Here is a 57,671-nt window from a genome sequence, read left to right as displayed (position 1 = left end):
GATGGGTCATCGTTGAGCGCTGGTCCCGCTACAATGAGAGCGGAGCAGCCGGGCGCCTGAGCGGCCTTTTGACCGCTGCCCTTGAGGGGACCGGTGAAGTCTCCGGCTCTTTGGCCGGAGAGGAGTTTCTGTCAGACACTGTTTTATTGCGTGAGGATGCCCCTTCATGACCAGCCATGTTCAGCTTCCGGAGCCGACGGCCGAGATCATTGCCGTTCAGGACGATCTTGTGACCCTTGCCCCCCTTGGCACTGCACCGCTGATCAAGAACGAGGTGGTCTATATCATTCCCCACGGACCGGAACGGGACGGCAAGCCAAGGGAATATCTGAAAGCCGAGGTGCTGCGGGTGCGCGGCAAGTCGGCCGAAGCCCAGGTGTTTGAAAGTACGGCCGGGGTCCGGGTGGGCGACAAGGTGATCCAGAGCGGCGAGATGCTGTCGGTGGCCCTGGGGCCGGGTCTGTTGAGCACGGTGTTTGACGGGCTTCAGAACCCGTTGGCCGATATTGCGGCCGAGCACGGGTTCTTCCTGCCACGCGGGGTGCTGACCAATGCGCTCGACCAGACCCGCAAATGGGCCTTTGAGCCACAGGTGAAATCGGGCGATCCGGTCAAGGCCGGGGATACACTCGGCACGGTGCCGGAAGGCCGTTTCGAGCACAAGGTCATGGTGCCGTTTGCGCTCAACGGGTCCTGGTCCGTGGAGCGGGTGCGCAAGGGCTCCTTCACCATCAACGATGTGGTTGTTACGCTGAAAAATGGCCAGGGCGGAACCCGTGATCTGACCATGTTGCAGCATTGGCCGGTTCGGCGGGCCCTTCCGGAGGGCCTGATCAAGGCGGGGCAGAGCGAGCGGCTCTATCCGAGCGAACCGCTGATCACCACCTTGCGCCTGATTGACACCTTCTTCCCGATTGCCCGGGGCGGCATGGGCTGTATTCCAGGGCCCTTCGGGGCGGGAAAGACCGTGCTGCAATCCCTGATTTCCAGGTTCTCGGCGGTCAATATCGTGATCGTGGTCGCCTGCGGCGAGCGGGCCGGGGAAGTCGTGGAAACCATCACGGAATTTCCCCATCAGCCCGATCCGTCCGGGGACGGCACGCTGATGGACCGCACGGTCATCATTTGCAACACGTCATCCATGCCCGTCGCCGCCCGCGAAGCCTCGATCTATACCGGCATCACCCTTGGTGAATATTACCGGCAGATGGGTTATGATGTGCTGCTGATCGCAGACAGCACCTCGCGCTGGGCACAGGCCATGCGCGAGACCTCCGGCCGCCTGGAAGAAATCCCCGGCGAGGAGGCTTTCCCGGCCTATCTGGATTCCGCCATCAAGGGCGTCTATGAGCGCGCCGGGGTCCTCAAGACCGCAACCGGTGAGACCGGCAGCCTGACCATGATCGGGACTGTGTCCCCGGCGGGGGGCAATTTCGAAGAGCCGGTGACACAGTCGACCCTTGGAACCGTCAAGACCTTTCTCGGCCTGTCTTCGGAACGGGCCTACAAGCGCTTTTACCCCGCCGTTGACCCGCTGTTGTCCTGGTCCCGCTATCACACCCAGCTGGGCGCCTGGTATCAGGACAATATCGGCGCGGACTGGGTGCCCCGGGTGGAAGAGATGATCGAGCTTCTGCGCAAGGGCGACGAGATCACGCGCATGATGCAGGTGACCGGGGAGGAGGGCGTTTCCACCGAGGATTTCGTGCTTCAGCAAAAGGCGCTGTTTCTCGACATGGTCTATCTGCAGCAGGACGCGTTTGACGATGTCGATGTGTCTGCTCCTCTGGCCCGCCAACAGGAAACCTTTGCTCTCGTCTACCGGATTGCGAAGGCAGAGTTTGCCTTTGAGGACAAGGACGCCGTGCGACAGTTTTTCACAGAGCAGACGTCGCTCTTCAAAAATCTCAACTATTCGGCGGATGGCAGCAAGGAGCGCACGGAGCTGACCGCCAAAATCACGGCTTTGTTCAAGGCTGCTTCCGGGGCTGCTTCCGGGGTTGGGGCGGGATCTGCCGGGCGCGCGCACGAGGCAACGGGGGCAACGGGTCATTCAGGTGGTTGAGACAAGACGGTCCAGCGGTCAGAAAGGGCCGGTAAAAGCCTCCCGAAAAGAGCTTGATCAAAAAATAGTCTTGACCAGGTACATAGCACCTTTCTAGATTTTCTTGACCATTTGGTCAGCGTCCGGTGTTCAGAAGGCAAAAAGCCCGGCAACGCGCGTTCGGCCAAACTCCGCCTCACGGCGCTCCGGCGGCAAGCTGCTTGAGTCCCATGCTGGAGGAGGGTGACAATTCCAGAGAAAACCTGGCTGAAGGTGCCGGGTATAACAAGTAGGGGAATGGCAATGAAGGCATTGAAAAGTCTTGCGCTTGCATCGGTTCTGGGCGCAAGCCTGATCTCGGGCGCCGCTCAGGCCGCTGACGAGCTCACACTGCAGCTCAAATGGGTCACTCAAGGACAGTTTGCCGGCTACTATGTGGCCAAGGACAAGGGCTTTTATGACGAAGAGGGTTTGGATGTCACGATCAAGCCGGGCGGCCCGGACATTGCTCCGCCGCAAGTGATCGCCGGCGGGGGAGCGGATGTGATCGTCGACTGGATGCCCTCCGCGCTTGCGTCGCGTGAAAAGGGGGTTCCGCTCGTCAATATCGCGCAGCCTTTCAAGAAATCGGGCATGATGCTGACATGCCGGAAGGACACGGGCATCACCTCTCCTGAAGATTTCAAGGGCAAGACACTGGGGGTCTGGTTCTTCGGCAATGAATATCCGTTTCTGTCCTGGATGAGCCAGCTCGGTATTCCCACCGATGGCGGCGAGGACGGCGTTACGGTTCTGAAACAGGGCTTTAACGTGGATCCGCTGTTGCAGAAACAGGCCGACTGCATTTCCACCATGACCTACAATGAATATTGGCAGGTGATTGATGCCGGAATTCCGGCAGAGGATCTTGTGGTCTTCAAATATGAAGACCAGGGTGTTGCGACCCTGGAAGACGGCCTTTATGTGCTGGAAGACAGCCTCAAGGATCCGGCCATGGTCGATAAGCTTTCCCGGTTTGTCCGTGCCTCCATGAAAGGCTGGGCCTATTCGGCCGAGCATCCTGAGGAAGCTGCTGAAATCGTTTTGGAAAATGATGCAACCGGTGCACAGACCGAAAAACATCAGATCCGCATGGTGGGCGAAATCAACAAACTGGTGGACGGCTCCGACGGAAAGCTCGACATGGGCGCTTATGAGCGCACGGTGAAATCGCTTCTGGCCGGTGGGTCTGACCCGGTGATCACCAAGGAACCGGAGGGGGCAACCTCAACGGCAGTCACTGACAAGATGTAAGCTTGTTTTCGAAGGCATCGGGGCGCCGGTGTCCCGGCTTTACGGCCGGGACAGTCTGGTAGACCAGGACAAATGAAAGGCCGCCATCTGGCGGCCTTTTGCATGTCTGTGCATGCAACCTGCAAAATTAGACGTTGCTATTTATACGCGTATGAAGTTGTTTTTTTTGCGTAATTTTATCGATAATCATAGGTTGTATTTTTATTTACTTCTTTTTTTCATTGAGAAATATGCGCAGATTTATGATGTTTTTCGTTTTGCTGTGTCAAAATATTAATTTGTCTGTTTATTATTTTAGCCAACGCGTTCAATGGCCTCAGCGGAAGCTAACGATACGATATGCAGAACCAAACAGACACATTGGACGGTGCAGATTTGCCGGTGCGGGATCAGGGCGGCAACGGGCTCACGAGTGAGACTGCCGGCCGCTTCGGGGGGCGGCTGGGTGCGGTTCTGATGGTGATGTTGCTCGCTGCGGTGATTTCGTTCGGCGCGGTCTTCTTCAAGATCCTGGTGGCCGAGCAACAGGCAGCGGCGCGCGAAAAAAAATCGGTTGAACGGGTGTTTGCGAACCACAAGCAACGCCTGCTTCAGGAAATCGAGCGCTATGCCGCATCCAATGCGGCCTATATCAACATTGAGACCAATCCGTCCCAAGCCTGGATCGAGAACCGTTTCGGCGTCGACATGGCGCAGGACTTTTCCTTTGATATTGCAATTCTGCTGGACCCTGCGGGAAAACCCCTGTTCTTCGCAGACAAGCACAACTGGAACCTGTCCGGTTTTCTGAGTGATGGAGTGGATGCCCAAATTGAAGACGCAATTAGTGAAATCCGGGCGAACTATCTTGAAGGGCTGAAGCGCAGCGCATCCGGAGATGTGGTGTTCTCCGGGGCCTTGTCTGATATCTCGGCAACGGACGTGGTTTTGGTCAAGGGGCGGCCGCGCATTATGTCGGCCTTTGCAATTGTCCCTGATCCCGGCGGCATTGAGATGACCTATGGCCCGCCAAATATTCTGATCACGTTTCTGGACCTGGATACAGCCCACCTGGCCTCGCTCCTGGCCAGCCTGTCCCTCGACAATCTGGAGTTTGCCGAAGCCGTTCCGGACGGCATGATCGGTGTGCCGGTCAAACGCAGTGATGGCAAGACGCTGGGGTCCCTGGCTTGGTACCCCATGAGCCGGGCGTCCGGGATCATCATGGCCTCTGTTCCGGTTCTGGGGCTGGCGCTCCTGATCATCCTTGGAATTTCCCTTGCAGCCTTGCGTCAGAACGCGATTGCCAAACGGCGGCTGGCCGAACGTGAGCGGGAAGCCCGCAGAGCGGCCGATTATGACTCCATGACGGGCTTTGCCTCCCGCCGGTATTTCCATGATGCGGCCCGCAAATGGGTGGCCTTGCGCGAGAAATCCGGCATCCCCTTTGCGGTGGCCTATCTGGACTTCGACAGGTTCAAGCAGATCAATGATATGCACGGCCATGCGGCAGGCGATCACCTGATCGTCATCCAGGCGGCCAGAATCCGGGAACTGCTGGCGCCCGGAGATCTGATCGGGCGGATCGGCGGCGACGAATTTGCCCTGCTGACAGACCGGGTCAACCGGAACGAGGAAACACCGGCACACCTCCAGAACCTCATGAACGCTCTGAAACAGCCAATCGCTTACGAGGGCAAGCTTCTGGAAGCGTCCTGCAGCGCGGGTGCAGCGCGCTATCCGGAGCACGGGCAGGCGCTAAAAGACATGATCCGGGCGGCGGACATCGCTCTGCAGCGCTGCAAATCGGAGCGCACGTCTTCCATCCGCATGTTCAATGCGCACATGGATGCCCATCTGCGCGAGGCCCGGCAAATCCGCAAGGATCTGGATTCAGCTATTCCGGACGGCGAGTTCAGATTGTTCTATCAGCCGATCATCGGCTGCGAGACCGGCAAGATCCGCTTTTATGAAGCGCTTATCCGCTGGCAGCGCGAAGGCGGTTCTCTAGTGGCGCCCAACGTGTTCCTGCCGGTTGCCCGTGAAGCAGGCCTGATGTCTGAGATCGGCTCCTGGGTTCTGGAACAGGCCATCAGAGATGCCAGGCACTGGGAAGGCGCCGGGGTCTCGGTGAATGTCTGTGCAACCCAGTTTCAAAGGCCTGATTTTGCGCAGGAGATCAGTGCTCTATTGAACCGGTACAGATTTCCGCCGGAGCGGCTGATCCTTGAGATCACCGAAGATCTCATGATTGAAGACGACGACCAGGTTGCCGCCACCTTCGAAGCGCTGCGGGGGCTTGGCCTTTGCATTGCCATTGATGACTTCGGCACCGGCTATTCGAGCCTGAGCTATCTGCATAAATACCGTTTCGACAAACTCAAGATCGACCGGAGCTTCGTCAGCCGGATCGGGCGGGATGACGAGACGGACCTTCTTGTGCGCTCCCTCCTGAGCCTGGCGCGTCTTCTTGGAATGGAGACTGTCGGGGAAGGGGTGGAAACCGAGGCGCAGCGAGTGTTTCTGTCGCAGGCAGGGTGCGACTATCTGCAGGGCTTTCTCTATGCCAAGCCCGCGCCTCTGGAGAGCATTGCCGGGAGCGTCACACAGCTCGGAAAGGTGGCGGGCGACTGATCCCGGTCAGATCGGGTTCCATCCATTGAGATCGGCAGGAATGCGATGCGCCGCAGGCAGGGGGCTGCCCGCCTGCGGAGGATCTGGTTGCTGGGGGAGCTTTTCTGCCCCCAAGACGTGGGTTACTCGGCGGCCTCCTGGATGGCCATCGGGTTGTTCGGATGGGTGGTCCAGTTGGCGTAGTCTTTGTCGACCGTCTTTCTGGTGCGCGGGTCGACACTTCCGGCCGCCATCGGCTCCATGGTGATGCAGTTCTCCACCGGGCAGACATTGACACAAAGATTGCAGCCAACGCATTCCTCGTTGATCACCTGAAACTTGCGTTCCCCGTCTACCAAGCTGGTGATGGCCTGGTGGGACGTGTCTTCGCAGGCAATGTGGCAACGGCCGCATTTGATGCAAAGATCCTGATCGATCTGTGCCTTGGCGATGTAGTTCAGGTTAAGATACTGCCAGTCCGACACATTGGGCACCGCGCTGCCGACGAACTGGTCGACGGAGGTATAGCCCTTTTGATCCATCCAGTCGCTGAGGCCTGTGATCATGTCTTCGACCACCTTGAAACCGTAGGTCATAGCCGCTGTGCAGACCTGAACGGATCCGGCGCCCAGCGCCATGAACTCGGCCGCGTCCCGCCAGGTGGTCACGCCACCAATCCCGGAGATCGGCAAACCATGGGTGGCCGGATCGCGGGCAATTTCAGCAACCATGTTGAGGGCAATCGGTTTCACCGCCGGGCCACAATAGCCGCCATGGGCTCCTTTGCCGTCCACGGAGGGCGAGGGGGACATGATGTCGAGATCCACGCCCATGATGGAGTTGATCGTGTTGATCAGCGACACCGCATCTGCACCGCCGGCCTTGGCAGCTTGCGCGGGTTTGCGCACATCGGTGATGTTGGGCGTCAATTTGACAATGCAGGGCATGCGCGAATGCTGCTTCACCCAGCGGGTCACCATCTCGATATATTCAGGCACCTGACCGACAGCCGAGCCCATGCCGCGTTCGCTCATGCCATGCGGGCAGCCGAAATTGAGTTCCACTCCGTCCGCTTCGGTTTCTTCCACCCGTTTCAGGATGCTGATCCAGTTCTGCTCTTCGCAAGGGACCATCAGAGAGACAATCAAGGCCCGGTCGGGCCAGTCCCGCTTGACCTGCTTGATCTCCCGCAAGTTCACTTCCAGCGGCCGGTCGGTGATGAGTTCGATGTTGTTGAGGCCGATCAGCTGACGGTCCTTGCCGTGAATAGCGCCATAGCGCGGGCCGTTGACATTGACCACGGCCGGATCTTCGCCAAGGGTTTTCCAGACAACACCGCCCCACCCGGCCTTGAAGGCCCGGACCACGTTATATTCCTTGTCCGTTGGCGGTGCGGAGGCCAGCCAGAACGGGTTCGGGGACTTGATCCCGATAAAGTCCGTGCGCAAATCAGCCATGGGCTCTCTCCCTCGCGTCCGCAGTCGTCTGCGCGTGTTCGCTCAAAGTGGCGTGGATGCTTTCGGCGGCAATTTTGCCATCCTCAACGGCAGTCACCGTCAGATCCTCGCCTCCCGCAATGCAATCTCCCCCGGCCCAAACGTCGGCAAGGCTGGTCTTGCGGGTCTCATCAACGGCGATCCTGCCCTTTTCGACCCTGATCGCAGAATCCAGACCGCTTTGGACAAGGGTCTGCCCGACCGCCTTGAAGACCATGTCGGCCGCCAGGGTGATCATCTCACCGGTCCCGGTCAGGCTGCCATCTTCGCTCGTTGCCGTGCGCTCCAGTTCGATGGCCGCAATGTGCCCGTCTTGTGTCTTGAGCGTGTGCGGCTGCGCGTTGGTGAGAATTTTCACCCCGGATGTTTGCGCCAGGTCCTGCTCATAGCGGGAGGCGTTCATGCGCTCCTGTCCCCGCCGGTAGGCGATGGTGACGTCTTCGGCCCCGAGCAGCCGGGTCTGCACGGCAATGTCGACGGCGGTCATGCCGCCGCCAATGACGACGATGCGGCGGCCAACGGGCAATCCGGACAGGTCGTTACTCTGGCGCAGATCCGAAATGTAGTCGACGGCACTCAGAACGCCGTCGGCAGTCTCGGTGTCCATGTCAAGGGCGTTCACACCGCCGAGCCCGATGCCGAGAAACACCGCGTCGTAGGTGGTCCGCAGACCGGCAAGATCCAGATTGTCGCCAAGGCGCATGCCGGTCTTTAGCTCAATGCCGCTGATGGACAGAATGAAATCCACTTCGCGAGCCGCAAAATTATCGACTGACTTGTAGGACGCGATGCCGAATTCATTCAGCCCGCCGGGCTTTTCGCGGGCATCGAACAGGGTCACGTCATGGCCGTGGACGGCCAGCCGGTGGGCGCAGGACAGTCCAGCCGGTCCGGCGCCGACAACAGCGATCTTCCGGCCCGTCGGGGCTGAGCGGGTGAATGGGGTCGTGTCATGCCCGGCCATGTAGTGATCGGTCGCGTAGCGCTGCAGCTGGCCGATCTTGATCGGCTTGCCTTCGGCGGTTTCCCGCACGCAGACCTGTTCACACAGGGTTTCGGTCGGGCAGACGCGGGCGCACATGCCACCCAGAATGTTCTGCTCGAAAATCGTCTTGGCCGATCCGTCCGGGTTGCCGGTCGAAATCTGGCGGATGAACTGGGGAATGTCGATGCTTGTCGGACAGGCCTGCATGCAGGGTGCGTCGTAGCAGAAATAGCAGCGGTCGGCTTCCACCTGAGCCTCATGAGGCTCCAGCAGCGGGTGCAGGTCGCTGAAGTTCTCCGCATAGGCTTCCTCGGGCAGACGTCCGGGCGCGATGTCCGGGCCGGCTTTGGTCTGGGTCATGGAGATCTCCGGAAGGTTGGCGATCAATTTCGAGGTGGCCCGCTTCGTTTTGTGAGCAGGCTCAATGACCCTATTGGGCAAAAATTTGAACAATTAGTCAAATATTTTTGGAATGATTAAAAACTTGAGCCAAAAAATCAGAAATAAAATTACTGAAATCCCAAGACTTTAGGTCAAAAAGCAGGCTTGACTAAATTTTAGCCGGACGCGACGACCACGCCCTGCGGGCCATCAGACTTGCCGGTCGCCGCCTGAAAACAAAGATCTCAAGGTCAAAGATCCAACGCTTTTGAATGGATGAGCGCCGCATGTTCCATTCCCTGGAACATGCGGCATTCCGTGTCTTGGCGCGGAGCCTGCCTACGGACTGCCGCGGCAATTAGCGCGCTGCCTCGGGAGGGTCAGCAGCTTCCGTAGGGCAGGCCGCCCACAAGGCTGCGCGACCGGGTGCGGGACCCCGCCAGCCGGGCGAAAACCGCGACGAGGGACAGCACAACCAGGGCCACCGGCCAGAAGACGGAGATCAGAAAGACAAGCGCCAGACGGGAAGGTGTGCTGGTACAGCTTTCCAGTAGCTCTGCCGATGACAAAATCAAAAACACCAGAGTGACGGCGCCATAAAGTATGGCTCCGGCCAAAATCCCCACAAACATGATACTGCCCACCTTCAGTTACGCGGCGCCACTCCGGGACCCCATGCCCAACAGCCCGTAAGCGCCAACACAGACTAAATTTACGAGGGTAAGTGTACCGAAGTTTGAGGGCACAGCACGTCAGGGCGTGCCGTCAAGCCGTGTCGTTTGGAGATATACCCAGAAAAGGCAGAAATGTTTCAGGACGATCTTTGCCAGCCGGGCCGAAGAAACATGCAAGGCTAATGCGGATACCAGAGCCTGGCCTTTTCCGCGCCGCGCTCGATCAGCACATGCCCATTGGCGAAGACCCGGTAGCTGTGGCTCCAGTCGCCATCGGGCCACCTGATGCGCACATTCGCGCGCTCTGCGACACCCAGCCCGAAATGCACAAATCCCAGCTGGCCGGAGGCATGGCCGCCCCCAACTTGAATATCCTTCACGACGGTCCTGTTGCCGGTTTTCACGCTGATCTTCGCGCCAACCGCCCATTCGTTGGGCTGGCCCGGCTGGCGGATCTCGACGGCGAGCCAGTTGCCGAGCGGCTTGGGCTCCTCTTCGGTGCCCTTGCCGAGATTGCGATAAAGACTGACCGGTGCGGCCCGGTTGACAATCACCAGATCCAGCAGGCCGTCTGCATTGAAATCCGCAAGGCCCGCGCCTCGGCCGCGCCGGTCCAGGGCCAATCCTGCTGCGTCACCAGCTTCGCTGAACCGGCCGGTCCACTGGCCCAGCAGCAGATTATCCGGGTCATAGGCAGCAAAATCCGGCATCGCCTCCACGTTGCCCTTGGCGATGAAGAGGTCCCACAGCCCGTCATTGTTGACATCCTGAAATTCCGAATGCCAGCCGGTAGAGGGCTTCAGGTCGTTGCCCGTATAGGGCCGGTGCGCGGTCAGGCCGAGGTCAAAGGCGATGTCCGTATAGACCGGAACCGTTTCATCGGTGTCCGCGTCCAGCTTTTGCAGCTTGGTGTCGCCCATGCTGGTCAGCGCATATTCGGGAAAGCCGTCCACATCCAGATCAATGGACGCAATGCCCATGCCCCAGATCTTCAGATGCTGCCAGCCGTCGCTTTTGCGGTAAGGGCGCGGCGGCCGTCCGGGCGGCACGGCCCACAGCTGTTCTTCGCCGCCCCGGTAATAATGACGGTCATTGGAGACCCGCAGGGCCGGTTCCCCGGACCGGTTCCAGTCGGTGAAGAGGATCGACAAGCTGCAATAGCCGGGCGACAGCCGCGTGGCGTTTGAGTAGCGCGGGGCGCTGCTGCCTGCACGGTCTGCAGCATCAGAGGCATCCGGGCGGACCAGAACATTGTCGTGGCAAGTGCCCCAGGGCGCCCCCGGTGCGGACCGGTCAACATAATTACCGAAGGCGAGGGTCGGAGAGGTTTGATCGTCTTCAAAGGTTGCGGCGAAAGCAGTGGTCCATGCCCGGCCGCCGTCAAAGCCGAGTGCCCGGTTGGCTACCTCAAACCTGCAATTGCCCTTGCCTTTCAAAAGAAGGTTTTCCCCCAGACGCAGGAGCACCAGATCCAGCAATCCGTCATTGTCGATGTCGAGCGGATAGGCTCCCAGCACTTTTGCAAGCTGTTTGCCGCTGACACCGCTGTCCGCCGGCGTGAATGCCAGCGCCCCCCCGGTGGGGCTGGCATTGACAAAGAAGCGGCCAGATCCTTCGCCCCCGGCCAGAAAAAGGTCCGGACGGCGGTCACCATTGCAATCGAAAACCGCAACACCGCCACCGACGAAATATTCCCATGGGCCATCATAAACATGCCGGATTCCGGCAGCCTCGGCCTCCTCCGAAAAATGGGGCACAGGCGCTGGAGCATCCCCTTCGGCAAAGGTGGTGGCCGGTGCGGTGAGCGCGGCGGTAACAACGCCAAACAGGAGCGGCAGAAAAGGGGCGGATAGCCCGCAGCGGATCATTGGCCAATCTCCAGAGCGCGCAAAAAGGCGATCACCGACTGGCGGTCCGTTTCCGGCAGACTGTCATAGGCTTCGCGGCTGTCCGCCGCCGCGCCGCCATGGGCACGGATGGCCTCGTCAAGTGTCGTCAGGTCGCCCCGGTGGCCATAGGGGGCCGTGCTCGCCAGACCCCAGAGTTCTGCCGTGATGAACATGTCCCGGGGCACGAACCGCTGGGCCAGCAACTCGTTGCCGAATGTGTCGGTCTTCGAATCGGCAATCCGGTGCCGTTTCAGGTCCCCGTAAAGGGGTACCAGAACCCGGCCCTGATCATCTCTCGGCAGAGCGTTGACCCAGTCGAGCGTGGCCAGATCCAGGGCCAGCGGGGCTTCCATGTCGCTTTGGCGCAAGGTGCCAGCCGTGTCAAAGGGGCCGGGATCGTAAAAGACAAGACTGTCCAGCGGCAGACTGGGGATGTGACAGGCCGCACAGCCGATCTGCGAAAACAGCTCTTCTCCCTCTTCTGCGGCGCGGTGCCAGACCTCCGGCAAATCCTTTTTCCGGCCGGGGGCGGGCAGGGTCGCCTGCCAGGCCACCAAAGCGGAGATCTGACCGGGTGACATTTCCCGCTCCACGCCATCGCCGTCAAAATCTGCCGTTCCGGTCCATTCCGGCCCAAAGCGTTCGCTCGCCTGAATGCCGTGATGGGCATTCATGGCGTTGACCGTGAACTGGCGCAGCGAGGCAAATACGCCTTTCTGGCTGAAGGGGCGCAGGGTCAGATCATCGTCAATGCCGTCCAGGGCGCTCACATCAAGGGTTCCGTCGGGATAGGCGGTCAGGCGGCCGAAAGAGACGCCCTTGGTTTCAAGGGCGACGGTTTCCGGCTGACCGCTGCCCCGGGCTGCGGACAGGACGGCCGTCCGCTGGGCGCGCAGGTCATGGGTCATTTCCCGGGCCAGCAGCTCGATCAGTCCGGCGCCCTGGATCGCATTCGTGTTGCGCTCATTGGAAAATTGCGGATCGATGGTATCGAAATCGGCGCTTTCAAAGCCTTCCGACACAAAGACATTGGCCGTAAAGGCGCCCGCGCCGCCTGTCACCGGCTCATTATGGCAGGACGCGCAGGAATTGGCGTCCGGCCCCGCAAGGCGCTGGAAGGACAAGTGAGACCTGCGGCGCACCTTGGTCGGGACAATGGCACCGGTCGCATCCGGCCGGCCCACACCGTCCTGTCGGGTGAATTTTGCGGAAAAGAGCTCTTCGCCCAGAGGCTGAAGCACCTGAATCGGGTCTTTGCCGGATGCTGCAAGCGCCTCCAGATCGACATCGGCGCGAATGGCTTTTTCGCTCCACGGTGGCAAGCCGGGGTCGGCCGCGGTCGCTGCGAGGGGGGCAGCCAGGAGAGCAGACAAAGATCCGGCAAGAGCAACAGCGGCCCCCTGGCCGTAAAGCAGCCTCACGCCCAGACCTCCTCGCTTCCCGGATGCCCACCTTGCCGTTGAGGACGGGTGGCAGTGCCTTGAAAGTCCTTGTCGAGGCGCTCCATGGATTGGGCGATCAGGCCGCTGCGGATGAAATTCTCGTTCCAGGGCATTACGTCCAGGGTGAAATTGTTGCGAAGATCCGCCACAAGTGCTTCCTCAAGCGCTTCCCACATGCCTTTCTCCATGAAGGAAAAGGCGCGCATGGCCGCGCCGGTCAGAACCAGCCGGCCCGGATCGATCATGGCGATCACCCGTGCCATGCCGAAGCCGAGCACTCGTCCGGCATCGTGAAAGGCAGTTTGGGCATCCATGTCGCCGGACCCGGCCCGTTCCAGCAGCCGTTCAAGGCCGTGAACCCCGGCCTCGATGGAGACAGGATCAGTGTCTTCAGGCAAGTGGCTCGCGGCCCGGACCAGGGCGTAATCGGAAAGGTAGGCCTCCAGACAGCCGCGTTTTCCGCAGCGGCAGAGCGCGCCTCCCGGAATGTGATTGGCATGGCCGAATTCAGCCGCCGTGCCACTGCCGCCGGAAAACAGCCGGTTGTCCAGATAAAGCCCCATGCCGACGCCATAATCCAGCATGATCACGGCAAAGGTGCCGCTATATCGGGCAGGGTCCGACCAGTGCAGCGCCTCGGTGATCATGTTGGTGTCATTGGAAATGTAGCACTCGGCTCCGAACGCCTCCCGCAAGGGGGCGACAACCGGGATCCGGCGCCCGGCAAAGGCCGGGCTCCAGGCCACCTGCCCGGTCTCTGTCTTGACCACGCCCTGGGCCGCTACGCCGATTTCACGAACCCGGGACGCATCGATCCTGGCGGCGTCAAGAAAGTCTTCAATGGCGTTGACAAGGGTTCTGGGAAAACTGTCCGCATTGGCCGTGGCACTGTCGAACCGGGTGCGGTGATCATGAACAACTTCACCTGAGAAATTCACCAGGGAGAGATCGATCGTGTTGACCGAAAGGCGGACCCCGATGATGAAGGCGGCCTCCGGATTGAGCTTCAGCAGCGTGCGCGGGCGGCCCCTGGACTGGTGCGTTTTCGGTTCCTCGGCTTCCAGGCTGAGAATAAGATCCTGCTCGAGCAGGTCCGAGGTGATTGCCGTTACAGTGGCTGGGCTGAGCCGTGTGATCTGGCCAAGATCGATCCGGGCCATGGGGCCGCTCCGGCGCAGGGCCTGTAGAATAATACTCCGGTTTTGCCGCCTGATCTGGTCCCGGTCCGCCTTGCGTGCCATGCTCCCTCGGCTCTTGGTAAGATGTTTCCTCCGTCCGGGATCTTCCCCGGATTCTCCCTGTTCCTTGTTGTATTTTTGGATAGACGGAACAGAGTTTCGCAAAACCATGTTGACAGGAGCGGCGCTTTCCTGCAACTTTTTTTCGGGCACTAAAAAAAATAACAATAAGCTTGTCCAATATGTGGCACTGCAACATCGTGCCCGATTAGAGACACGCATGGTTCAGGCCCAGCCGATGAGAATGCTGTGCCAACTGGAGGAAACATTATAATGCGCAAGATTACCGTTTTACTGGCGGGGGCCCTTTTGTCCGCGACTGCCCTTTCCGCTGCCAAGGCTGCCGACATCGTCGTCGGCGTGAGCTGGTCCAACTTCCAGGAAGAACGCTGGAAGACAGATGAGGCTGCCATCAAATCTGCCCTGGAAGCTGCAGGCGCGAAATACATCTCGGCCGACGCCCAGAGCTCGTCCGCCAAACAGCTGTCCGACGTGGAAGCCCTGATCGCCCAGGGCGCCAACGCTCTGATCATTCTGGCTCAGGACTCCCAGGCGATCGGCCCGGCTGTTCAGGCCGCTGCCGATGAAGGCATCCCGGTGGTTGGTTATGACCGTCTGATCGACGATTCCCGCGCCTTCTACCTGACCTTCGACAATGTCGAGGTTGGACGCATGCAGGCTGCTGAGGTCCTGGCGGCCGCGCCGAAAGGCAACTACGTCATGATCAAGGGCTCTCCGACCGACCCGAACGCAGATTTCCTGCGCGGCGGTCAGCAGGAAGTGCTGCAGGCAGCCATTGACACCGGCGACATCAAGATTGTCGGCGAAGCCTATACGGATGGCTGGCTTCCGGCCAACGCACAGCGCAACATGGAACAGATCCTCACCGCCAATGACAACAAGGTTGATGCGGTGGTGGCCTCCAATGACGGCACCGCTGGTGGTGTGGTCGCTGCCCTGACCGCCCAGGGCATGGACGGCATTCCGGTGTCGGGCCAGGATGGTGACCATGCGGCTCTGAACAGGGTCGCCAAGGGCACGCAGACTGTCTCCGTGTGGAAAGACGCCCGTGAACTTGGCAAGGCTGCCGGTGAAATCGCGGTTTCCCTGGCAGGAGGCACGGCGATGGGCGACATTGAAGGCGCCACCAAGTGGGCGTCTCCGTCCGGCACCGAGCTGACCGCCAAGTTCCTGTCGCCGATGCCGATCACCAAGGACAACCTGACCGCTGTTGTCGATGCGGGCTGGATCTCCAAGGATGATCTGTGCCAGGGCGTCAGCAACGGCCCGGCGCCTTGCAACTGATCTGAAGCAACACGTATGGCTCCGCTGCTGACAGCGGGGCCATTTTTGGGAAGGCCGTTTGCGCGGTTCCCCGGGTGGCCACCCGACGCACAAGCGTAATGGTCTCCAAGCAGGAGTAACCTTGATGTCCGACACCGCTCTGCCCGGCTCCAAAGGCCCGGCAGCCCGCAACATGTTTGCTGCCTTGCAGCTCGACACCCGCCTTCTGGGCATGATCGGGGCGTTCATCGTCCTGTGCCTGGTGTTCAATGTGGTTACGGATGGCCGGTTTCTGACACCGCGCAACATTTTCAACCTGACAATCCAGACCGTGTCGGTCGCCATCATGGCCACTGGCATGGTATTTGTGATCGTAACCCGCCACATCGATCTTTCGGTCGGCTCCCTGCTTGCTACGGTTGCCGCCGTCATGGCGGTGCTGCAGACCGACATTTTGGCAAGCCCGCACGTTCTGGGTGTCGGCCACCCGGCTATCTGGGTGCTGGCGCTTCTTGCCGGGGTCGTTGTCGGGGTGTTGATCGGCGCATTTCAGGGCTGGATGATCGGCTATCTCGGCATTCCGGCTTTTATCGTCACCCTGGGTGGTTTGTTGGTTTGGCGCAATGTGGCCTGGTTCATCACCTCCGGGCAGACCATCGGACCGCTGAACGAGACCTTCACCATGCTGGGGGGCATTGGCGGCACGCTTGGCGAAAGCGCCTCCTGGGTGTTTGGCCTGGTGGCAGCGCTCTTGGTGCTCTGGCTTCAGGTCGCCTCACGCAGGCGCAAGGCGTCCCACGGCTTTCCGGTCAAGCCGGTCTGGGCGGAAATCACCCTCGGCCTGATTACCACCGGCGCGATCCTGGGCTTTGTGGCGGTTTTGAACGCTTATCATATTCCGCCGGCCCGGCTGAAACGGATCTTTGCGGCGGCTGGTGAAACCATGCCGGAAGGTCTGGAAGTCGGCTATGGTATTCCCTATTCGGTGGTGTTGCTCATTCTGGTGGCTGTTGCCATGACAGTGACGGCCCAGCGGACCCGGCTCGGACGCTATATCTTTGCCGCTGGCGGCAATCCGGATGCAGCGGAGCTGTCGGGCATCAACACCCGTTTTCTGACGGTCAAGATCTTCGCCATCATGGGCGGCCTGTGTGCCCTGGCTGGGGCCGTTGCCTCCGCCCGTCTCGGGTTTTCCACCAACGACATCGGCACGCTGGATGAGCTGCGGGTGATCGCGGCGGCTGTGATTGGCGGGACCGCGCTGTCCGGCGGCGTCGGCACGATCTATGGAGCCATTCTCGGCGCCCTGATCATGCAGTCGCTCCAGTCGGGTATGGCCATGGTTGGTGTGGACGCGCCGCTGCAGAACATTGTTGTTGGTGTGGTGCTGGTCCTGGCCGTTCTGGTCGACATCATCTACCGCAAGCGCACGGGAGAGTAAGCCATGACAACCCCTCTCGTGGAAATGAAGGACATGTGCATTTCCTTCGGCGGCGTTCATGCGGTCGATCATGTGTCCGTTGATTTGCATCCCGGTGAAGTGGTCGGCCTGCTTGGCCACAATGGCGCTGGAAAATCGACCCTTATCAAGATCCTGTCCGGCGCCTACAAGGCCGACAGCGGCCAGATCCTGATCAATGGTGAGGAAGCGCATATCCACTCGCCGCGCGATGCCCGCGCGCACAATATCGAGACGATCTACCAGACGCTTGCACTGGCCGATAATCTGGATGCAGCCTCCAACCTGTTTCTGGGCCGGGAGCTGACCACATCGCTCGGTTTTGTCGATGACGATGCCATGGAAGCGGAAACCCGCAAGATCATGGGCAAGCTGAACCCGAACTTCAAAAAGTTCCATGCGCCGGTCAAGGCGCTGTCGGGTGGCCAGCGCCAGTCCGTGGCCATTGCCAGGGCGGTTTATTTCAACGCCAAGATCCTGATCATGGATGAGCCGACAGCCGCGCTCGGGGTGCATGAAACCCAGATGGTGGCCGAGCTGATTCAGGAACTGAAAAAGCAGGGTCTTGGGATCTTCCTGATCAGCCACGACATTCACGACGTCTTCCAGCTTTGCGACCGGATTGCGGTGATGAAAAACGGCCAGCTGGTCGGAACCGCGAAAACCACGGATGTGACCGACGACGATGTTCTGGGCATGATCATCCTTGGCAAGTGCCCTCCCGGGGCAACTCCCGGACCGGGGGCCCTTGCCGACGACACTGTCGTCGGCTAACCAGAGCGATGGCCGACGGCACAGTCGTCGGCTAACCAGAGCAATGGCCGGCGACACAGTCGTCGGCTAACGAGAGATTTGGCCTGCGGCACAGTCGTCGGCCAACCAGAGATTTGGCCTGCGGCACTGTCGCCGGTGGATCCGGGAGACGCGCAGCGGCAGCGTTGACGCTCTGTTTGATTGAATGCCTCCGCGCGCGGATCTGTTGAGGGTTTGCACGCAGGGGACCCTTGCCGGTCCAGCCTGTCCGGCTGCACCTGGCGCAGGGTCAGACCCCGCCGAAGCCTGCCCGCAGGCATCGGCCTTTCTTTTTGCCTGTTTTGAGGAACGCACCTCATGTTTATCGGACTTGATATCGGCACCAGTTCCGTCAAAGCCATTCTGCTGGCCGATAACCAGCAGCTGATTGCCTCTGCGACGGCCCCCTTGAGTGTGAACCGGCCTCATCCGGGCTGGTCTGAGCAGGACCCGGACAGCTGGTGGACGGCGTGTCAGGATGTGCTCGATGCGCTCAAGGCCCAGGCGCCTCTGGAACTGTCCAAAGTGACCGGCATTGGCCTCTCCGGACATATGCATGGGGCAACGCTGCTGGACCGGGACGGGGCGCCTTTGCGGCCCTGCATCTTGTGGAATGACGGCCGGTCCGGCGCACAATGCACGGCGCTGGCCGGAGCGGAGCCGAGATTCATGACCCTTGGCGGCAATCTGGTCATGCCGGGCTTTACCGCGCCGAAGCTGCAATGGGTGCGCGAAAACGAACCGGAGATCTTTGCCCGCACGGCCAAGGTCCTGCTGCCGAAAGACTATGTGCGGTTCAAGCTGACCGGGGATTATGCCAGCGACATGTCGGACAGCGCCGGGACGCTCTGGATGGATGTGGCTGAGCGGGACTGGAGCGACGCGCTTCTGGCGGCAACCGGGCTGACCCGGGACCAGATGCCGCGCCTTGTGGAAGGCACTGAACCCTCAGGAACCCTGGCTAAGGCGCTTTGTGCCCGCTGGGGCTTTGAGAGGGCGCCGGTGGTTGCGGGCGGTGGCGGCGACAATGCGGCTTCGGCCTGCGGTGTTGGCGCTGTGGATCCCGGGTCCGCCTTCGTGTCTCTCGGCACCTCGGGGGTTGTGTTTGTCACCAATGACCGGTTCTCCCCGAATGTAGACGGCGCGGTGCACGCCTTCTGTCATGCGGTGCCGGATACCTGGCACCAGATGGGGGTGATCCTGTCGGCCACTGACAGTCTCAACTGGCTCTCGGGAGTGGTGAAAACGCCGCCCGAAAAGTTGACGGCCGCCCTTGGTGAGGTGACCGGCCCGTCAGGGGCCGCCTTCCTGCCTTATCTCGGCGGGGAACGGACCCCGCACAATGATGTGGCCATCCGGGCCGGGTTTGCCGGTCTGTCCCATGAGACGGGCACGGAAGATCTGACCCATGCGGTTCTGGACGGGGTGGCCTTTGCCTTGAAGGACTGCATGGAAGCCTTGAGCGTTGCGGGAACCAAGGCTGGCCGCCTGCTGGCTGTCGGTGGGGGGTCGCGCTCTATCGTCTGGCTGCAAATTATCGCCAGCGTGCTTGAAGTGCCGGTGGATGTGCCGGTTGATGGCGATTTTGGCGCCTCGCTCGGGGCGGCCCGGCTTGCCCAGGCGGCGGCAACGGGCACAACGGCGGGTGTCTTTGGCAAGCCGGACGTGAAAACCACGATCGATCCGGTGCCAGCCCTGATCGCCCCCTATGGCGAAGCCTATGCCCGCTGGCGCACACTTTATCCGGCGCTCAAACAGGCCGGATACTGAAAAAGACTGATTTGACAACCGATTGCCTTTGACCTGTTCCCCAGAGTTCTGGGGCAGGGGCGATCCAGGGAGATGATGACATGAGCACTGGTTTTTTTGGCGACCTGCAGCCGATCCCCTATGCCGGTCCGGAAAGCCGCGACCCGCTAACCTACCGCCATTACAACAAGGACGAAATCGTCCTGGGCAAGCGGATGGAAGATCATTTGCGCCTGGCGGTATGCTACTGGCACAGCTTCTGCTGGCCGGGCACGGATCCGTTTGGCGGGGAAACTTTCCAGCGCAGCTGGATGGCGGCCGGGGGCGATCCGATGGCCCAGGCCCGGCTGAAGGCAGATGTTGCCTTCGAAATGTACCAGATTCTGGGCATGCCGTATTTCACCTTCCACGACCGGGACATTGCCCCGGAAGGCAAGACGCTTGCGGAAAGCAATGCCAATGTGAATGCCATTGCCGATCTCTTTGAAGGCAAAATGGCTGACACCGGCGTGAAGCTGCTGTGGGGGACCGCCAATCTCTTCTCCAACCGCCGTTTCATGGCCGGTGCCGCCACGAACCCGGACCCGGATATCTTTGCCTATGCGGCGGCCCAGGTGAAAAACGCCATGGATGCGACCTACCGCCTGAAGGGTGAAAACTATGTTCTGTGGGGCGGGCGTGAAGGCTATGAAACCCTTCTGAATACCAATGCCAAACAGGAACTGGACCAGCTGGGCCGGTTTCTCAACATGGTGGTGGAGTATAAGCACAAGATCGGCTTCAAGGGTACGATCCTGATCGAGCCCAAACCCCAGGAACCGAGCAAGCATCAATATGACTATGATGTCGGCACGGTCTATGGCTTCCTTCAGGCCTATGGTCTGGAGAATGAGGTGAAAATGAACATCGAGCAGGGGCATGCGATCCTGGCCGGGCACTCCTTCGAGCATGAACTGCATATGGCCCGCTCCTTCGGCATTCTCGGGTCTGTCGACATGAACCGGAACGATTACCAGTGCGGCTGGGATACGGATCACTTCGGCATGAACGTGCCGGAACTGGCGCTTGCCTATTACGAGATCCTGATGGATGGCGGTTTCACGACCGGAGGCACGAATTTCGATGCCAAGCTGCGCCGCCAGTCGCTCGATCCGCTGGATCTGATCCAGGCCCATGTGGGGTCTGCCGATGCCATCGCCCGGGGGCTGAAGGCCGCAGCGGCGATGATCGAGGATGGCCGTCTGAAAGGCTTTGTCGAGGACCGCTATGCGGGCTGGAAGGCACCGGAAAACGCGGCTATCCTGAATGGCGGGTCTTCCCTGGAGGCGCTGGCGGAGCGGGTGCATGGAGCGGATCTGGAGCCCCAGCCCAAATCGGGACGGCAGGAATATCTGGAAAGCCTGGCCAATCTTTTCGTCTGACCGGCTTCGGTTTTTCTCTTTCAAGGGCCGCGGGTTTCCGCGGCCTTTTTGTTGGTCCTTGTGGCGTCGCCTCTTGGGGGCTTTTCTGTGAAACTCCATCTTTGGGCTCAGGAGAGTGGCCGCCGGAATTACGCTGTGTATAAGACCCTTGGCTTGTGACGCGATCAAATTTTTTGACGCAAGTGGCAGAGGGGACTTGCTGGCAAGGGCGGTCTTTCCGGTTCTCGAAATTTGTTGGAACCCGGCAAAAAAACATGATTTGCCGTAGAGTTTTTGAAGGAAAATTCACGAGCGAATCCGGAAATCGCACCTAAAGATTTCATGTTTTGTTGATGAGAGCATAATGAAAGAAAAGCAGTAATTAAATAATTTATTATGTATTTTTAAATAAAATAAATTAAATATCACAATGATGATTGCGCAGAAAAAGAAAGAAACAATATTTGCGTATTCATTAAATAATAAAAATGTATTATATTAACGATTTATTATATTAGTTTTTGAAATTACGTGTGAAATTACGTGTGAAATTACTCGTAAAAGTTCTCGCATGACTGTAAAGCAGAAAACCCTCTTTGGCTGCGGGGTTGGAGCATGGAGCTTGAAAAGTCTCGTGTCCGTGGAAAAAGACATCGCAAAAGTGGAAGGCATGAATAGAGATGCGTTTCTGGCAGCGGAAATGAACGCGGTGATGGCAAAGGTTGTGGTGCATACCAACCAGTTCATTCTGCCCCGTTCCTGGAAGCCTGTTGCCGCAACCCACGACTACATTGCCCGCATGGAGCACTGAATCCAGCAAGTGGAAGATATGCGATCAGCCAGCGGGTCGTTTCTGCTGGATGTGAAGGCAGCCTAATGAAACCGCAGGCTTTTTCTTGGGGCGTGGACATGGGCGCTGCGGCCGCGCATCTCTTTGTTGCGGACTTACAAATATTATTGTCGAGATGAAGAAAACTGCTGAAATCTTATCGCAGCAGTTATGAGGACGGTTTGGGAGGTCAAAGTGCAGAGTGAAGCTTGTGGAAGAAATATCCGCTATTGAACGTCGGGCGCTCCAAGTGGCGCAATATGAAGCTTTCGGCCGTGCGTCAACGCCATGTGTTGCAGTTGCGACTATCGCCATCCTTGGAAATATCTTCATCTATAGCGAAGAATTCGATTGGAGGATTTCGATCCTTCTTCAAATTTTATTTATTTTGATCGCATTTCTTCATGGATTGTTTTGGTATTGCCTTAAAAGTAATAAAACTATATTGAACAATCACATTGAAAGTGTGATTTCCTATGAAGCAATTTTTTGGGTTTCCGCGTCATCGATTGTCTGTGCGGTGAATATGTATTTCTACCTGCGGGCAGATGAAGTCGGGAAGTATTATGTATTCATAGCTCAAACTGCGGTCGGTTTCCTAACCTACCTTACACTCTATTACATGAAAACGACGGCCCGGCTCGTAGGCGCGATCGTCTTTGTGCCGTTGTCGGTGGTGCATATCTGGCTGGGAGACACTGCCGATGTGTTTGCCGGTCTTGTGATCATCGGAGTTTTTGCTGCCGTCGTCGTTCATTCGCAGCTGTTTCTGGAAGACTTCCGGTCCCTTTTGAAATCCAAGTTCGACATCATCAATCTGAGCGAGGACAAAGCCCGTCTCGCCAGCCTGGACATGTTGACCGAACTGCCCAACCGCCGACACTATTTCCAGATCCTGAAATCGACCTTGAATGCGTCCCGGACCGACGACAGCCAGGTGTTTACCGGAGTCGTGGATCTGGATGGTTTCAAACCGGTCAATGACACCTATGGCCATGTTGTGGGTGATGAGGTTTTACGGGTCGCGTCCCAGCGGCTCCTGACCGCCAGCGAGCACATCTTTTCCCTGTGCCGGATCGGAGGGGACGAATTCGGGTTCTTCGTGCACGGCGAGAAGAGCGACAATGATCTGATCCGGATCGGGGCAAGTCTGATGGACGTGCTGCGGGAACCGATCGAAGTCGGCACCATCTCCATCTCCGTCGGCTGTTCTGTCGGTATTGCCCGGTACAGTGCGGGGCTGGAAGAGTTTGAGGACGAGGCTGATTTTGCACCTGAAGAGCTTTATGAGCAGGCGGATATTGCGCTTTATCAGGCCAAGCGAAGCGGCAAGTCGCAAACGGTCATCTTCTCAAATGAGCACAAGAAGCATCAGCTGCGCACCGGCAAGATCATTCAGGGCCTGAAATCGGACCACCTAGAAAACGAACTCTATCTCGTCTTCCATCCGATGGTGAATCTGGAAAGTGGCCGGGCCCATACTTTTGAAGCCCTGGCCCGGTGGAAAAGCGCAGAACTTGGCTTCGTGTCTCCGGCCGAGTTCATCCCGATTGCCGAGCAAACCGGCTTCATGAAAGTGATTACGCCGATGCTTCTCAAACGCTGTCTGAAGCAGATGAAGGACTGGCCGGTGGATGTTCGCCTGTCCTTCAACCTCTCCGGCCAGGACCTGTGCAGTCCCGATACGATCCTGCAAATTCTGCAGATGCTAGAAGCAGATACCGCAAGTGCTGCCCGGCTCTCGTTTGAAGTCACCGAAAGCTCGATGATCCAGGACTACGAGATGGCGCTGGCGCATATCCGCATCCTGAAGGCGTGCGGCGCGCATATCGCCCTGGATGACTTCGGCACGGGCTTCTCGTCGCTCGCCTATGTCAATGGCCTGCCACTGGACAAGCTGAAGGTCGACAAGTCCTTTGTAGAGAATATCGATCAGGATGAGTCCAGCCGGAACATCGTGCGTCTGGTGATTTCCCTGTGCAGGGATCTCAATCTGGAATGTGTCGTTGAAGGTGTGGAAACCCGGGAACAACTGGACGCGCTCGTCTCGCTCGGCTGCACCAACATCCAGGGCTATTACTTCTCCAAGCCCTTGAACGCTGAGGACGTGCCGGCTTTTCTGGAAAAGAAGCAGCATCACGCCGGGACCAAGACGGCCGGGCGGGCTGTCCTCTAGAACATCGTCGTTGGATGCGGTCCAGGGCAGTGTCTCTTGTGCGGGATTTTCTGCCGTTCGGCATAGTCGGGTCAACGGCTGGTTTGGCAAAGGGCAGAGACCAGCGATATGACTGGTCTCCGAGATTTGTTAGACTTGTGTCAGAACGATGCTTGTAGGGGGCACCGCAAGCATCTGTTCAAGACCAGCCCACTCGCCAGATTCGACCAGGCGATTGATGTGAGCCGCATGCTTGTCTGAGCTTTCCCAATCCTCAATCAACATGAATACTGACGGGTCGTCTTGATGAGTCATGACGCGAACGGCTTTGCACCCGTCCACACAAGGCAACTCGATTTTGACAGATTGCATGGCGCCTGCAAAGGCTTCGAGATGTAAGGGCTTAGGTTTAAAAGTCACCATGACGATATGGTCTTTTGTCATTTAAATGATGTCCCTTGTTATCTTGTCATATTTTGTGAAAGCGGCCCAAAAGCCTTGGTTAGCTGAATCTTTGCCTAGTTTACGTTGGTCACCATTCCGTCTCTACGTCAGTATCTGAAATATGACTTTCAAAAACAAAACGCCGAATTGGGATGATCTACGGCTTTTTCCAGCCCTCGTTAAAGAACGCGGATTGGCGGGGGCTGCTGCCGTTTCAGACTCAAGGTCACCGACTTTGAGCCGCCGCATGCGACACTTGGAGGAGACAATAGATGTGAAGTTCTTTGACCGAAACCCGACGTGACACGGCCTGGCTTTTCATGGATGCGAAGTTCTTCGCATGGGTCATGATCAACTACGCTTGGTATGACATCCGATAGCGCGGCGATCACATAATCATAGGGGATTGGGACGAGCTGAACGCCTTATGTATTGGTTGGCCGCACCTTTGGCACGTCAGAATTGTGTATCTGTGGTTCCTCCGCGCAAGCCAGATGAACATCGCCATGACGGCCCCCAAACACGGTTTCCTCTATCGGTGAGTTTCTCCGGCTGCCGGCTTGAAAAATGTTCCAGTGACAACGGGCGGGCAGGGGTATCTGTAACTTAGAGGAAATGAACTGAAGTGACGCAACGGTTTCAGCGGTTTCTGGAAAAATAAGGCTGTAAGATATTGAAGTATCTGCACAAAATAAAAAATAAAATTTATAGTTACTTAATGGAATCATGCAATCAAATGCGCATCTGACTTAATTCGGGCGCCGAAAAAATGCTTCTCGACAAATTCAAAATCAGTTTCAAAATCTGGATTCCGGTCATGAGTCTGGCCGTGTTTACCCTAGCACTTGTGGGCTATGATCTGTGGTCGCTCCGGTCCATTCTCTACGGAGAAAGAACGGAAAAAACTCAGACAGTTGTCGAAATCACCAATTCCGTTCTGAAATATTTCCATGAACTGGAAGCCTCCGGCCAGATGAGCCGGGCGGAGGCACAGGAGTGGGCCCGCAACGTGGTGCGGGCCATTCATTTTGATGGCAATAATTATGCCTTTATTTTTGACGAGGCCGGAAACCGGATCGTGAGTGCCAAAAAGTCGAGCGAAGGCAAAAGCGCCTGGGATTCGCGCGACAAGACTGGAAAATACCACGTGCGGGAAATGATCCGGGTTGCCCAGAATGGCGGCGGCGTCAGCTCCTATATGTGGAACAGGAAGGGCCAAACGGAGCCTCTGCCAAAATCCACCTGGTCGGAAACCTTCAAACCCTGGGGCTGGGTGACGGCGACTGGCGTTTATGTGGATGATGTGTCTGCCGCATTCTGGTCCAAGGCCAGCGCGCTGCTTGGCTTCCTGATGATCGGCGGTCTCATTGCTGCCTTCGTGGCGGTGGCTGCCATCCGCAACATCTCCGTGCCGCTGAAGAAGCTGACATCAGGCATGAAGCAACTGGCAGACGGTAATACGGATGTGGCCGTTGAAGGCGCCGGGCGCGGGGACGAAATCGGCGAAATGGCCGGTGCCATGGAGACCTTTGTAGCGAATGAAAATACCCGCCGCGATCTGGAAGACCGCCAGCATGCGCGGCAGGAACAGGATCTGGAGCGCTCGCGCAATATTCAGCATCTGTCCTCCGAATTCGAAATTCAGGTCTCCGGTTTGCTGCAAACAATCGGGGCGTCTGTCGACAGTCTGCAGCATGCCTCGACCAACCTGAATTCCGGGGCCCTGCAGACCACCAACCAGAGCGAAGCTGTGGCAGCGGCAGCGTCTGCGGCGTCCTCCAACACGGAAACGGTTGCCGCGGCCGCCGATGAACTGGCCGCTTCCGTTTCGGAAATCAGCCGCCAGGTGACTGCATCCAGTGAGATTGCCTCGCAGGCGACCGTGCAGGCGTCGGAGACCAACCAGCGGATTCAGGGCCTGTCCGAAGCCGCAGCCAAGATCGGTGAGGTGGTTACGCTGATCCAGGCGATTGCCGAGCAGACCAATCTTCTGGCGTTGAATGCCACCATTGAAGCGGCCCGGGCCGGAGAAGCCGGCAAGGGGTTTGCAGTTGTGGCTGCCGAAGTGAAGGAACTGGCAACCCAGACCTCCAAAGCGACGGAGGAAATCTCCACGCAGATTTCCAGCATTCAGGGGGAAACCAGCCAGGCGGTGGATGCGATCCGGATCATCACCGACACGATCGGCAAGATCAACGAGATCACGTCCGGCATTTCGGCAGCTGTGGAACAGCAGGGCGCCGCCACAAATGACATTGCCAAGAACATCCAGCAGGCGGCCTCCGGCACCCAACAGGTCTCCGACAACATCGGCGGGGTCTCTCAGGCGGCAGGCGTTACGAATGAAGCCGCGGAGATGGTCCATGCAGCGGCCAACAGCCTTGAGCGGGAAGCCCAGGAATTGCGGGAAAATGTCGGGGCGTTTCTCGATGACGTGAAGGCCAACGCATCTGCCGAAGCTGCCTGACCGGAAAGACCGGACAGGCGTAGCCTGAAAGGGCGGCGCCAGGCATATGAAACGAATAGACGGGATCCGGCCGGGCCGGGTCCCGTTTTTGCTGGCGGTTTTCTAAAGGCCTTCGAAAGAGGCTCGTCCGTCAGGGTCTTGCAGATCGTGCAGCCGGTTGGCCGCATGGCGGCCAAAGCGCAAGGTCACGGCCTTGCGGGTCGCGGCGGACAGTTTGTGCTCAGGGGCCTCGCGCAGGATCTCAGCACCAAATCCGTCAGACAGAATAAGCCCAGCCTCTTCGGGAAACGCCTCCAGGGGCACGTCGGGAAGGGTGGCAAAATAAAGCCGGTCGCAATGCTGGCGGTAGTCCGGCCATTTGCTGTCGGCGCGCAGGTCCGCAAGGGAGGATTTCACTTCCACGATCCAGAGCTGGTGGCGGGGCCCGAGGGCGAGCAAATCCGCGCGGCGGGACGAGGCCAGGGTGACTTCCGGCAGGCAAGCAAAATCAAGCTGCCGCAGCAGCCGGGCCGCGCCGCGCCAAACTCTCAGAGCCCGCTCCGATTGCCGCCCGTCCGCCAGCGGATCATGGATCTGAAGGCGGCCTGCGGTGAGACGATCATCCTGTGTCATCTGATATTTGTTCCATTTTTGTTCACTTTCTGCAAGCATGTTTCGCAGCGGAAAGGACTGTCTCGCCTTTTGGCGTGTTTCGCGATATGCAAATGACATGCGATTTTGTGCAGATCCGGGAGGGGATATGCGTTTAGGACTTTTGACATGTGCATTGCTTGGGGGGCTTGCCGTTTGCGCTGTCCCTGGACCCGCCTCGGCGGCCAAAGGGGATCTGAAGGTCAAGATCCCGAAATCCGCACCGCTTCTCAAAGGCCGGACCCTGGATTTGCGGTTTGCTGATTTTGCGCAAGGGATCTGGGTGCGGGATCTCAAGAATTGTCCGGCTGACAGCATTGACCGGACCCCGCCCGGAAGCACTTTGGCAATCTACCGGGGGCTTTGGGAAATGCCGGACCGGATCTGCCAGGTCTATGGGGCGGAGTTCGGGCGCATGGACACCCAGAGAGCGGCCATCAATTGTCTTCTCGACAGTGGTGCGGAAGCCATTGAGCTGGTGACGGTCCAGCCTCGGGGCGAAAATACCCTGCTGGTGCAGGAAGGAGAAGGACGGCCGGTGCAATTCCGCTTTTGTGAGGCGATCCAGCCGGTTCTGAAAGCGGAGGGCGCCGAGTGATGGCGCCTTTCCGGCAATAGAATTCCGGTTTTTCACACGAGATTGGTTGGGCGCGCGTCGCGTGAATCCGGATTGAAATTGCTGTGTCTTTTACGTGGACCTTCTGTGATGTCAGGCAGCGAAAGATAAATCCGATCAAACGCGGTTTGCTCTAAATCTCCGGTCCGGACCAGATATCAGACTGCGCGTTTTTCTTCGGGGTCCGGGATTCGGAAATATGCGCTGTAAGCGGGTCCAGCCGACAGAGCGCTTCATACTGGCTTAAAAACACCTCGCCGGTCAGGTGCTCCAGAAAGTCGGTCCGTTTCAGGCGGTCCATGACCGGCCCCTTGACCTCTGACAGGTGGAAGGCAACGCTTGAATCCGACAGGCGGTGATTGATCTCCTCCAGGCTTTCCAGCGCGCTGGCGTCGATCTCGTTGACCGCAGGGCACATCAGGACCACATGCTCGATCTCCGGGCGGTCTGCCACCAGTTCGTAGATCCGGTCTTCCAGAAATCTGGAATTGGCGAAAAACAGGCTCTCATCTACGCGCAATGTCAGAACCCGGTCTCCGGTCACAACCTTGTGCCGGTCCACATTGCGGAAATGCTCGGTGCCTGGAACAATGCCGACAATGGCCATGTGGGGCCGGCTGCTGCGGTAAAGATAAAGAGCGACAGACAAGCCGACCCCTGTGACCACTCCGGGCTCGACCCCGAAAAAGAGGGTGATCAGGATGGTTGCCGCCATGGCGGCAAAATCGCTTCGGGAATAGGCGAAGGTGCGTTTCACAGCACCGAAATCCACCAGGGACAGGACCGCAACGATGATGGTCGCTGCTAAGGTGGCCTGCGGCAGATGGGTCAGCAGCGGCGTCAGAAACAAGGTGGCAAGGGCAATGCCGATGGCCGTGAAGGCCCCCGCGGCCGGGGTTGCCGCGCCTGCATCGAAATTGACAACCGAGCGGGCAAACCCGCCTGTGACCGGATATCCGCCAGAGAGGGCGGAGGCGATGTTGGAGGCGCCAAGGCCGATCAGTTCCTGATCCGGCTCGATCCGCTGGCGTTTCTTGGCCGCCAGGGTCTGGGCGACAGAGACCGATTCCACAAAGCCGATGACGGAAATGAGCAGTGCGGGCCCGGCAAGCGCAAGCCACAGCTCACTGTCAAAGGCAGGCAGATGCGGGATGGGCAAGCCGGAGGGGATGTCACCGACGACCCGCACCCCGGCATCGGACAAATGAAAAAGAGCAGAGGCAAGGGTGGTTACGGCGACGGCCGCCACCGGCCCGGCCTTTGCCAGCAGATCAGCGGGAAAGGCGGGAAGGCCCAGGCCGAGCAGAAGGGGTTTCAAGCCCTTGCGCACCCAGAACAAGAATAAGGTGGCGGATGCCCCGATGGCCAGGGTGATCCCGTTGACCGCGTCCAGATGCTTCAGGATCGACAGGAGAATCTCGTAGAGCGTGTGCCCATGCGCCGGGACCCCCAGAATGTGCTTCAGCTGGCTGGCCGCAATCAGCAATCCGGACGCGGTGATGAAGCCGGAAATGACCGGGTGGCTGAGCAGATTGGCCAGAAACCCGAGCCGGAAAAAGCCCATGGCCGTCAGCATCAAGCCGGACAGCAGGGCCAGCACAATCGCTGCACCAAGATATTCCGGCGTCCCCTGAGTGGCAAATTCACCGACGGCGGAGGCTGTCATCAGGGAGACAACGGCCACGGGGCCGACCGCCAGCGCCCGGCTGGTGCCGAACACCGCATAGGCCACAAGCGGCAGGATCGAGGCATATAGACCGACTTCAGGCGGCAGGCCCGCCAGGAGCGCGTAGGCAAGTGACTGGGGGATCAGCATGATCGTTACGATCACGGCGGCCACCAGATCGCTGGTCGCGGTTGTCTTGTTGTAGCTTTTGCCCCAGTCGAGAATGGGCAGGAAACGCTTGAGCGCAGTCATGTGATCTTTCTAAGGCATCTCAAGGCGCCGGAGGGCCAGAAAATGCGTTTGCGGCGCGGGAGGGCCGTGCCGGAACAGGGAGGCCGGTGAACATGGGACAGCTTGCGGGCGGGTGCACTCCGGGGCTGTCTCGAACAGGATCCGGGCCAGTGTCCCGGCCCGGGAAAGCAATTCAGAGCGGTGGCTGGGCGGTCAGGACGCAGAGACTTTTTCCGGTTTGGCCAGCCATTCCTTGCCGCGCAGCATGGCCTTCCAATAGACCGGAGGCAGGATGCGTTCCTTCAAGAGCCAGGCGGTCCGGGTCGGTTTGGTGCCGTCCACCAGCCAGCGCGGGAAGCTTGGCAGCAAGGTGCCGCCATAGCCGAACTCGGCCAGCACGATCTTGCCGCGCTCCACGGTGAGCGGGCAGGAGCCGTAGCCGTCATATTGGGCCGTTGCACTGCCGCCCCTGATGTCGGAGACGATGTTTTCCGCCACCACTGGGGCCTGTTTGCGGGCGGCGGCGGCCGTCTTGGCATTTGGGGCGTTCATCACATCACCGAGTGACCAGATATTGTCATAGGTGGTGTGGCGCAGAGTTGCCTGATCCACATCCACCCAGCCTGCCGCATCTGCCAATGGCGACACTCTTATGAAGTCCGGTGCCGTCTGGGGAGGTGTTACGTGGATCATGTCAAAACCGGCCTCAATCCGTTGCACGGGCTGGTCCGGCTGGGAGACCTCGAACGTGGCCGTCTTGCCCGGACCGTCAATGGCAACCAGATTGTGAAAGAAATTCAGCTGCACACCATAGCGCTTCACATAGTCCATCAGGGCAGGCACGTAATCCTTGACCCCGAACAGAACCCCGCCCGCATTCATGAACTGGATGTCCATATTGCCCAGACGGGCGGTGCGGACCCAGTGATCCGCTGACAGGTACATCGCCTTTTGCGGCGCGCCCGCACATTTGATCGGCATTGGGGGCTGGGTGAAAAGCGCCCGGCCAGCCTGCATCTCCTGCACCAGTTTCCAGGTATAGGGGGCGAGGTCATAGCGGTAATTGGAGGTCACCCCGTTCTTGCCAAGAGTGTCCACCAGGCCCTCCACCCGGTGCCAGTCCAGTTTAAGGCCCGGGCAGACCACCAGGCGGCCGTATTTGATCACCCGGCAGCCGTCCAGAACCACCGCATTGTCTTTCGGTTCAAAGGCGGCCACCGCCGACTTGATCCAGTGAACGCCCCTGGGAATGAGCGAACCCATGGTCTTTGCCGTGTCTGCGGCCTGAAAGATGCCGCCGCCGACCATGGTCCAGCCGGGCTGATAATAATGTACATCGGCCGGGTCGATCACGGCGACCTCAAGATCTGATGTGCGGGACAGAAGGCTGGAGGCCACAGAGATGCCTGCCGCGCCACCGCCAACAATGACGACATCGAAACGGGCATCTTCTGCGGTTTCTGTCGGTGTCCTGCCGCCGTTCACGATCCGTCTGGCGACGCCGGCCATATCGTATCCGGCAGCCTTGGTCCGCTCCAGGATTTCAGCCAGCGGCAAGGTCCCGGCCTGAGACAGGGACCACAGGGTGGCCGACCGGGTTCCGGTCCGGCAATAGGCTAGGGTTGGCTTGGGCAGGCCTTCCAGCAAACGGCCGAAGGCGTCCGCATCCCCATCTCCGACCTTGCCCGCAACGATGGGCAGATAGCGGGTTTCGATCCCGAACTTTCCGGCGGTGGCCTCAATCTCCTCAAAAGCCGGCTGGTCGGCGCCTTCACCGTCCGGCCGGTTGCAGATTACCGACCGGATACCGGCCTGGGCAAGTTCGGCCAGATCCTCGGGCCGGATTTGCGGCGACACATAGATTTGGTCCGTTATCGATTTCAGTGTCACAGCGGTCCCTCCCGAGTGTTTGTTGCGGTTCATTGGGTCAAAGCGCGTTGACGGGGACCTTCAGGAAGGTCTTGCCGCTCTCGTCCTTTGGCGGTAGTTGACCGGCGCGCATGTTGACCTGAAGCGACGGGATGATCAGCTTCGGCATGTCGAGCACCGCATCGCGTTCGGTCCGGAACTTGACGAACTCCTCCCGGGTCTTGCCGGCGCCCACATGAATGTTGTGGGCCTTTTCGTCTCCCACCGTTGTCTCCCACTGAATATCCCGGCCGTTCGGCCCGTAATCGTGGCACATGAACAGGCGCAGCTCATCGGGCAGGGCGAGCACCTTCTGGATGGAATCGTAGAGCGTGGCCGCATCGCCACCGGGAAAATCGGCCCTGGCAGAGCCGCCATCGGGCATGAACAGGGTGTCGCCGACAAAGGCCGCGTTGCCCATCACATGCACCATGCAGGCGGGCGTGTGGCCCGGCGTATACATGGCAAAGGCGGTCAGGGAGCCGATCCTGTAGGTATCACCATCCTTGAAAAGACGGTCGAACTGGCTGCCGTCCCGCTGAAACTCCGTGCCCTCGTTGAACACTTTGCCGAAGGTTTCCTGAACAACGGTGATCTTGTCGCCAATGCCGAGCTTGCCGCCGAGCTGCTGCTGGATATAGGGCGCCCCCGACAGATGGTCCGCATGCACATGGGTCTCGATCAGCCATTCCAGCTCAAGATCATGTTCCTTGATATGGGCAATGATCTGATCCGCATGGTCATAGGTTATGCGCCCGGCCGCATAGTCGATATCCATGACACTGTCGACAACCGCGCATGCTTTGGAGGCCGGATCCTTTACCACATAGCTGATCGTGTTGGTTGCGGGATCGAAGAAGGCCGTCACCTCAGGGATGACCGTCATATCGACCGGGTAGTTTGAAGCGAACATCTGGTGTCTCCTTGAACGAAAGGCTGAAAGGGACGGGCGTTGCCGCGGTCAGGCGCGGGCCGGCTGGTCCTTGAAGGTCAATCGGGTCACCCCTCTGGCGGCAAGCATGCCAGCCAGAAGGGCGGCGGCGGTGAGAAGCGCATCCTGGCCTGCGAAACCAAGCACCGGGATCAAGCCGCCCGGGCAGAAACCGGCAAGGCCCCAGCCAATCCCGAAGATGGCCGATCCGGTGATGAGCCGCCGGTCCAGATCCTGCCGGGCTGGCAGGCTGAAGGCCGCAGCCAGAAGCGGACGGGGCCACCGGAACACAAGCCGGTATCCAGCGGCGGTCACGAGCAGGGCACCTCCCATCACAAAGGCGAGGCTCGGGTCCCAGCTACCGAAAACATCGAAGAAGTTGAGTACCTTCGCCGGGTTGCCCATTCCGGAGATCAGAATACCGCATCCGAACACGAGGCCAATGGCAAAAGCGGAAAGAAGTTTGAGCATGTCACCCTCCAAACATATGACGGCTGAGGAATACGGTCACGGCGGCTGTGGCCATGAAGGTGAGGGTTGCCACGAGGGAGCGGGCCGATAGGCGCGCAAGTCCGCAGACCCCGTGGCCACTGGTGCAGCCTGATCCCAGCGATGTGCCAAGGCCGATCAGGAATCCACCTGCCACAAGCAGGACAGGGGGGGAGGACACCTGAATGTCCGGCAACTGACCACTTGCAGCCAGCAGCACGAGCGGACTGGCAATCATGCCGGCGAGAAAGGCCGCCCGCCAAGCCCAGTCCCGGCCAATATTAAATGTGAGCAGGCCATTGACGATGCCGTTGATCCCGGCAATGCGGCCATGAGCTGCCATCAGAAAGACGGCTGCAACACCGATGAGCAATCCGCCCGCGAAACTGGTGAAGGGTGTAAAATCTGTCATGATGGCCCTCAAACTACAATATATTCGAATTTATGAATATAAGTAATTGAACGCAAGCCCTGAGAGTGGCCTGCGGCATCTTGAACCAGTGTGAAGGCGCAGGAAAATGTGAGGATCAAGCCTGAAAGAGGCAGGAAACAGAGGTAAAAGAAGGACCGGACAAAGTGCAGGAGGCACAACTGGAATTGGAACCGGGTTGGGGGGCAGGTGGGACCAGGTCTCAGTTCTCGGCCAGCGAGGCTGAGGGCAGGCTCAGCACCACATCTGTCCCGTCTGCGCGTTTTCGGGACATAGCGCCTGGCAGGAGCAGAGCCGGGTTCTCGGACGCGTAGGGAACGTGAAGATCGGTCCGGGGCCCGGAAAATTCGCCCATGGGCCGCAAGATATCCTCATGCACCACGCTGCCGAGATATAGCGGATGATCCTGGCCATTTTCCTCGACCTGATACCGGCTCGGCCACAGCCGGAGTACCCAGCGGCCTTCCTTGTCCGTGCCAGCGTCTTTGCGGATCAGCACCAGATCCGGCTGCCGGCCGCTTTGGCTGCGGGGCAGGATCGGCAGAGAATCAGGTGGGGTCTTGCCTTCCACGAAACCGCCGGCGGAAGTGAGGGACCATTTCGGCGGGCGTTGCCAGCCTGCCTTTACAGCCTGCTGCGCAAAGTGTTCCAGGGACCCCGCATACTGGATCACCAGGGGCTCTTCCAGATCACCGTTGAGTTCGATCCGCCGGTCTGGAAGGGAGCGCCAGCCGCCATCAAACCAGTCTTGTGCGGTCAGGGTCTCGGTCTCGGCCTTTGGCTGGTAGGTCACCAGGGCCGTGTCGAAGGAGGAGGTGATATGCCAGCCGCCAAAAAGGGCCAGAGTGGCGGCCACAAGAGCGGCCAGGGTAACCCGGCCGATCTTCTCGTTGTGGATCGGGCCGAACACAAAGGCAAAGGCGGCAACCATCGCGGTACCGAACAACAGACCGGCCAGAACATCGGACATCCAGTGGGCGCCCAGATAGACCCGGGAAAAGCCGATGGTGATCACGAGGGCGGCAGTCACCGTGAAGATGCTGGCCTTGGCCCAACGGGTTAGTTCATGGGCGATCAGAACCGCGCAGATCCCGAAGAGGACGGCGGTCAGCGTCGCGTGGCCGCTGGGAAAGCTGTAGGCATGGGCGCCAGTGTAAAGGTCCAGCGGGCGTGAGCGGTGCAGCAGCAGCTTGAAGAGCGGCACAAAGGCGGCGGTGCCGGCCATGGCGATGATAAAGCCGGTTCCGCGCCGCCAGGCCTTTTTCGCAAACAGATAAAGGGTAACCACAACCGCAATCGCTGTAACGACAATCCCGTCCCCGAGCATGGTGAAAAACACCATGATCCTGTCCCCGGCCGGCGTGCGCAGGCTGTCGAAGAGATTGAGGATCGACAGATCTGCCAGCACCAGCGGTTCCCCCGGCGCGACCTCGCCGACGATCCAGAAAAAGGCGGGCACGGAGACCAGCAGCAACAGCGCGGAGGCCAGCATGCCGACCGAGCGGGGATGGGCCGGGTCAAAGGTGCGGGCAATCCACTTGGAGATCCGGTCCGGCCGGCGCGCGAACCAGGCAACAATGAGCGCATGGGCATTTGGAAACAGCGGCAGAATGATCAGAATGAGCCAGCGTCCGAGCATGACAATCAGGAAGATGACCACCAGAAGCGCGCCCAGCACCATGGCCAGCCGGCCGCTGATCTGTCCCAGAGCGTTTAGCGCGGACCCGGCCAGAATGCCCGGCCCCAGATGGGCGATGGTCCAGGCAATGGCGGAGGTCACATTGACCACGGAGAAGCGGCTGAAATTCATACCGGCCATTCCGGCAATGCCCGGAACCACCGATTTGACACCGGGCACGAAGCGGCCGAAAAACACGCTCTTGCCGCCGTGTTTTTCGAAAAACCGCTCGCCGCTTTCAACCATGTGGCTGTATTTGTTCAAAGGCCAGTTGTTCTTGAGCTGGTCCTTGAAGCGGTAGCCTACCCAATAGGAAATGGCATCTCCGGCCGTCGCACCGAGCGTGGTCCAGATCACGATGGGCAGCGCGTCCAGTTTGCCAAGGCCGATCAGGGTGCCTGCACCGACCAGAACCACGGTGGAAGGCACGAACAGGCCGACCAGAAACAGCGCCTCGCCCATGGCGGCCAGAAAGCAGATCAACCCGGCCAGCGAAGGGTTTTCCGCGATAAAGGTCAGGATGGGATCAAGAAAGTCGGTCACGGACGTGTGTCAGCCTGACGGTAAATCAAATTTTGAGAACCTGACTTCCGAAGCGGAAGAACAGGCTGAGATACGGGATACAGCTTCATATATGGGGCGATCCTGACAACCAATAGCGAAAATTTTGTTTCTCACGCATTCCCTGATCTTTGATCTGCGCCATGGTTTTTTAAGGGCGGCTGCGACAAGATGCACTCAGATCGCTTTTTCAGGAGCCATTGATGTTTGAATCCGCCCGTTTGCCGCAAAAGATGACCAAGAAGGACTTCAAGAAACTTGAACCTGAATTGCGCGAGGCGCTTTTGTCTGCCCAGCTTCCGGTCATTGAGAAAAAGCCGTTTTCGACCCTCATCCTCGTGGATGGTCTGGACGGGGCGGGCAAGGGCGAGGCGGTCGCCCGGCTTTATGGCTGGATGGATGCGCGCCATCTGGTGTGCAATGCCTATGGCGACCCGACGGACGAAGCCCGGTCACGGCCGCCGCTGTGGCGCTATTGGCGGGACCTGCCGGCCAAGGGCGAAACCGCCATTGTGTTCGGCAGTTGGTATCAGTCGGTGCTGCGAGACTGGATCTACAAGAAGATCGATGAGGATGCGTTTGAAAAGGCGTTGGTGCGCATTCGCCGCTTTGAGGAAATGCTGGCCAATGAGGATGTATTGATCCTCAAGTTCTGGTTCTTCCTGCCGAAGGACATTCAGGAAAAGCGCCTGAAAAAGATCGAGAAGAAACAAGCCGCCCGCCATGTTCTGGCCGATTGGGCGGCCCTCAATCACCACAAACGGGCGAGCGAGGCGGGCGAGAAGATCGTTCTGGAAACCAGCAAGGGCTATGCCCCCTGGTTTGTCATTCCCTCCCAGGATGCCGAATACCGGGATGCGGCCCTGGCCCAGACAGTGGCCCGTTCCATGAGCCTCAAACTGGAAAATGGCGAAGCCCGCTCCATTGCCGCCCCGCCGGTTGTCGGTGGCCTGCAGCGGGAAACGGCGGTCGATACGATTGACCTGAGCGAAAAGCTGGACAAGGCGGCTTACGAAAAGCAGCGGGAGGCCTATCAGGAGATCCTGTCGGATCTGTCCGACAGCAAGGCGATGTCCAAGACCGGTGTGGTGCTGGTGTTTCAGGGCAATGATGCGGCAGGCAAGGGCGGGGCGATCCGCAGGGTCATCCGCCCGCTCGACCCCCGGCTTTACAAGGTTCATCCGATTTCGGCGCCCTCGGATGAGGAAAAGGCGCGCCCGTATCTGTGGCGTTTCTGGCGGCGGGTGCCGCGCAAGGGACATTTCGCGATTTTCGACCGGTCCTGGTATGAGCGTGTCCTCGTCGAACGGGTCGAAGGCTTTGCCGGTCATGATGACTGGCTGCGCGCCTATAACGAGATCAACGAGTTCGAAGAGGAGCTGACGGATTTCGGCTTCGTCATCTGCAAGTTCTGGCTTGCCATTTCCGAAGAGGAACAGCTGCGCCGCTTCAAGGCCCGCGAGGACACGGCCTATAAGCAGCACAAGATCACCGATGAGGATTGGCGCAACCGCCTGAAATGGGAGCAGTATGCGATAGCGGCCGGCGATATGGTCGACCGCACCTCGACCCATTATGCCCCCTGGACTCTTGTCTCTTCTGAAGACAAGCGCCATGCGCGGGTCAAGGTTCTCAAGACCATCTGCGACCGGCTGAAGGAGCGTCTTTGAACACAGGCCCCACAAGGCCGTCCCCTATGAGGGAAGGCTGTGGAAGGTGCCGTAAAGGGTGCGGGCCACCTTTACCAGATCCCGGCTCATGTGTTTGGAAATGGAGCTGGCATTGATCAAGGTTGCCCCTTCGCCCGGGGTGATCTGCTGTTTTCGGATCAGGTCGTCCACTTCCTGAAACACGTGATCATCATGTTGGGCGGCCGCTTTGCGCAAGGCCTTGAACGCGGCCGGTGTGCGCTGGTCCGGCTCTTTGGAAAACAGGGCAAACAGCTCCCGCAGCAAATGGGCAATGACTTGGCGGATGGAATTGATCTCCGCCAGGAAGGCTGCATTGGGGGCGTCCACATCCCGGGTGGCGATCCGGTTCAACACAGCACTGTTTTTTAAAATATCCAGCATCCGCCGGCATGCCAGACGAATTGTCTGGACCTGGTCGGCCTGTTCTTTGGACAGATCGTCCTGGGCGAGAATTTTGGAGGAATAGGTGAGCATGTCCTCAAACAGCGGTTCGATGCGCCGCAGAAACAGCGTCTGGGTGTCATAAGGCTGCATCGGCCCGGCCTGATTGACAACTTCAGCCAGCGGAATTTCGGCCTGAATCTGGCTGCGCGACAGGGTCAGCCCGTGCGCGACCCCTTCAAACAGCGCATTGTTATAAAGCCGCCGCGCTTCTTTCAAAAAGGCATCAATCGCCGTTTCCGGATAGTTGGCGGACGAGGCCGTCAGATATTTCGGGAGCGCAAATTCCAGTTCCGGATCCGGCTGCTCGGGCAGAGCCCGGGTGACCAGCCTGGCAAGGGGCCCGACAAACCCGATCTGTAGCGTGATGTTCAAAATATTGAAGCAGCTATGGAAGAGGGCGAGGCCTAAGGGCACGGCCGCCATGTCGGCCAGGGGCGAGCCGGCACCCGTAAAAAGCGCGATTTCGCTGATCAGGGCAACAAGCGGTCCAAGCAGCACCAGCGCCCAGGTCACCCCGAACAGATTGACAAACAGATGGGCGAGGGCCGCCCGTTTGGCATTGGTGTTGGCGACCAGTGCCGCGAGATTGGCGGTAATTGTCGTCCCGACATTCTCCCCCAGAATAATGGCCGCCGCAGCCTCGAAAGGCAGCCAGCCCTGGCTTGCAGCCACAATGGTGATGGCCATGGTCGCGCTGGAAGATTGCAGCACGACAGTGAGCGCGGTTCCGATCAGCAGGAACAGCAGCGTGGAGGCGAAGCCATAGCCCGAGGCCTGTTCGATAAACGTGAAGACCGCCGGATTGTTCTGCAGATCCGGCACACTGTCTTTCATGAAGTCCAGGCCGATGAACAGCAGGCCAAAGCCGAGAATGACGCCACCCCATTTGCGCGCCTGTGCCGACGATAGCGAAAACAGCACAAAGCCGACGGCCATCAGCGGGATGGCAATTGCCGTCATGGAGACGCCAAAGCCCAGAAGGGCGATGAGCCAGGCGGTGAAGGTGGTGCCGATATTGGCGCCCATGATCACCGGAATGGCTCCTTTAAGGGTCAGCAGCCCGGCATTGACGAAGCTGACCACCATGAGGGTGGTGGCGGACGAAGACTGAATGACGCAGGTGATGAACACCCCGGTCAGCACGCCCTTGCCCCGGTTGGACGTAAGTTTGCCCAGGGTGGTTCTCAGGCGCCGCCCGGCAAGCTCGGACAGGGCTTCGCTCATGACCTTCATGCCATACAGAAACAGGCCGAGCGCCCCGGCAAGGTTCAGCAGGATGATCATGGTCAGCTCCCCTTTTTCAGGTCTTCATCCGGGCCTTTGGTCTTATTCTTGCGCAGGCTCCCCCGAATTTCAGAGCGCCTGCGCCAGATAGTCAATGGCCGCCTGGACGCCACCCTTGCCAAAGGGAATGTCCAGCTTTTCCAGTCCAAGTTCGATGGCCGATAGCGTGCCCAGCAGCATGACCGCATTGACATGGCCCATATGGGCGATCCGGACGCCTTGTCCTGACAGCGACCCGATCGCGCCGCCAATGGTCACGCCGCAGACATCTTTTGTGAAGGCGCGCAACTCGGCCGCCCTGCCATTGTCAATCCGCACGACCGTCACGCTGTTGGACCGGGCATGGGGCTCGGCGATGTTGAAATGCAGGGCGCCGCCGCGGGCCCACTCGGCAACCGCGCGGCGGGTGGCTTCTGCCAGGAGGGCATGGCGGTGCCAGGCCTGTTCCAGGCCTTCTTCAAAGATAAGCTCCAGGCCTTTTTCAAAGGCGTAGAGCAGATGCTCGGGCGGTGTGCCGCAATATTTCTGATAGTGTTCCGGCCCTTGGCGGAACGTCCAGTCGGTGTAGTTGGTGCGCAAGGTGGCGGTTTCGTGGGCCCTGTCCGCCTTTGGGCTGGCGGCCACAAAAGAAAGGCCCGGCGGACACATGAGGCCCTTCTGGGACCCGGTCAGAGCCACATCAACGCCCCAGGCGTCCATTTCAAAGGGCATGCAGCCGAGGGAGGCAATGGTGTCAACCATGAACAGGGCCGGATGCCCGGCTGCGTCAATCGCCTTGCGCAGGGCGGCTATATCGTTCCATACGCCTGAAGCCGTATCCACCTGTACCACAAGAATGGCTGCGATCTCATGGCTGCTGTCCTGTTTCAGCCGCGCTTCGAGGGCGGCCGGGTCGACAGCCTTGTCCCAGGCGCCTTCCAGAACGTCTACTTCAAGTCCGGTGACCTGCGCAGCCTCGCCCCAGCCAAGGGCAAAGCGGCCGGATTCCAGCGCCAGAACCTTGTCGCCCCGCTTCAATGTGTTGCACAGCGCAGCATCCCAGGCCCCATGGCCATTGGCGGCGTAGATGTAGGTTTTGCCTTCGGTCCGGAACAGGCGCTTCAAACCTGCAAGGCAGGTGCCGGTGGCCTCCAGAAGCGGGCCTTCATAGATATCGACGGCGGGCTTGTGCATGGCCCGCAGGACTTCTTCCGGCACATTTGTCGGTCCGGGAATCATCAGGAATTCTTTGCCGTGGCGAAGAGGCATGGGCGATCCTTTGTCGAAGAGCAGGGTCTCAGGAGAGGCTAAAAACGGGCCGCGACCCAGCTTGGGAGAGTTCAGCCAGCCAAGGTCGCCTGCTATCGGAACAAGGTCAAGCGAACTTAACGCACCTTTGCAACATCTTGAGTGGGTGTAGAAAATTATAAGACACGTACTGCGGGATTTTGCTTGGCAAAACGAACAAGGTGCAGGAAACTGTGAGTGTGCTCAAATCGGCCTTGGAAACGGGGCTGCTATGGCGTAACACTATGAATTGCAAGACATATGAGCGTGGTGCATGCATTCACCATGTGCGCAAATGACTCATGCTTGAAAAGAAAATGTCTTGTTTCCGTTAAGTAATAGCATCAATCTGATGCCGTTCCGGATTGTCGGTCAGGCGCTGCAACATGATTTTGGTCGAAGAAGGACAGAGCCCTCTTATCCTGTGCCTGCCCCATAGCGGCACGGACGTGCCCAAACCTGTGGCCGGACGGCTGAATGCAACGGGCCGGCTGCAGGCGGATCTGGCCTGGCGCCTGGAGCGTGTCTTTGAAATCCACCGGGAACTGGATGCAACGGTCCTGAGATCATCGATTTCAAGATATGTAGTCGATCCGGACAAGGAGCCCGGACCCGAAAATGGAGCGCCGGGCGGCACAGAGGCCGGTCTTTGCCCGTTGGAAACCCTGGACGGGAAGCGGATCTATCTGGAGGGGGAAGACCCGGGCCCGACAGAGATTGAACAGCGGGTTCTTCTGTTTCACGTGCCGTTTCACAGGGCTCTGCGCCAGCAGGTTGACCGGCTGCTGCGCAAACACAGGCGGGTCATTCTTCTCGACTGCCAGTCCATGCGCTCCCAGATCAAGGGCGTGACGGGCAGTGGTCTGCCTCTGGTCAATATCGGCACCCAAGAAGGCGCGTCCTGCGACACGGGATTGCGGGATGTTTTTGTCAGCGGGTTTGCCGGTGTCGACGGTTTCACGGTTGCCATTGACGAACACACCCAAGGCGGGTTTATCACGCGCTCATACGGGCGGCCGGAGCGCGGGTTGAACTGCCTCACGCTTCTTCTGGCCCAGCGGGCCTATCTTCGCCACGAGTCGCCGCCCTTTGAGCCTGACAAGACCCGGCTGGCACGATTGCAGACGATTCTGGCCGACAGCCTGTCACGGATGATCGACTGGTGCAGCATTCAGGACCCGGTCTCAGGTCCATCGGACCAGGACGAGATCTTTGAACCGGAGGAGGCTGCAGACCCGGCGCCTGAGGCTTCTCAGGCGGTGGAAGATGGCGGTGCAGATAAGCTGCAGCCGGATTTTGAAGCCGCTTTTGAAGAAGCTGTCAGGCTGGAGGTCGCCGAATAGGCCTTGTGTAGCGGTCTGCGCAGCCGTCAGACCACATTTTTTTCCGAAATCGGAGCCTTTGCGGCCAGCCGGTCGAAGGAGAGCGGCGACAAGTCCAGAGACTGATAGGCGCCGGTCGCGATCAGCTCGGCGAGCCCGCGCCCAATGGCCGGGGCCTGCTGCAGGCCGTGTCCGGAAAACCCGAGCGCCATGAAAAAACCGTCCAGCCCGGCTGCCGGACCGACAAAGGCATTGTGGTCGAAGAGGTTCATGTCATAGGTCCCGGCCCAGGATGGACCGGGCCGGATCGCCTCAAAGGCCGGGACGCGTTCAGCCAGAACCGGCCAGATATGCTCCTCAAACAGAGTATGGTCGACGTCGAAATCCGTGCAGTCCGGGTCCTGACCGGCAGGCGGTGCGGAGCCGCAGATAAAGCCGGTGCCCTCCGGGCGCACATAAGTGCCGGTCGGGTCGATCAGCAGGGGAAAGCCGGAGAGGGTGTCCCGGCATTCAAAAGTGAAGACGCAGCGCTTGCGCGGGACGATGGGAACGGAAAGACCGGCCTGGGCGCAAATTTCGGCTCCGCCGGAGGCCCCGGCGCAATTGACGACCACCGGTGTGGACAAGGTGTTCCCGGTGGACAAGGACACGGTCCAGCCGCCGCCCGTGCCGGGCGCAATACCGGCTTTGGCAGCCAGGTAGTCAACGCCAAGGGAGCGGGCCTTCTTGCGGAAGGCCTGCATCAGCCCGTAGCCGTCAAACCAGCCCTCGCCAGTCAGGCCGTGGCAGCCGGCGGCCAGGTCTGAGACCGTGAGCCAGGGAAACCGTGCCTTGAGCCCGTCCGCATCGAACAGGGCAATATTTGCCCCAAGTTCCTGCTGCAGGGCATGATTTCCCCTCAGAATGTCCGCCTTTCCGGGCGTGGCAAGGAAGAGATAGCCGCCTTCCTGCAGGCCGATTTCCGGGGCCTCGCCATCGACCGCCAGTTTGGCGCCGATGTCGCGCAGGAAGCGGATGCCATAGAGGGAGATCTCGATATTGATGGCCGTTGAAAACTGCTGGCGGATCGAGGCTGCAGAACGGGCGGAGGCACAGATCTCATAGGCGGGATCGGCTTCTACAACCGCAATCCGCCCGGAAAAATCGTCGCGCATTGCCAGGTGGCAGGCAACGGCCGATCCGACGGCGGCCCCGCCGATGATGACCACATCCGCAGTCTGTTGTGTCATGCTGGTGTCCCGGTTGGATTGGAACGCATCGCGTTCATATCAGTTCAAACCATTTTGTCTTTTGCGTTGAAATCTCTGATTTCAGGCAGCGAAAGGCAAATCCGATGAGACGCGATTTGCCTCAAGACAAAACGGCGCGGATCAAATGCCGCGCCGCCATTTGGGAAGGCCGCTGTGATCAGAAAAAGGCCTGCAGGCCGGTCTGGGCGCGGCCCAGGATCAGCGCGTGCACGTCATGGGTGCCTTCATAGGTGTTGACCGTTTCCAGATTCTGGGCGTGGCGCATGATATGGTATTCTTCCTGAATACCATTGCCGCCATGCATGTCGCGGGACTGGCGGGCGATCTCCAGGGCCTTGCCGCAATTGTTCCGCTTGATCAGGGAGATCATTTCCGGCGACACCTTGCCTGCATCAAACAGCTGGCCGACCCGGAGCGCGGCCTGAAGGCCAAGGGTAATTTCGGTCTGCATGTCCGCCAGCTTTTTCTGGAACAGCTGGGTCTGGGCCAGTGGGCGGCCGAACTGTTCCCGGTCGAGGCCATATTGACGCGCACGGGTCCAGCAGTCTTCAGCTGCGCCCATGGAGCCCCAGGCAATGCCGTAACGCGCACGGTTCAGACAGCCGAACGGGCCTTTCAGGCCGGAGACATTCGGCAGCAGCGCCTCTTCGCCCACTTCCACCCCGTCCATGACAATCTCGCCGGTGATGGAGGCGCGCAGGGACAGCTTGCCGCCGATTTTCGGAGCCGAAAGACCCTTCAGGCCCTTGTCCAGAACAAAGCCGCGGATGGCGCCGTCATGGGCTTCGGATTTGGCCCAGACCACAAAAACATCGGCGATCGGCGAATTGGAGATCCACATTTTCGAACCGGTCAGCTTGTAGCCGCCGTCAATCTTTTCCGCTCGGGTGCGCATGCCGGCCGGATCGGAGCCCGCATCCGGTTCGGTCAGGCCGAAACAGCCGACAAACTCGCCGGTGGCCAGCTTCGGCAGGTATTTCCGGCGCTGTTCTTCCGAGCCATAAGCATAGATCGGATACATGACCAGAGAGGACTGCACGCTCATCATGGAGCGGTATCCGGAATCCACCCGCTCGACCTCCCGGGCCACCAGGCCATAGGCGACGTAAGAGGCCCCGGCACAGCCATATTCTTCCGGCAGGGTGACGCCGAGCAGGCCCAGTTCGCCCATCTCGTTGAAGATGCCGCGCTCGGTGGTTTCTTCCCGGTAGGCGTCGATTACCCGTGGAAGCAGCTTTTCCTGGGCATAGGCACGGGCCGTTTCCTGGATCAGCTGCTCGTCTTCGGCCAGCTGCTCGCGCAGGTGAAACGGGTCTTGCCAGTCGAAAGTGCCGCCGCCGGATGGGGAGGACTTGACGTTGACGGGTGCATTCATGGCTCTACTCCGGTGACAGGCCGCTGAGAAACGGACCCGGTATGATACATGGCCGGCTTGTTGAACGGCCGATGGGGACATGGCTTGCAAGGACGCGAAAAAGCGGCTGTTCGCACCATACCCTCTACCTGACTTCATTCTGATTGAGCGAGTTTGGACGAGAATTCAGTTGCAGAAAAGCGAATGCTGGTCCATCGTTCATGACAAATTGGAATGAATTCGGCAATAGACCATGCGACGCGCCTTTATCCCTTCGGCAGATACGCTGATTGCCTTTGAATGCGCGGCCCGGCATCTGAGCTTCACACGCGCGGCGCAAGAATTGCACCTGACCCAGGGGGCTGTGTCAAAACAGGTCCGCCATCTGGAAGACCGGTTGGGGGTTGAATTGTTCCGCCGGGTGCGCCAGCGCATTGTTCTGACCGATGCCGGGCGCTTGTACCTTCATGACATTCGCGGCGCGCTGGAGCAGATGACGGCGGCCACCCGCCAGGTCATGTCCTATGCGGGCAGCGCGGATGTCTTGAACCTGGCGGTGCTGCCCACCTTCGGCACCCGCTGGCTGGCGCCAAGGCTGGCAGAGTTTGGCCGCCGCTATCCGGATGCGGGGCTGAACCTGAGCGTGCGTTTGCAGCCGTTTGATTTTGACGAGGAACCCTTTGACGGAGCCATCCACCATGGCGACCCGGTCTGGGCAGGAGCGATCACCGAGCGGCTCTTTGCCGAAGAGGTGATCCCTGTGGCCTCCCGGGTGTTCCGGGACCGGCATGGCATCCGCAGCCCGGAAGATCTGGTCCGGGTGCCACGCCTGCAGCTGGCCACCCGGCCGCTTGCCTGGCGGCAATGGTTTGATCTGGCCGGGGTGGAAACGGAAACGGCCTTTCAAGGGGCCCGTTTCGAACAATTTGTCATGATATCGGAGGCCGCGATCCATCATGCAGGGGCGGCCCTGATTCCACGGTTTTTCGTGGAGGCGGAACTGGCCTCGGGCCGGCTGGTGCGCCTGTTCGACTTGTCGCTGGACCAGCAGACGGCCTATCACTTTGTCTATCCGGAAGGGCGCACCATGCGCCCGGTCGTCAAGGCGTTCCGGCAATGGCTGACGGAAGAAGCCAGAACCGCCCGGGTCAAACGTGAAACCATGCTGCCGGAGTGAACGGACATGTGGAAAAACAGTCAGGGGATGTTAGGCGGTTGAGCAAGACAGACACACAGCATCTCAGGCTCATCCTCAATGGCAAGTCGGCCGGCCGCAGTGATGTGCGTGCGGCAGTGTCGGCGGTGCGGGAGAGGGGCCATGAGGTGTCCGTGCGTGTGACCTATGAAGCGGGCGATACCCAGCGGCTGGCCCTTGAGGCCCTGCGCGATCACGAAGAGATGCCGATCAGTACGCTGGTGAGCGGCGGCGGTGATGGCACGCTCCATGAAATCGTCGACGCGGTGCTGCGCCGGACGCCCCCAGATCACAAGCCGCCCTTTGCCTTCGCAGTTCTGCCGCTCGGTACGGCCAATGATTTTGCCCGCCATATCCGCCTGGATCCGGCCGATGTGACCGCCTGCCTGCGCTTTGCGGTGCGGGCCAGTGCCAAGCCAACGGATGTGGGCGAGATCAATGGCAGTTTTTTTGTCAACATGGCGACCGGCGGGTTCGGCACGCAGGTTACCTCCCAGACCGACCCGAAATTGAAACGGGTGTTGGGCGGAGCCGCCTATCTGTTTACCGGGCTCAACCGATTTTCTGAACTGGCCGCCTGCGAGGGGCGGATCGAGGCGGAAGACTTTTCCTGGGAGGGGGCGTTCCTGGCGCTCGCCATCGGCAATGGCCGCCGGGCGGGTGGCGGCATCCGCCTGTGCCCGCGCGCCAAACTGGATGACGGGTTTCTGGACCTGACCCTCTTGCCTGTTCCAAAGGGTGGCGGGGTCACAGATCTGCTGTCGGTGCTGCTGGAAAGCGGGGTAGACGGCCTGCCCTCCGCGCTGATCCAGCGCAAGGCCCGTTCAGTTTCCATCCAGACGGACAAACCCGTCCAGTTCAACCTGGACGGCGAACCGATGAATGGACAGGACTTCCAGATTGGGATAAGGCACCACCAGATTAATGTGCGGCGCTAGCGGCTGTTCGCCCGCTGACATGCCGTTTCCAAAAGACAGATTGAAGTTCCTGCCCTGATGGATGAATACCAGCTCAAGAATTTATTGAAATTTGCCCCGGCGCGCCTGGGGCTGGTTCGCAAGAAACACTTGCTGGTGCATATTCCGAAAAATGGGGGCATGGCGCTGCGCGAAGCCCCGGCGCTCAAGGGCCGGATTCTGCTCGCCCATCGAAGGCGGCTAAAAAGCAAGGCTTACGCCAACGCCTTGCGGGAGTTCATGACGTCCAGAGGGCTGCATCCGGGCTATGAACATGCCCGGTTGCGCGACATTGATCCCTCCATGCGCGCGGGGACGATCCCTTTTGCCGTTGTCCGCAATCCCTGGGCCCGGACCTTTTCCCGTTATAAATTCTATCTACAGACCGGCGGGGAAGAGCTGCAGAAACAAGCTTTGTCTGTTGATGGGTTTGAGGCCTTTCTGGAAACCCGTCATGACTGGGGCAAGGTGGACTTCTTCTGGCACCGGGCATCGCTCGGCTGGTACCCGCAAACGGACTATGTACTGGACGAAAACGGACAGCTTGCTATCGATATTCTGCGTCAGGAGCATCTCAGCCGGGAGATCGCAAGATATTTCGGTGTGCCGGACACGCTGGAAGCCAAAAATGTTTCCCGGAACTCCGGGGCCGGTTTCAAGGACTTTTATACCCCAGCGACCATTCAGATTGTTGCCGACTGGTACAAGACAGAAATTGATCTGTTCGGATTTGACTTTGATACGCCGGCGCAAAAAAGCGCTGTCTTTGCCAAAGGCTAGCTGCCCTCCTGTCGGGTCCAGACGCTGTTCCCGTTGACAATCGACTTGATGATGCCCTTGTCATCCCGATGCTGCCGGCCGATATCCACGGCCACAAACTCCCGGCGTTTGCCGATGAAGCGGTTGCGGAACTTGGCCGTGTAGCGGTTCAGCGCGGGGTTGAGAGAATTCAGCTGCTTTTCCGGGTCCAGCTCGTCCAGCATCATGGCCGCGCAATGGCAGGCAAAGTCCCGCTTGAGAAAACCCGGACTGGTTCCGAAAATCGGCCGCTTCTTGTTCAGGCTTTTGCCGAAATCCTTTCCCAGGATCAAAAGCCTGCTGGGCTCATAATGATATTGGGAGCGGTACCCCCAGTTCTTTTCCCGGGTCATCAGGGAAATCTGCATCACCTTTGCGGCGGTGGCCTGGGAGAACTCCTCGAAAGTGACGTCCCGGTCCAGCACCCAATCATCTTCCATATGGAAAAACCAGTCATTTTGAGGCTGCTGCCAGAGCCATTTTACCGCCCGGGTGAAATGGGATGTCTCCGGCGTCCGGACGGTCACATTTGGGAAAAACGACCGGCAGATCACTTCGCATGCGGCCACTTCGTCAGGTCCGCCCTCAAACGGGTCGATATTCACGTAGCAGGTGCCGATTGTGAAGTTCTTGAACAGGCGTTGGGAAAAACTCTCCAGTGTTTGCTGCAGCAAACCGGGCCGGGCACCGGAGACGAGCGTAATATCCAGGGGCTTTTCAGAAGGCATCGTGCTTTGGAAAGGGACGGGCGCTTGCCCGGTCAATCCCGTTGGAGGAAGTGGAACTCAATTTCTTATGCCAACCGTGTCCCAAGAAATCCAGAGGAAGTTGTCCCGCGGGTTCTGTGACTTAAAATGCCGCAGAAGTGAGTGCCTGCTGTGAGTGGTTTTCGTGTGCTGCAAACGTGTTGTCCCAGACGGACATTACAGGCCTCTCGCCTGAAGGGCCGATGCGGCCCCTGGACCGGCTGATTTTCTTGGAACATCAGGCTGTCAGCTTGGCCGCTGGAGCTAAGGATATTGCTTCTCTTGGCCGCATGCGATACCTCGGCGGTGTGCCGAAAAGTCAGGTTGTGGGATTTAACGGACAGTCTGACGCGAACCGACCAAGAATAACGGGACAAAATGACCAAAACAGCCCTAATTACCGGCGTGACGGGACAAGACGGTGCCTATCTCGCACAACTGCTTCTCGACAAGGGCTATATCGTCCACGGTATCAAACGCAGGTCTTCGTCGTTCAACACCGGGCGTATCGAAGACATCTACCAGGACCCGCACGATGAGAATGCCCGCTTCTTCCTCCACTACGGCGATATGACCGACGCGACCAACCTGATCCGCATCGTGCAGGAAACCCAGCCGGACGAGATCTATAACCTCGCCGCGCAGAGCCATGTCCAGGTCTCGTTCGAGACGCCGGAATATACAGCCAATGCCGACGGTGTGGGTACCTTGCGGCTTCTGGAGGCGATCAGGATCCTGGGGATGGAAAAGAAGACCCGCTTTTATCAGGCATCTACGTCCGAACTTTATGGCCTCGTGCAGGAAGTGCCTCAGCGGGAGACAACGCCGTTTTATCCGCGAAGCCCTTATGCTGCTGCGAAGCTTTACGCCTACTGGATCGTCGTCAATTACCGCGAGGCCTATGGCATGCACGCGTCCAATGGCATTCTCTTCAACCACGAAAGTCCGCTTCGGGGCGAAACCTTCGTCACACGCAAGATCACCCGGGCAGCGGCTGCCATCAAGCTCGGCAAACAGAAGAAACTCTATCTCGGCAACCTTGACGCCAAGCGCGACTGGGGCCACGCCCGGGAATATGTGCGTGGCATGTGGCTGATGCTTCAGCAGGACGAGCCGGACGACTACGTGCTGGCGACCGGCGAGACCACGCCCGTTCGCACCTTTGTTGAGTGGGCCTTCGCCGACGCGGGCTTCGCGCTTGAATGGCAAGGCGAAGGCGTCGACGAAAAGGGCATCGACACGGAAACCGGCAATGTGCTGGTCGAAGTCGACCCGCGTTATTTCCGCCCGACGGAGGTCGATCTCCTGATCGGCGACCCTGCAAAGGCGCATCAGAAGCTCGGCTGGCGGCACGAAACGCCGGTCCGGGAGCTGACGCGGGAGATGGTGCAGGAAGATCTTCGCCTGATGGCACATGACGTGGTGGCAAAGGGCGTGTGAAGATGAGCCTCTATGATCTCAAGGGCAAGCGCGTCTGGGTCGCCGGCCATCGCGGCATGGTCGGCTCGGCGATCGTCCGGCGGCTTCAACAGGAAGACTGTGAGATCCTGACGGTCGGCCGGGACCGGGTCGATCTTCGCGACCAGGCAGCGACGGCATCGTGGATCGCCAGCGAAAAGCCCCAGGCCGTCTTTCTGGCTGCCGCAAAGGTCGGCGGCATTCTGGCCAATGATTCACGTCCGGCCGAATTTCTCTACGACAACCTGATGATGGAGGCGAACATTATAGATGCCGCCTATCGCACCGGGGTGGAGAAGCTGCTTTTCTTGGGCTCCTCCTGCATCTACCCGAAACATGCCGAACAGCCGATGTCAGAGGAAGCCCTGCTCACAGGTCCGCTGGAGCCCACCAACGAGTGGTATGCCATCGCCAAGATCGCCGGCATCAAGATGTGCCAAGCCTACAGGAAACAATACGGCTGCGACTTCATCTCCGCCATGCCGACCAATCTCTACGGCCCTGGCGACAATTTCGATCTTGAGACAAGCCATGTCCTCCCCGCGCTGATGCGCAAGGCGCATGAGGCGAGGCTTGCCGGCTCAGACAGCATGGAAGTTTGGGGCAGCGGAACCCCCTTGCGCGAATTCCTGCATGTCGACGACTTGGCCGATGCAGCCGTGCATCTTGCCAGATCCTATTCCGGTGCAAAGCCGGTGAATGTGGGCTCGGGGGAGGAAGTCTCTATCCGGCAATTGGCCGAACTGGTGTGCAAGGTTGCCGGCTTTGAGGGTGTCCTTTCGTTTGATGCCAGCAAACCGGATGGCACGCCGAGAAAGCTGGCTGACACCGCTTTCCTCAAGAGCCTTGGCTGGAATAATGCCCGGCCGCTGCGCGAGGGGGTTGCAGAGACCTATGCGGTGGCGTTCGGCTCTGGGAGCTGACCATTCATGTCAGAAAAGGCAGGAACCAAAGGCAAGCTTGTGATCGTTGAGCGCAAGCTCATCCGCAACAGAGGTCACCAGCATACGCAGATAGGTGCATTGCGGAAGTGGTTGCCAGACCATGATCTGCATCTCGTAACCGGAGAGGGATACGACGGCTTCCTCGGAAACGCAGTTGCAAAACTGCCCAAACACTCCAAAGAGCTCTCAACTCTTCATTGGCGGATCCGGAATGGCTCTTTGCGTCAGAAGGCCGACGCTTTGACGCGAGCCCTGCTGTCTGGACAGATTTTTTCTTTGCCGCACTCGCCCTATGGGCGCGAATTGCTGGCTGCTTGCGACACGTTAAGGCTTGAGCGCACCGACATCGTGATCGTACCTTCGGCTGATCTCGACTTGCTCGAAACAGCCTGTCATCTCGCTGCAGTGAAAAAGGAAGCAACACCGCGCTTGATACTTCGGTTCCTTGACCCAGAACTGGGAGACCACAAAGACACCCGGCGGGAGGAGCGTTTGAAGCTGCTGGCAAAGACCCTTTCGAGCCAGTCGCAATTGGAACTCTTTTGCGAGACGGATGAGATGGCGACCTACTTGAAGGGCCGTTACGGATTGGACGTCCAGGGCGGGTTTTATTTGCCAGTTAGTTTTGATCCTACAGACTTGGCGCCCCTGCCCGAAAAAAAACTGTCCACGGCCTTCCGGGTAGGTCTTTTCGGTGCGCCCCGTCCTGGCAAAGGCTACCAGCGCATTACAAGCATTTATTCTTGTCTGGAGAAGCTTGCTCGGAAGACGCCACCGGAAAAGCCAATCGAAATTCTTCTTCAGGGAGCCGATACTGATTTTGGGGACAGCGGCATTTACGGATTTGCTCGCCAGCATCAGGCGAACGAAGCGAGGCTACGCCTCCAATTGCTTCCGGATCGAATGTCTCCAGAGGTGTTTTCAGAGCATTTTCTATCTGTCGATGCCATCTTGTTACCCTATGACACCTCGGTCTATGGCTTGCAGGGATCCGGTATTATTCAGGATGCTGTTGCCATACAGAAAGTTATTGTTCATTCCAAAGGCATTGCGATGCAATCGTTTCTTTCCCATGGGAATGCTGTGGCAGCAGAAAGCGACGAGGACTTCGCTCGAACCTTGCTCGCGCTATCGGCGCAAAAGGAAATAAACACAACTAGCTTGGAGGAGGCATGTCTTCATTATCAGAGTATTATAAAATCCAATAAAATGAATTTATTTTCATGAATTTTTTGTGGTGAGAGAATACGTATTCGATTCACTGAAATAGAAATCTATTTTTGCTTGAGAGCGACTTTGGCTCGAATTCTTTTAAGTTTTTGAATTTTCTTGACGACCGCAGGTTTTGATTTTGCAGTCAAACGCCGCTTCGCCTGAAGGGCACGAGCAATCAAGGTTCCTTTTGAAACAATCTTTCGTTTGTCTTCCAGGCAGAGTTCCAGTGAACGAACTGCATTCTCAAAACACATTTTTTTCACTGTCTCGCGTTGGAGGTCTAACAAGCGTTTATATTCAGTCGGATGAGCGTCAAGGTACTGAATTTTTTTGGTGAGTTCATCAAACGTATCAACTGAACATTCTTGAGGTAGGAGTTCAGTATGTATCAAGGTTTCACGAGGAAGAAGCGCTAAAGTTCCGCTGGAAATTGCTTCGATCGTCGAATTGCCGCGGATCTTCCTGCCGCCCAGTTTGACGAAGTATTTTGCATCGTAGAGTTCAAGCAGGTTGTCATAGATTTTTTGCTTGTGAATGCGGATCTTATACCCAGCGGCTTCGAGCGGTTGGAGTACAGGCGGGGAAGATCTAACTGGCCTCTCTGTCGACATGTTTATTTCTGCGTATATGCCGTCTTGCAGAGAGGATCTCGCCGTCTCTCGGCCCATTATGCTCTCAAGGCAATCTGGTCCCAAAAACGTATATGGAAAATCGATTGCCCCACCAATACGAGAAGTGACGTTTTCGGAAATGAGTTGGTTTAGGCAGACATCATATCCGAACTCGGCCCACTTTGAGGCCAGGTTCGCCTCGCCGATCATGTAGCAGAACAGCACTGTCGGGTGCTGACGCACAACTTCAGACGGAATTGACACATTGATGGAAATAACGACGTCGTATACGGACCAATCAATCGATCTGCATGGCACGGAGAACATTCCATTAGGGAAAGGACTTCCAGGCACTTTGAACTCGCCACCGGGTATTTGGTCGATAGTTTTAGTTTTCAGAAGTTGTACTTTGTCTGCCAGCTTTGGAATAACAGTTCGATAAATTTGGCACTCTGGTGCGGGATCTTCCTCAACTATAAAAAAGGATGTGTCTAACTTAGAAAATAGACCGATGGGGCCTACGCGCATCATTGAAGAAAAAAGCAATTCGGTTGCATCTGTTGTGCCGGCAGGACAGACATACAAATCTTGGTAAACGTCCTGCTTCACAAAAGCGATTTTCATGTCGTGTGCTACATATCTTGGAGGGAGAGAAAACTGAATGAAAGCGGTAACGAGCGTTAAGCGTTTATTAGCCCCATCTTTTTGAGCTTTTTCTTAATGCGTCCTAATAGAGTTTTTTTGTGACGAGATTTTCGATGTAGAACATACTCAACAGGCCACGGAGTTCGCGCACTATACTCAACATAAAGTGCTCCAAGCGGCGATAGTACAGCGTTGTCCCAAGGTTTTAGTCGACCAGAAAAATGCGCAATCACAGGAAATTCAAACTCACCTGAGGTAAAGTGCTTGTTAAAACCATAATTGTATTTTCGGCTAAGAGGCAATGCTTTGTCGCTAAGAACAAGATTTAACGCATCTTGATCAAGCATTTGGAAGCTGCTTGAGTGCTCGCGCAATGCAGACAAAACAAGCTCCTCAGTGTTGTCTTCCCTCCATCTTTTCAGATCGATGAGTAAAACACCAGAATTGAAGTATAGATCCTTATCGACACCGAGATGTTCAAGGTGCCTATGTTTCCAAGGGCTTGGATAGGCAGCGATTGCATTCGGGCCTAGGTCCATTTGAAAAAGAGAGCGCAAACTCGAAAAAACAAGTGTATCGCAATCTAGGTAAATCACTCGTTTCGTCGTCCTGGGGAGGAAGCGACCAACCGCACATCTATAAAGCGCGGCAGTTGCGTGACGGACCGGGGGTAGTTTCGATGACAATAATTCGAATTCTGAAGGATCAATTTCATTAAATATTACTGTTATTCTTAAACCATCGCAGAACTTGGTGAGCCTATCCAGTGTAGTCTTGTTGAAGCCGCTAAAAAATAGGTGAACAATCACTTGCGTGTCTTTATGACTGTTTTCTATTGAGTAAAGACACGCTGCGACTGGGCCGACAATCGCTTCATCAAACATGAGGCAAATTTCGATGGGCTCTGAACAATTCATCAGTTCTAATCTCACAAATTTGGTCGGCTAGTTGGGGTTTTGGTCTGAGAACCCGATGTTCACACCTATAATTTTTCAAAGACGTGAAAATCAGACGGTGAACTAATTCTACGGTTTCTATGCGGATTGAGCTCGTGATGAACCAGCTTCCAGTCTGGGAAGTTTTCGTCCACATATTTTGTAAAACAACGATGTTTTACATGGTTCGCGTCAGTTTCCTGATCATGGTTGCTAGAATAAACAATAACGAACTTTTCCGCATAGCCGAATAAATCTGTCATATAATTTTCGAAGAGGTCATCTTCAATTAAGTGAAAAATGACATCCAGCGAAAGTCCCAATTCAAACTTGGAATCCCGAAGTTCCGAGACGAGCAAAAATTTCTTCGTTTCATCTTGCGAATGTTTTTCTTGACACAGTGAGAGAGCTTTTGCGCTAATGTCGTAACCGGTATACGAAGGATATCGTGCCAACGAAAGCTGATTTCCGTCACCACAGCCAAGCTCAAAAACGGTTCGAACCCCTTTTCGTTTCACAAAGTTGTTCAGAAAATCAGCTTTGTATTGAGCCAAATCACCGTACGAGCCGTTGCCCGAGTTTCCGCCCTTAATATAGCGGTTTTCCCAATAGGTGGCCGTATCGATCCAGTTTTTCTGTTCCGATTTATTCTTGCGGTTTAGCCGCTTTAAGTACCTTGCAAACACCATGTAGTCTCCGGCCGAAATACCCAATTTGCGTGATGATATACACCCATGCAATAGAAAAACAAAATCTGAAACACCGTCGACAAAAGTCGGCTCAGTAGCATGATCCAATAAGATACTACAAAGTGTTGTTTATTGAAATAATCTGTATTATTCTCTAACCGAATTTTGGAGTTTGACTACAGTCTTGTAAAGCTCCATGTATTTTTCTGAAACAACTTTTTTTGTGAAGCGTTTTTTTGTTAATTCTATTGCATTTTGCCCAATTTCTTGAGATGAGCGCATCTCATTTACGCACCATTCTATGCCTTGTATGAGATCGATGGTCTCAAAAGGCCGAGCAAGATAGCCTGTCTGTTTGTGTTCGATCATGCCGCCGGGCCCAGTTGCATCAAACGCGACGACCGGTGTGCCGCAAGCCATTGCCTCAGCGACAGTCTTGCCAAATGCTTCTTGCCGAGAAGGTACAACGGCAACATCGGCTGCAGAGTAATATAAAGCCAGTTTTTCAGGTTCTTCGATGCGGCCCATTATTATACCGCTTTCGTCCTTGACGCTTTTCGTATTGCCGCCAATGTACACCCGATTAAAAGTGCTACTTGGTATTTGCGACAGTGCACTCCAGTACAGGTCGTACCCTTTGTATGGGCTGTCAAAATCCAAAGACACGGAGATTACTATTGGTTTGTCATCTGGCAATCCCAACTGGCTGCGGGCTTGAGATTTTGGTGTCGGCTGGAATTTCCCGTCATCGATAGCATTATCGATTACATTTACCATCGAATTGCTAAATATCGGGCTACGTTTTGCGCATTCTGCGAGCCAGTCACTGATAGCTACTACAGTCACTTTGTTGCCGATAGATCGTGCTTTATTCCAAATGTTTAATTTGGTGGGATCAAGGCCTAGTCGATTGTTGAACAATGGGCAGGACCCACAGAATTCTGCATATTTGGTGCAGTCGATGGAATAGTGGCATCCGCCAGTAAATGGCCACATGTCCCGAAGCGTCCATATGATCGGGATATCTACGCGCTTAATTGATTTGAGATCGATAAAGGCGCCGGCTATCCAATGTAAGTGAAGTATGTCTGCAGGGTAACTTCTTAATAAATCATCAAGTTTAAAAACTCCAGAATTGAAATTAAAGTAAGAGCCTGAGCTTAAGCCGAAAAGATCAGTACGCTTTTTTGTCTTCTTAAGATATTTTTTCTGTTTTATTTGTTCCGAACGACCCAGAATGCCGTATACATTGTCCGCCCTCTCTGGAGCTTGGGTCGTCAGGAGGTGGCTTTCAACGCCAAGTTCCCTCAGACCTAGATGAAGCCAATATGCACCACGTCCCGCCCCGCTTTTGAGAGAAGCACCCGAAATGTGTAGTATTTTCATTTTATTGACCAGATTCTGTTGGCGGCGAACAAAATTCTAACTGCGCACCACATTTTCGTACCTTCGGGTACATTAAACGCGACATCAGTACCGTGCGTTCACCTGAATTATGAGCTAGTAGAGAATCCAAATATCCACTTTGTCGCACATTCTTCAAATTTACCACTATATGAACCAACTGCCGAATGGGCACTAATCCAGATGAAGGCCTCGCGCAAATGCAATATGCACCGATTGCGGTATTTTTGTACAACCGACCGGACCACACGCTGCGGCTGTTTGAGAGCCTCTCAACTTGCCCAGAGTTAAGCCAATCGCCTGTTACTGTTTACTGCGACGGTCCGAAGCCGGGTCAAGACCCATCAGCAATAAAAATAACAAGAATGGTTGCCCGTGCATGCGCTCCCCGACATGCTGAATTCATAGAAAGAGAGAAGAATGTGGGGTTGGCTGAATCACTGACGTATGGAGTTAGCGAGCAGTGCGAGAAGCATGGCAAGGTAATTGTCCTTGAAGATGATCTCGAACTATCTCCCGTAGCATTGACTTACTTCAACTTCGCCTTGGACCGTTATGCAGATGCCGAAGAAGTCATGCATATTGCCGGATATATGTTCCCGGTCGAGGCGGATCTCCCCGAAGCCTTTTTTTATCACGAAACGAGTTGTTGGGGATGGGCCACGTGGAAGTCGGCGTGGCGACATTTTAATCCTGATGCTGGACTATTGCTACAAAGAATTGAGGAATCGGGTCGAATGCGCGAATTCGACGTTGGCGGCGACGGCCTGTTCCCTAAAATACTCGTGAAGCTGCGCGACGGAAAGCTAGACGCCTGGGCCACTCGTTGGCATGCGAGTGTCTTTTTGAAAAGGGGGTTGGCATTGCATTTGGCGAGGCCGGTCGTCGCAAATCATGGGCACGATGGAACCGGGGTCCACTGCTCTGAAAGCAACAGATTTGGTGTTAAACTAGCCACAACATTGCCAAATGAATGGCCGAAAGAACTTGTTGAGAACGAATTGGCCCTGGCAGCTATGGAAAAATTTCGTGCGCCGACAAAAAATTCTAAGGCTCGGAAGCCGCTGCTTAAACGACTCGCCCGTTCGATAGGCAAGAGGTTGGATCGTTTTGTTGAAGGTTGAGGATTATTGCCCAACGCTTTCGAACAAGATCATAAGCGAAATGGAAGCATCAGATTTCGAATGACGCGATGTTGCGACTTCAAAAGCTCCTCTCAAGGCGAAATTATAGACGTGAGTTTCAGTTTCTTAAGAAACGTATGGGTTTATTATCTAGGGTCTGTGGACATATAGGATTCACAGATCGTGTTTTTTGTGATTCAAGCTTCCTTTTGAGGAGGCTCCCATGCGCAGCGAACGTTTTGTCATCACGGATAGGAGCTGGGCGGTCATAGAACCGTTGCTTCCCGGCAGCATCCGGGATCGAGGCCGGACAGCAAGGGACAACCGACTATTTCTTGAAGCGGTGCTGTGGAAGGTTCGCGTTGGCGGTCCCTGGCGAGATCTCCCACCAGGATTTGGCGAATGGAACAGTGTGTTTCGGCGGTTCCGCCGATGGGCACAACGCGGTGTGTTTCAGCGACTTTTCGAGGCTGTATGTGTCCGTCCGGTGAAGCCGGTCTTCATGGCGGCCAGGCGCTCTGTTACGCTGCTTTTGCAGCGTAACACCAAGGCATGAGTTCGTTGATGCGATTGATCTTGTGGTCGGC

46 protein-coding genes and 1 pseudogene (1 of these 47 running past the window's edge) are annotated in these 57,671 nt (G+C 57.7%); 24 read left to right on the top strand and 23 right to left on the bottom strand.

All coding sequences use genetic code 11. From position 1 onward, the window contains the following. The 4 genes from ACXAH0_RS15965 to ACXAH0_RS15950 form a co-directional block, all read left to right on the top strand. Positions 1 to 170 carry the 3' portion of a hypothetical protein gene (locus ACXAH0_RS15965; protein WP_475192760.1) on the top strand. The gene continues 577 nt to the left of window position 1, outside the view, so the window shows 170 of its 747 coding nt (coding positions 578–747); its start codon lies off the left edge, out of view; its stop codon occupies positions 168 to 170. Next, the gene (locus ACXAH0_RS15960) at positions 167 to 2,065 is read left to right on the top strand and encodes a V-type ATP synthase subunit A (RefSeq protein WP_475192758.1); all 1,899 of its coding nucleotides are present in this window, start codon (positions 167 to 169) and stop codon (positions 2,063 to 2,065) included. The genes ACXAH0_RS15965 and ACXAH0_RS15960 overlap by 4 nt, the downstream gene beginning before the upstream one ends. A 282-nt stretch (positions 2,066 to 2,347) precedes the next feature. Beyond that, the gene (locus ACXAH0_RS15955) at positions 2,348 to 3,337 is read left to right on the top strand and encodes an ABC transporter substrate-binding protein (RefSeq protein WP_475182632.1); all 990 of its coding nucleotides are present in this window, start codon (positions 2,348 to 2,350) and stop codon (positions 3,335 to 3,337) included. Between the two features lie 339 nt (positions 3,338 to 3,676). Next, positions 3,677 to 5,950 carry a bifunctional diguanylate cyclase/phosphodiesterase gene (locus ACXAH0_RS15950; protein WP_475192757.1) on the top strand — a complete coding sequence of 758 codons (2,274 nt, stop codon included), beginning with the start codon at positions 3,677 to 3,679 and terminating at the stop codon, positions 5,948 to 5,950. Positions 5,951 to 6,072: 122 nt separating this feature from the next. Here ACXAH0_RS15950 and preA read toward each other — a convergent pair whose 3' ends face one another. The 6 genes from preA to ACXAH0_RS15920 all read right to left on the bottom strand — a co-directional run bounded on the left by preA (position 6,073) and on the right by ACXAH0_RS15920 (position 14,037). Further along, positions 6,073 to 7,386, bottom strand: coding sequence for an NAD-dependent dihydropyrimidine dehydrogenase subunit PreA (preA, locus tag ACXAH0_RS15945; protein ID WP_475192756.1), 1,314 nt, complete (start codon positions 7,384 to 7,386; stop codon positions 6,073 to 6,075). Beyond that, positions 7,379 to 8,770, bottom strand: coding sequence for an NAD(P)-dependent oxidoreductase (locus ACXAH0_RS15940; RefSeq protein WP_475192755.1), 1,392 nt, complete (start codon positions 8,768 to 8,770; stop codon positions 7,379 to 7,381). Before ACXAH0_RS15940 ends, preA begins: the two co-directional genes overlap by 8 nt. Before the next feature lie 401 nt (positions 8,771 to 9,171). Next, positions 9,172 to 9,423: a hypothetical protein gene (locus ACXAH0_RS15935; RefSeq protein ID WP_475182650.1), complete on the bottom strand. Its 252-nt coding sequence runs from the start codon at positions 9,421 to 9,423 to the stop codon at positions 9,172 to 9,174. A gap of 221 nt (positions 9,424 to 9,644) precedes the next feature. Then, positions 9,645 to 11,333: a CRTAC1 family protein gene (locus tag ACXAH0_RS15930; RefSeq protein WP_475192754.1), complete on the bottom strand. Its 1,689-nt coding sequence runs from the start codon at positions 11,331 to 11,333 to the stop codon at positions 9,645 to 9,647. Next, positions 11,330 to 12,775 carry a di-heme oxidoredictase family protein gene (locus tag ACXAH0_RS15925; protein ID WP_475192750.1) on the bottom strand — a complete coding sequence of 482 codons (1,446 nt, stop codon included), beginning with the start codon at positions 12,773 to 12,775 and terminating at the stop codon, positions 11,330 to 11,332. The genes ACXAH0_RS15930 and ACXAH0_RS15925 overlap by 4 nt, the downstream gene beginning before the upstream one ends. Then, positions 12,772 to 14,037, bottom strand: a complete 1,266-nt coding sequence (locus ACXAH0_RS15920; RefSeq protein WP_475192747.1) for an ROK family protein — start codon at positions 14,035 to 14,037, stop codon at positions 12,772 to 12,774. Before ACXAH0_RS15920 ends, ACXAH0_RS15925 begins: the two co-directional genes overlap by 4 nt. Before the next feature lie 270 nt (positions 14,038 to 14,307). On the opposite strand from ACXAH0_RS15920, the gene xylF reads away from it, so the two are divergent. The 7 genes from xylF (at position 14,308) to ACXAH0_RS15885 (ending at position 23,723) form a co-directional block, all read left to right on the top strand. Beyond that, a complete protein-coding gene (gene xylF / locus ACXAH0_RS15915) occupies positions 14,308 to 15,339 on the top strand; it encodes a D-xylose ABC transporter substrate-binding protein (RefSeq protein WP_475192745.1) in 1,032 nt (343 codons plus the stop codon). A gap of 124 nt (positions 15,340 to 15,463) precedes the next feature. Next, complete coding sequence (locus ACXAH0_RS15910; protein ID WP_475192743.1) at positions 15,464 to 16,759, top strand: sugar ABC transporter permease; 1,296 nt, start codon at positions 15,464 to 15,466, stop codon at positions 16,757 to 16,759. Positions 16,760 to 16,783: 24 nt separating this feature from the next. Next, positions 16,784 to 17,551, top strand: coding sequence for an ATP-binding cassette domain-containing protein (locus tag ACXAH0_RS15905; protein WP_475182788.1), 768 nt, complete (start codon positions 16,784 to 16,786; stop codon positions 17,549 to 17,551). A gap of 336 nt (positions 17,552 to 17,887) precedes the next feature. Continuing rightward, complete coding sequence (gene xylB / locus ACXAH0_RS15900) at positions 17,888 to 19,339, top strand: xylulokinase (RefSeq protein ID WP_475192738.1); 1,452 nt, start codon at positions 17,888 to 17,890, stop codon at positions 19,337 to 19,339. Between the two features lie 80 nt (positions 19,340 to 19,419). Then, positions 19,420 to 20,739, top strand: a complete 1,320-nt coding sequence (gene xylA, locus ACXAH0_RS15895) for a xylose isomerase (RefSeq protein ID WP_475192734.1) — start codon at positions 19,420 to 19,422, stop codon at positions 20,737 to 20,739. A gap of 601 nt (positions 20,740 to 21,340) precedes the next feature. Next, positions 21,341 to 21,529, top strand: a complete 189-nt coding sequence (locus ACXAH0_RS15890; RefSeq protein ID WP_475182678.1) for a hypothetical protein — start codon at positions 21,341 to 21,343, stop codon at positions 21,527 to 21,529. A 640-nt stretch (positions 21,530 to 22,169) separates the two neighbouring features. Further along, positions 22,170 to 23,723, top strand: coding sequence for a putative bifunctional diguanylate cyclase/phosphodiesterase (locus tag ACXAH0_RS15885; RefSeq protein WP_475192730.1), 1,554 nt, complete (start codon positions 22,170 to 22,172; stop codon positions 23,721 to 23,723). A gap of 129 nt (positions 23,724 to 23,852) precedes the next feature. On the opposite strand, the gene ACXAH0_RS15880 is transcribed toward ACXAH0_RS15885, so the two are convergent. After that, positions 23,853 to 24,146: a putative quinol monooxygenase gene (locus ACXAH0_RS15880; RefSeq protein WP_475192727.1), complete on the bottom strand. Its 294-nt coding sequence runs from the start codon at positions 24,144 to 24,146 to the stop codon at positions 23,853 to 23,855. Between the two features lie 121 nt (positions 24,147 to 24,267). Between ACXAH0_RS15880 and ACXAH0_RS15875 the strand changes: the two genes are divergently transcribed. Together ACXAH0_RS15875 and ACXAH0_RS15870 are read left to right on the top strand one after the other, a co-directional pair. Further along, positions 24,268 to 24,450: a helix-turn-helix domain-containing protein gene (locus ACXAH0_RS15875; RefSeq protein WP_475192724.1), complete on the top strand. Its 183-nt coding sequence runs from the start codon at positions 24,268 to 24,270 to the stop codon at positions 24,448 to 24,450. A gap of 513 nt (positions 24,451 to 24,963) precedes the next feature. Then, positions 24,964 to 26,613: a methyl-accepting chemotaxis protein gene (locus ACXAH0_RS15870; RefSeq protein ID WP_475182701.1), complete on the top strand. Its 1,650-nt coding sequence runs from the start codon at positions 24,964 to 24,966 to the stop codon at positions 26,611 to 26,613. A gap of 102 nt (positions 26,614 to 26,715) precedes the next feature. Here ACXAH0_RS15870 and ACXAH0_RS15865 read toward each other — a convergent pair whose 3' ends face one another. Continuing rightward, on the bottom strand, positions 26,716 to 27,225 hold the full coding sequence (locus ACXAH0_RS15865; RefSeq protein ID WP_475182705.1) for an MmcB family DNA repair protein: 510 nt from the start codon (positions 27,223 to 27,225) through the stop codon (positions 26,716 to 26,718). 127 nt (positions 27,226 to 27,352) lie between these two features. Here ACXAH0_RS15865 and ACXAH0_RS15860 point away from each other — a divergent pair, with 127 nt between their 5' ends. Beyond that, positions 27,353 to 27,841: a hypothetical protein gene (locus tag ACXAH0_RS15860; RefSeq protein WP_475192721.1), complete on the top strand. Its 489-nt coding sequence runs from the start codon at positions 27,353 to 27,355 to the stop codon at positions 27,839 to 27,841. Positions 27,842 to 27,992: 151 nt separating this feature from the next. Here the strand turns inward: ACXAH0_RS15860 and ACXAH0_RS15855 are convergent, their stop codons facing one another. The 6 genes from ACXAH0_RS15855 to ACXAH0_RS15830 all read right to left on the bottom strand — a co-directional run bounded on the left by ACXAH0_RS15855 (position 27,993) and on the right by ACXAH0_RS15830 (position 35,735). Next, entirely contained in the window at positions 27,993 to 29,777 is a 1,785-nt protein-coding gene (locus ACXAH0_RS15855; protein ID WP_475192719.1) for a SulP family inorganic anion transporter, read from the bottom strand. 192 nt (positions 29,778 to 29,969) lie between these two features. Next, a complete protein-coding gene (locus ACXAH0_RS15850; RefSeq protein ID WP_475192716.1) occupies positions 29,970 to 31,646 on the bottom strand; it encodes a bifunctional protein tyrosine phosphatase family protein/NAD(P)/FAD-dependent oxidoreductase in 1,677 nt (558 codons plus the stop codon). A 37-nt stretch (positions 31,647 to 31,683) separates the two neighbouring features. After that, positions 31,684 to 32,577 carry an MBL fold metallo-hydrolase gene (locus tag ACXAH0_RS15845; RefSeq protein WP_475192713.1) on the bottom strand — a complete coding sequence of 298 codons (894 nt, stop codon included), beginning with the start codon at positions 32,575 to 32,577 and terminating at the stop codon, positions 31,684 to 31,686. Between the two features lie 48 nt (positions 32,578 to 32,625). After that, on the bottom strand, positions 32,626 to 33,066 hold the full coding sequence (locus ACXAH0_RS15840) for a DUF6691 family protein (protein WP_475192708.1): 441 nt from the start codon (positions 33,064 to 33,066) through the stop codon (positions 32,626 to 32,628). Position 33,067: 1 nt separating this feature from the next. Next, positions 33,068 to 33,496, bottom strand: coding sequence for a YeeE/YedE family protein (locus ACXAH0_RS15835; protein WP_475182728.1), 429 nt, complete (start codon positions 33,494 to 33,496; stop codon positions 33,068 to 33,070). 220 nt (positions 33,497 to 33,716) lie between these two features. Beyond that, a complete protein-coding gene (locus ACXAH0_RS15830) occupies positions 33,717 to 35,735 on the bottom strand; it encodes a bifunctional DedA family/phosphatase PAP2 family protein (protein WP_475192705.1) in 2,019 nt (672 codons plus the stop codon). Between the two features lie 221 nt (positions 35,736 to 35,956). Here ACXAH0_RS15830 and pap point away from each other — a divergent pair, with 221 nt between their 5' ends. Then, positions 35,957 to 37,423 carry a polyphosphate:AMP phosphotransferase gene (gene pap / locus ACXAH0_RS15825; RefSeq protein ID WP_475192702.1) on the top strand — a complete coding sequence of 489 codons (1,467 nt, stop codon included), beginning with the start codon at positions 35,957 to 35,959 and terminating at the stop codon, positions 37,421 to 37,423. A gap of 24 nt (positions 37,424 to 37,447) precedes the next feature. Here the strand turns inward: pap and ACXAH0_RS15820 are convergent, their stop codons facing one another. Both ACXAH0_RS15820 and ACXAH0_RS15815 read right to left on the bottom strand, forming a co-directional pair. Further along, positions 37,448 to 39,172, bottom strand: coding sequence for a Na/Pi cotransporter family protein (locus ACXAH0_RS15820; protein ID WP_475192700.1), 1,725 nt, complete (start codon positions 39,170 to 39,172; stop codon positions 37,448 to 37,450). Between the two features lie 69 nt (positions 39,173 to 39,241). Continuing rightward, the gene (locus ACXAH0_RS15815; protein ID WP_475182749.1) at positions 39,242 to 40,420 is read right to left on the bottom strand and encodes a pyridoxal-phosphate-dependent aminotransferase family protein; all 1,179 of its coding nucleotides are present in this window, start codon (positions 40,418 to 40,420) and stop codon (positions 39,242 to 39,244) included. A gap of 404 nt (positions 40,421 to 40,824) precedes the next feature. On the opposite strand from ACXAH0_RS15815, the gene ACXAH0_RS15810 reads away from it, so the two are divergent. Beyond that, entirely contained in the window at positions 40,825 to 41,781 is a 957-nt protein-coding gene (locus ACXAH0_RS15810; protein ID WP_475192699.1) for an N-formylglutamate amidohydrolase, read from the top strand. Between the two features lie 26 nt (positions 41,782 to 41,807). Here the strand turns inward: ACXAH0_RS15810 and ACXAH0_RS15805 are convergent, their stop codons facing one another. Then, positions 41,808 to 42,989, bottom strand: a complete 1,182-nt coding sequence (locus ACXAH0_RS15805) for an NAD(P)/FAD-dependent oxidoreductase (protein ID WP_475192695.1) — start codon at positions 42,987 to 42,989, stop codon at positions 41,808 to 41,810. Positions 42,990 to 43,167: 178 nt separating this feature from the next. Beyond that, positions 43,168 to 44,385: an acyl-CoA dehydrogenase gene (locus tag ACXAH0_RS15800; RefSeq protein WP_475192692.1), complete on the bottom strand. Its 1,218-nt coding sequence runs from the start codon at positions 44,383 to 44,385 to the stop codon at positions 43,168 to 43,170. 232 nt (positions 44,386 to 44,617) lie between these two features. On the opposite strand from ACXAH0_RS15800, the gene ACXAH0_RS15795 reads away from it, so the two are divergent. From ACXAH0_RS15795 to ACXAH0_RS15785, 3 genes are read left to right on the top strand one after another with little or no spacing between them, the layout of a single operon-like run. After that, positions 44,618 to 45,541 carry a LysR substrate-binding domain-containing protein gene (locus ACXAH0_RS15795; protein WP_475192689.1) on the top strand — a complete coding sequence of 308 codons (924 nt, stop codon included), beginning with the start codon at positions 44,618 to 44,620 and terminating at the stop codon, positions 45,539 to 45,541. Positions 45,542 to 45,579: 38 nt separating this feature from the next. Next, the gene (yegS, locus tag ACXAH0_RS15790) at positions 45,580 to 46,497 is read left to right on the top strand and encodes a lipid kinase YegS (RefSeq protein WP_475182769.1); all 918 of its coding nucleotides are present in this window, start codon (positions 45,580 to 45,582) and stop codon (positions 46,495 to 46,497) included. A gap of 57 nt (positions 46,498 to 46,554) precedes the next feature. Then, positions 46,555 to 47,295: a sulfotransferase family protein gene (locus ACXAH0_RS15785; RefSeq protein ID WP_475192686.1), complete on the top strand. Its 741-nt coding sequence runs from the start codon at positions 46,555 to 46,557 to the stop codon at positions 47,293 to 47,295. Here ACXAH0_RS15785 and ACXAH0_RS15780 read toward each other — a convergent pair. Beyond that, positions 47,292 to 48,041, bottom strand: coding sequence for a hypothetical protein (locus tag ACXAH0_RS15780; protein WP_475192683.1), 750 nt, complete (start codon positions 48,039 to 48,041; stop codon positions 47,292 to 47,294). The two genes, ACXAH0_RS15785 and ACXAH0_RS15780, sit on opposite strands and share 4 nt — an antisense overlap. A 396-nt stretch (positions 48,042 to 48,437) precedes the next feature. Here ACXAH0_RS15780 and gmd point away from each other — a divergent pair, with 396 nt between their 5' ends. The 3 genes from gmd to ACXAH0_RS15765 are packed head-to-tail and all read left to right on the top strand — an operon-like array spanning position 48,438 to position 51,688. Beyond that, positions 48,438 to 49,499 (top strand): GDP-mannose 4,6-dehydratase, encoded by a 1,062-nt coding sequence (gene gmd, locus ACXAH0_RS15775; protein ID WP_475192680.1) that lies wholly within the window; start codon positions 48,438 to 48,440, stop codon positions 49,497 to 49,499. 2 nt (positions 49,500 to 49,501) lie between these two features. Beyond that, entirely contained in the window at positions 49,502 to 50,440 is a 939-nt protein-coding gene (gene fcl, locus ACXAH0_RS15770) for a GDP-L-fucose synthase (protein ID WP_475192676.1), read from the top strand. Between the two features lie 6 nt (positions 50,441 to 50,446). Beyond that, complete coding sequence (locus tag ACXAH0_RS15765; RefSeq protein WP_475192674.1) at positions 50,447 to 51,688, top strand: hypothetical protein; 1,242 nt, start codon at positions 50,447 to 50,449, stop codon at positions 51,686 to 51,688. 47 nt (positions 51,689 to 51,735) lie between these two features. Here ACXAH0_RS15765 and ACXAH0_RS15760 read toward each other — a convergent pair whose 3' ends face one another. The 4 genes from ACXAH0_RS15760 to ACXAH0_RS15745 all read right to left on the bottom strand — a co-directional run bounded on the left by ACXAH0_RS15760 (position 51,736) and on the right by ACXAH0_RS15745 (position 55,942). Next, positions 51,736 to 52,911 carry a hypothetical protein gene (locus ACXAH0_RS15760; protein WP_475192673.1) on the bottom strand — a complete coding sequence of 392 codons (1,176 nt, stop codon included), beginning with the start codon at positions 52,909 to 52,911 and terminating at the stop codon, positions 51,736 to 51,738. 56 nt (positions 52,912 to 52,967) lie between these two features. After that, complete coding sequence (locus ACXAH0_RS15755; protein ID WP_475192671.1) at positions 52,968 to 53,816, bottom strand: glycosyltransferase family 8 protein; 849 nt, start codon at positions 53,814 to 53,816, stop codon at positions 52,968 to 52,970. A gap of 98 nt (positions 53,817 to 53,914) precedes the next feature. Further along, positions 53,915 to 54,556, bottom strand: coding sequence for a methyltransferase domain-containing protein (locus ACXAH0_RS15750; protein WP_475192668.1), 642 nt, complete (start codon positions 54,554 to 54,556; stop codon positions 53,915 to 53,917). 147 nt (positions 54,557 to 54,703) lie between these two features. Continuing rightward, positions 54,704 to 55,942 carry a glycosyltransferase gene (locus ACXAH0_RS15745; protein ID WP_475192664.1) on the bottom strand — a complete coding sequence of 413 codons (1,239 nt, stop codon included), beginning with the start codon at positions 55,940 to 55,942 and terminating at the stop codon, positions 54,704 to 54,706. A gap of 185 nt (positions 55,943 to 56,127) precedes the next feature. Between ACXAH0_RS15745 and ACXAH0_RS15740 the strand changes: the two genes are divergently transcribed. Together ACXAH0_RS15740 and ACXAH0_RS15735 are read left to right on the top strand one after the other, a co-directional pair. Then, positions 56,128 to 57,084, top strand: a complete 957-nt coding sequence (locus ACXAH0_RS15740; protein WP_475192662.1) for a glycosyltransferase family 2 protein — start codon at positions 56,128 to 56,130, stop codon at positions 57,082 to 57,084. Between the two features lie 223 nt (positions 57,085 to 57,307). Further along, positions 57,308 to 57,559, top strand: a pseudogene (locus tag ACXAH0_RS15735) (transposase); the annotation flags it as partial. Between the last annotated feature and the right edge of the window lie 112 nt (positions 57,560 to 57,671).

It is taken from the genome of Roseibium sp. AWQ4_290, assembly GCF_056160985.1.
This window is presented reverse-complemented; position numbering and strand designations above follow the sequence as displayed.

Bases quoted from the DNA above. Each gene is read 5' to 3' on its own strand.
- ACXAH0_RS15785 (WP_475192686.1), top strand. From the start codon at position 46,555: ATGGATGAATACCAGCTCAAGAATTTATTGAAATTTGCCCCGGCGCGC.
- ACXAH0_RS15940 (WP_475192755.1), bottom strand. From the start codon at position 8,770: ATGACCCAGACCAAAGCCGGCCCGGACATCGCGCCCGGACGTCTGCCC.
- ACXAH0_RS15820 (WP_475192700.1), bottom strand. From the start codon at position 39,172: ATGATCATCCTGCTGAACCTTGCCGGGGCGCTCGGCCTGTTTCTGTAT.
- ACXAH0_RS15800 (WP_475192692.1), bottom strand. From the start codon at position 44,385: ATGAATGCACCCGTCAACGTCAAGTCCTCCCCATCCGGCGGCGGCACT.
- ACXAH0_RS15920 (WP_475192747.1), bottom strand. From the start codon at position 14,037: ATGGCACGCAAGGCGGACCGGGACCAGATCAGGCGGCAAAACCGGAGT.
- ACXAH0_RS15750 (WP_475192668.1), bottom strand. From the start codon at position 54,556: ATGGTGTTTGCAAGGTACTTAAAGCGGCTAAACCGCAAGAATAAATCG.
- xylB (WP_475192738.1), top strand. From the start codon at position 17,888: ATGTTTATCGGACTTGATATCGGCACCAGTTCCGTCAAAGCCATTCTG.
- ACXAH0_RS15765 (WP_475192674.1), top strand. From the start codon at position 50,447: ATGTCAGAAAAGGCAGGAACCAAAGGCAAGCTTGTGATCGTTGAGCGC.
- pap (WP_475192702.1), top strand. From the start codon at position 35,957: ATGTTTGAATCCGCCCGTTTGCCGCAAAAGATGACCAAGAAGGACTTC.
- ACXAH0_RS15880 (WP_475192727.1), bottom strand. From the start codon at position 24,146: ATGACAAAAGACCATATCGTCATGGTGACTTTTAAACCTAAGCCCTTA.
- xylA (WP_475192734.1), top strand. From the start codon at position 19,420: ATGAGCACTGGTTTTTTTGGCGACCTGCAGCCGATCCCCTATGCCGGT.
- ACXAH0_RS15935 (WP_475182650.1), bottom strand. From the start codon at position 9,423: ATGTTTGTGGGGATTTTGGCCGGAGCCATACTTTATGGCGCCGTCACT.
- ACXAH0_RS15865 (WP_475182705.1), bottom strand. From the start codon at position 27,225: ATGACACAGGATGATCGTCTCACCGCAGGCCGCCTTCAGATCCATGAT.
- ACXAH0_RS15905 (WP_475182788.1), top strand. From the start codon at position 16,784: ATGAAGGACATGTGCATTTCCTTCGGCGGCGTTCATGCGGTCGATCAT.
- xylF (WP_475192745.1), top strand. From the start codon at position 14,308: ATGCGCAAGATTACCGTTTTACTGGCGGGGGCCCTTTTGTCCGCGACT.
- ACXAH0_RS15930 (WP_475192754.1), bottom strand. From the start codon at position 11,333: ATGATCCGCTGCGGGCTATCCGCCCCTTTTCTGCCGCTCCTGTTTGGC.
- ACXAH0_RS15860 (WP_475192721.1), top strand. From the start codon at position 27,353: ATGCGTTTAGGACTTTTGACATGTGCATTGCTTGGGGGGCTTGCCGTT.
- ACXAH0_RS15805 (WP_475192695.1), bottom strand. From the start codon at position 42,989: ATGACACAACAGACTGCGGATGTGGTCATCATCGGCGGGGCCGCCGTC.
- ACXAH0_RS15855 (WP_475192719.1), bottom strand. From the start codon at position 29,777: ATGACTGCGCTCAAGCGTTTCCTGCCCATTCTCGACTGGGGCAAAAGC.
- ACXAH0_RS15955 (WP_475182632.1), top strand. From the start codon at position 2,348: ATGAAGGCATTGAAAAGTCTTGCGCTTGCATCGGTTCTGGGCGCAAGC.
- ACXAH0_RS15815 (WP_475182749.1), bottom strand. From the start codon at position 40,420: ATGCCTCTTCGCCACGGCAAAGAATTCCTGATGATTCCCGGACCGACA.
- ACXAH0_RS15810 (WP_475192699.1), top strand. From the start codon at position 40,825: ATGATTTTGGTCGAAGAAGGACAGAGCCCTCTTATCCTGTGCCTGCCC.
- fcl (WP_475192676.1), top strand. From the start codon at position 49,502: ATGAGCCTCTATGATCTCAAGGGCAAGCGCGTCTGGGTCGCCGGCCAT.
- ACXAH0_RS15910 (WP_475192743.1), top strand. From the start codon at position 15,464: ATGTCCGACACCGCTCTGCCCGGCTCCAAAGGCCCGGCAGCCCGCAAC.
- ACXAH0_RS15885 (WP_475192730.1), top strand. From the start codon at position 22,170: ATGAAAACGACGGCCCGGCTCGTAGGCGCGATCGTCTTTGTGCCGTTG.
- ACXAH0_RS15950 (WP_475192757.1), top strand. From the start codon at position 3,677: ATGCAGAACCAAACAGACACATTGGACGGTGCAGATTTGCCGGTGCGG.
- ACXAH0_RS15840 (WP_475192708.1), bottom strand. From the start codon at position 33,066: ATGCTCAAACTTCTTTCCGCTTTTGCCATTGGCCTCGTGTTCGGATGC.
- ACXAH0_RS15835 (WP_475182728.1), bottom strand. From the start codon at position 33,496: ATGACAGATTTTACACCCTTCACCAGTTTCGCGGGCGGATTGCTCATC.
- ACXAH0_RS15845 (WP_475192713.1), bottom strand. From the start codon at position 32,577: ATGTTCGCTTCAAACTACCCGGTCGATATGACGGTCATCCCTGAGGTG.
- preA (WP_475192756.1), bottom strand. From the start codon at position 7,386: ATGGCTGATTTGCGCACGGACTTTATCGGGATCAAGTCCCCGAACCCG.
- ACXAH0_RS15745 (WP_475192664.1), bottom strand. From the start codon at position 55,942: ATGAAAATACTACACATTTCGGGTGCTTCTCTCAAAAGCGGGGCGGGA.
- ACXAH0_RS15760 (WP_475192673.1), bottom strand. From the start codon at position 52,911: ATGAAAATCGCTTTTGTGAAGCAGGACGTTTACCAAGATTTGTATGTC.
- ACXAH0_RS15755 (WP_475192671.1), bottom strand. From the start codon at position 53,816: ATGTTTGATGAAGCGATTGTCGGCCCAGTCGCAGCGTGTCTTTACTCA.
- ACXAH0_RS15870 (WP_475182701.1), top strand. From the start codon at position 24,964: ATGAGTCTGGCCGTGTTTACCCTAGCACTTGTGGGCTATGATCTGTGG.
- ACXAH0_RS15740 (WP_475192662.1), top strand. From the start codon at position 56,128: ATGGGCACTAATCCAGATGAAGGCCTCGCGCAAATGCAATATGCACCG.
- ACXAH0_RS15795 (WP_475192689.1), top strand. From the start codon at position 44,618: ATGCGACGCGCCTTTATCCCTTCGGCAGATACGCTGATTGCCTTTGAA.
- ACXAH0_RS15780 (WP_475192683.1), bottom strand. From the start codon at position 48,041: ATGCCTTCTGAAAAGCCCCTGGATATTACGCTCGTCTCCGGTGCCCGG.
- ACXAH0_RS15960 (WP_475192758.1), top strand. From the start codon at position 167: ATGACCAGCCATGTTCAGCTTCCGGAGCCGACGGCCGAGATCATTGCC.
- gmd (WP_475192680.1), top strand. From the start codon at position 48,438: ATGACCAAAACAGCCCTAATTACCGGCGTGACGGGACAAGACGGTGCC.
- ACXAH0_RS15875 (WP_475192724.1), top strand. From the start codon at position 24,268: ATGACTTTCAAAAACAAAACGCCGAATTGGGATGATCTACGGCTTTTT.